At 49.0% G+C, this 57671-nt stretch carries 41 protein-coding genes (1 of these 41 running past the window's edge); 22 read left to right on the plus strand and 19 right to left on the minus strand.

Going from position 1 to position 57671, the window contains the following annotated elements; translation table 11 throughout:
• Nucleotides 1-137: 137 nt before the first annotated feature.
• From glnE to Q366_RS05305, 3 genes are all read right to left on the minus strand, one after another.
• A complete protein-coding gene (gene glnE / locus Q366_RS05295; protein ID WP_035237039.1) occupies nucleotides 138-3032 on the minus strand; it encodes a bifunctional [glutamate--ammonia ligase]-adenylyl-L-tyrosine phosphorylase/[glutamate--ammonia-ligase] adenylyltransferase in 2895 nt (964 codons plus the stop codon).
• Between the two features lie 36 nt (nucleotides 3033-3068).
• Nucleotides 3069-4505 carry a DNA integrity scanning protein DisA nucleotide-binding domain protein gene (locus Q366_RS05300; protein WP_035237042.1) on the minus strand — a complete coding sequence of 479 codons (1437 nt, stop codon included), beginning with the start codon at nucleotides 4503-4505 and terminating at the stop codon, nucleotides 3069-3071.
• A 201-nt stretch (nucleotides 4506-4706) separates the two neighbouring features.
• Complete coding sequence (locus tag Q366_RS05305; RefSeq protein WP_051957836.1) at nucleotides 4707-6464, minus strand: methyl-accepting chemotaxis protein; 1758 nt, start codon at nucleotides 6462-6464, stop codon at nucleotides 4707-4709.
• 490 nt (nucleotides 6465-6954) lie between these two features.
• Between Q366_RS05305 and carA the strand changes: the two genes are divergently transcribed.
• The 8 genes from carA (at nucleotide 6955) to Q366_RS05345 (ending at nucleotide 17883) form a co-directional block, all read left to right on the plus strand.
• Entirely contained in the window at nucleotides 6955-8097 is a 1143-nt protein-coding gene (carA, locus tag Q366_RS05310) for a glutamine-hydrolyzing carbamoyl-phosphate synthase small subunit (RefSeq protein ID WP_035237045.1), read from the plus strand.
• On the plus strand, nucleotides 8084-11308 hold the full coding sequence (gene carB / locus Q366_RS05315) for a carbamoyl-phosphate synthase large subunit (RefSeq protein WP_035237048.1): 3225 nt from the start codon (nucleotides 8084-8086) through the stop codon (nucleotides 11306-11308). The genes carA and carB overlap by 14 nt, the downstream gene beginning before the upstream one ends.
• 54 nt (nucleotides 11309-11362) lie before the next feature.
• Complete coding sequence (purF, locus tag Q366_RS05320) at nucleotides 11363-12814, plus strand: amidophosphoribosyltransferase (RefSeq protein ID WP_051957837.1); 1452 nt, start codon at nucleotides 11363-11365, stop codon at nucleotides 12812-12814.
• Between the two features lie 83 nt (nucleotides 12815-12897).
• On the plus strand, nucleotides 12898-13893 hold the full coding sequence (locus tag Q366_RS05325) for a radical SAM protein (RefSeq protein ID WP_035237050.1): 996 nt from the start codon (nucleotides 12898-12900) through the stop codon (nucleotides 13891-13893).
• 152 nt (nucleotides 13894-14045) lie between these two features.
• On the plus strand, nucleotides 14046-14477 hold the full coding sequence (locus Q366_RS05330; RefSeq protein ID WP_051957838.1) for a DUF1573 domain-containing protein: 432 nt from the start codon (nucleotides 14046-14048) through the stop codon (nucleotides 14475-14477).
• 52 nt (nucleotides 14478-14529) lie between these two features.
• On the plus strand, nucleotides 14530-15150 hold the full coding sequence (gene rdgC, locus Q366_RS05335) for a recombination-associated protein RdgC (RefSeq protein WP_035237052.1): 621 nt from the start codon (nucleotides 14530-14532) through the stop codon (nucleotides 15148-15150).
• Nucleotides 15150-15680, plus strand: a complete 531-nt coding sequence (locus Q366_RS05340) for a hypothetical protein (protein WP_035237054.1) — start codon at nucleotides 15150-15152, stop codon at nucleotides 15678-15680. The genes rdgC and Q366_RS05340 overlap by 1 nt, the downstream gene beginning before the upstream one ends.
• A gap of 238 nt (nucleotides 15681-15918) precedes the next feature.
• On the plus strand, nucleotides 15919-17883 hold the full coding sequence (locus Q366_RS05345; protein WP_035237056.1) for a monovalent cation:proton antiporter family protein: 1965 nt from the start codon (nucleotides 15919-15921) through the stop codon (nucleotides 17881-17883).
• On the opposite strand, the gene Q366_RS05350 is transcribed toward Q366_RS05345, so the two are convergent.
• Nucleotides 17825-18754 (minus strand): LysR substrate-binding domain-containing protein, encoded by a 930-nt coding sequence (locus tag Q366_RS05350; protein ID WP_051957839.1) that lies wholly within the window; start codon nucleotides 18752-18754, stop codon nucleotides 17825-17827. The genes Q366_RS05345 and Q366_RS05350 overlap by 59 nt on opposite strands.
• 95 nt (nucleotides 18755-18849) lie before the next feature.
• Here Q366_RS05350 and Q366_RS05355 point away from each other — a divergent pair, with 95 nt between their 5' ends.
• Nucleotides 18850-19224 carry a carboxymuconolactone decarboxylase family protein gene (locus tag Q366_RS05355; protein ID WP_051957840.1) on the plus strand — a complete coding sequence of 125 codons (375 nt, stop codon included), beginning with the start codon at nucleotides 18850-18852 and terminating at the stop codon, nucleotides 19222-19224.
• A gap of 398 nt (nucleotides 19225-19622) precedes the next feature.
• Nucleotides 19623-19805: an NAD-binding protein gene (locus tag Q366_RS20760; protein WP_245619884.1), complete on the plus strand. Its 183-nt coding sequence runs from the start codon at nucleotides 19623-19625 to the stop codon at nucleotides 19803-19805.
• A gap of 209 nt (nucleotides 19806-20014) precedes the next feature.
• Here the strand turns inward: Q366_RS20760 and Q366_RS05365 are convergent, their stop codons facing one another.
• The 7 genes from Q366_RS05365 to Q366_RS05395 all read right to left on the minus strand — a co-directional run bounded on the left by Q366_RS05365 (nucleotide 20015) and on the right by Q366_RS05395 (nucleotide 27272).
• The gene (locus Q366_RS05365) at nucleotides 20015-21136 is read right to left on the minus strand and encodes an ABC transporter permease (protein WP_035237060.1); all 1122 of its coding nucleotides are present in this window, start codon (nucleotides 21134-21136) and stop codon (nucleotides 20015-20017) included.
• 2 nt (nucleotides 21137-21138) lie between these two features.
• On the minus strand, nucleotides 21139-22281 hold the full coding sequence (locus Q366_RS05370; protein WP_035237062.1) for an ABC transporter permease: 1143 nt from the start codon (nucleotides 22279-22281) through the stop codon (nucleotides 21139-21141).
• Complete coding sequence (locus Q366_RS05375; RefSeq protein ID WP_035237064.1) at nucleotides 22278-24113, minus strand: ATP-binding cassette domain-containing protein; 1836 nt, start codon at nucleotides 24111-24113, stop codon at nucleotides 22278-22280. The genes Q366_RS05370 and Q366_RS05375 overlap by 4 nt, the downstream gene beginning before the upstream one ends.
• 24 nt (nucleotides 24114-24137) lie before the next feature.
• Complete coding sequence (locus tag Q366_RS05380; RefSeq protein ID WP_035237066.1) at nucleotides 24138-25172, minus strand: HlyD family secretion protein; 1035 nt, start codon at nucleotides 25170-25172, stop codon at nucleotides 24138-24140.
• Between the two features lie 17 nt (nucleotides 25173-25189).
• A complete protein-coding gene (locus Q366_RS05385) occupies nucleotides 25190-25855 on the minus strand; it encodes a CerR family C-terminal domain-containing protein (protein ID WP_035237068.1) in 666 nt (221 codons plus the stop codon).
• A gap of 118 nt (nucleotides 25856-25973) precedes the next feature.
• Complete coding sequence (locus Q366_RS05390; protein ID WP_035237070.1) at nucleotides 25974-27023, minus strand: radical SAM protein; 1050 nt, start codon at nucleotides 27021-27023, stop codon at nucleotides 25974-25976.
• Between the two features lie 57 nt (nucleotides 27024-27080).
• Complete coding sequence (locus Q366_RS05395; RefSeq protein ID WP_035237072.1) at nucleotides 27081-27272, minus strand: hypothetical protein; 192 nt, start codon at nucleotides 27270-27272, stop codon at nucleotides 27081-27083.
• A 139-nt stretch (nucleotides 27273-27411) separates the two neighbouring features.
• Between Q366_RS05395 and Q366_RS05400 the strand changes: the two genes are divergently transcribed.
• The 6 genes from Q366_RS05400 (at nucleotide 27412) to Q366_RS20065 (ending at nucleotide 37497) form a co-directional block, all read left to right on the plus strand.
• On the plus strand, nucleotides 27412-28059 hold the full coding sequence (locus Q366_RS05400; RefSeq protein WP_169742935.1) for a lysophospholipid acyltransferase family protein: 648 nt from the start codon (nucleotides 27412-27414) through the stop codon (nucleotides 28057-28059).
• A 157-nt stretch (nucleotides 28060-28216) separates the two neighbouring features.
• The gene (uvrA, locus tag Q366_RS05405; RefSeq protein WP_051957841.1) at nucleotides 28217-31189 is read left to right on the plus strand and encodes an excinuclease ABC subunit UvrA; all 2973 of its coding nucleotides are present in this window, start codon (nucleotides 28217-28219) and stop codon (nucleotides 31187-31189) included.
• Between the two features lie 831 nt (nucleotides 31190-32020).
• The gene (locus tag Q366_RS05415) at nucleotides 32021-33403 is read left to right on the plus strand and encodes a glycosyltransferase family 2 protein (RefSeq protein ID WP_035237078.1); all 1383 of its coding nucleotides are present in this window, start codon (nucleotides 32021-32023) and stop codon (nucleotides 33401-33403) included.
• Nucleotides 33404-33626: 223 nt separating this feature from the next.
• A complete protein-coding gene (locus Q366_RS05420; RefSeq protein WP_035237080.1) occupies nucleotides 33627-34022 on the plus strand; it encodes a response regulator in 396 nt (131 codons plus the stop codon).
• Between the two features lie 63 nt (nucleotides 34023-34085).
• On the plus strand, nucleotides 34086-34976 hold the full coding sequence (locus Q366_RS05425) for an HDOD domain-containing protein (protein ID WP_051957842.1): 891 nt from the start codon (nucleotides 34086-34088) through the stop codon (nucleotides 34974-34976).
• Nucleotides 34957-37497, plus strand: coding sequence for a hybrid sensor histidine kinase/response regulator (locus Q366_RS20065; RefSeq protein ID WP_169742936.1), 2541 nt, complete (start codon nucleotides 34957-34959; stop codon nucleotides 37495-37497). The genes Q366_RS05425 and Q366_RS20065 overlap by 20 nt, the downstream gene beginning before the upstream one ends.
• Nucleotides 37498-37516: 19 nt before the next feature.
• Here the strand turns inward: Q366_RS20065 and Q366_RS20070 are convergent, their stop codons facing one another.
• From Q366_RS20070 to Q366_RS05460, 6 genes are all read right to left on the minus strand, one after another.
• A complete protein-coding gene (locus Q366_RS20070; RefSeq protein ID WP_051957844.1) occupies nucleotides 37517-39931 on the minus strand; it encodes a bacteriohemerythrin in 2415 nt (804 codons plus the stop codon).
• Nucleotides 39932-39956: 25 nt separating this feature from the next.
• Nucleotides 39957-41744 carry a methyl-accepting chemotaxis protein gene (locus tag Q366_RS05440; protein ID WP_035237083.1) on the minus strand — a complete coding sequence of 596 codons (1788 nt, stop codon included), beginning with the start codon at nucleotides 41742-41744 and terminating at the stop codon, nucleotides 39957-39959.
• 315 nt (nucleotides 41745-42059) lie between these two features.
• On the minus strand, nucleotides 42060-42446 hold the full coding sequence (locus tag Q366_RS05445; RefSeq protein ID WP_035237085.1) for an Hsp20/alpha crystallin family protein: 387 nt from the start codon (nucleotides 42444-42446) through the stop codon (nucleotides 42060-42062).
• 36 nt (nucleotides 42447-42482) lie between these two features.
• The gene (locus Q366_RS05450) at nucleotides 42483-42923 is read right to left on the minus strand and encodes an Hsp20/alpha crystallin family protein (RefSeq protein WP_035237087.1); all 441 of its coding nucleotides are present in this window, start codon (nucleotides 42921-42923) and stop codon (nucleotides 42483-42485) included.
• Between the two features lie 242 nt (nucleotides 42924-43165).
• The gene (locus tag Q366_RS05455) at nucleotides 43166-43732 is read right to left on the minus strand and encodes an Hsp20/alpha crystallin family protein (RefSeq protein ID WP_035237089.1); all 567 of its coding nucleotides are present in this window, start codon (nucleotides 43730-43732) and stop codon (nucleotides 43166-43168) included.
• 132 nt (nucleotides 43733-43864) lie between these two features.
• The gene (locus Q366_RS05460; RefSeq protein WP_035237090.1) at nucleotides 43865-44311 is read right to left on the minus strand and encodes an Hsp20/alpha crystallin family protein; all 447 of its coding nucleotides are present in this window, start codon (nucleotides 44309-44311) and stop codon (nucleotides 43865-43867) included.
• A 243-nt stretch (nucleotides 44312-44554) separates the two neighbouring features.
• Between Q366_RS05460 and Q366_RS20075 the strand changes: the two genes are divergently transcribed.
• Nucleotides 44555-45028 (plus strand): J domain-containing protein, encoded by a 474-nt coding sequence (locus tag Q366_RS20075; RefSeq protein ID WP_084691726.1) that lies wholly within the window; start codon nucleotides 44555-44557, stop codon nucleotides 45026-45028.
• 75 nt (nucleotides 45029-45103) lie between these two features.
• Complete coding sequence (locus tag Q366_RS05470) at nucleotides 45104-45442, plus strand: hypothetical protein (protein WP_035237092.1); 339 nt, start codon at nucleotides 45104-45106, stop codon at nucleotides 45440-45442.
• Between the two features lie 103 nt (nucleotides 45443-45545).
• Here the strand turns inward: Q366_RS05470 and Q366_RS05475 are convergent, their stop codons facing one another.
• Nucleotides 45546-49013: a pyruvate carboxylase gene (locus Q366_RS05475; protein ID WP_035237094.1), complete on the minus strand. Its 3468-nt coding sequence runs from the start codon at nucleotides 49011-49013 to the stop codon at nucleotides 45546-45548.
• 348 nt (nucleotides 49014-49361) lie between these two features.
• Here Q366_RS05475 and Q366_RS05480 point away from each other — a divergent pair, with 348 nt between their 5' ends.
• The 4 genes from Q366_RS05480 (at nucleotide 49362) to Q366_RS05495 (ending at nucleotide 56027) form a co-directional block, all read left to right on the plus strand.
• Nucleotides 49362-50237 carry a LysR family transcriptional regulator gene (locus Q366_RS05480; RefSeq protein ID WP_035237095.1) on the plus strand — a complete coding sequence of 292 codons (876 nt, stop codon included), beginning with the start codon at nucleotides 49362-49364 and terminating at the stop codon, nucleotides 50235-50237.
• 69 nt (nucleotides 50238-50306) lie between these two features.
• The gene (locus Q366_RS05485) at nucleotides 50307-51512 is read left to right on the plus strand and encodes a THUMP domain-containing class I SAM-dependent RNA methyltransferase (protein WP_035237097.1); all 1206 of its coding nucleotides are present in this window, start codon (nucleotides 50307-50309) and stop codon (nucleotides 51510-51512) included.
• A 122-nt stretch (nucleotides 51513-51634) separates the two neighbouring features.
• Nucleotides 51635-54667 (plus strand): PEP/pyruvate-binding domain-containing protein, encoded by a 3033-nt coding sequence (locus Q366_RS05490; protein ID WP_035237098.1) that lies wholly within the window; start codon nucleotides 51635-51637, stop codon nucleotides 54665-54667.
• Between the two features lie 16 nt (nucleotides 54668-54683).
• On the plus strand, nucleotides 54684-56027 hold the full coding sequence (locus tag Q366_RS05495; protein ID WP_035237100.1) for an HDOD domain-containing protein: 1344 nt from the start codon (nucleotides 54684-54686) through the stop codon (nucleotides 56025-56027).
• A 13-nt stretch (nucleotides 56028-56040) separates the two neighbouring features.
• Here Q366_RS05495 and Q366_RS05500 read toward each other — a convergent pair whose 3' ends face one another.
• A protein-coding gene (locus Q366_RS05500) for a hypothetical protein (protein ID WP_035237102.1) crosses the window boundary here: on the minus strand, nucleotides 56041-57671 show its 3' portion. It continues 3664 nt past the right edge of the window; only the last 1631 of its 5295 coding nucleotides appear in the window; the start codon falls outside the window, past its right edge — the gene reads right to left on this strand; it ends in the stop codon at nucleotides 56041-56043.

Below are 57671 nucleotides of genomic sequence, written 5' to 3' on the forward strand. Positions count from 1 at the left end.
CTTTAAATAAGGATCTTAGAGCGGTTCAAAAAAAAGTATCTGATTGTTGAAAACAGGTTCAAAATATGTCGAGAAGATTAAAACGGCATCTGAACGGATTCCTGGAAAAGGAGTTTGGGGCGAGTGTAGCGAGTCCTTTAAGGCATAAAAGCAGCATCATAAATCTGGGCCACTTTGGCTGCCTGTGCACTGAACTGGTCCTCATCCACTATGGCGGGCCGCTCCTGGAGGGTGAGCCGGTGCATGGCCTTTCGCATGCTCACATAGGCGTTCTGGAGAATACTGCTTTCCTCACCGGTGATCAAAGCATCCACACTCAGGGCCTGGAGCAGACGGATATTATCCGTCCATTCCACAACGTCGGGATAATCACAGGCATGGCGCAGCACAAGATATTGAACAAGGAATTCAATATCCACAATCCCCCCCCTGCCCTGCTTGAGATTAAATAGTCCGGGTTCGTACTTTAACCGTTGAACCCGCATTTTTTCACGCATCTGCCCGACTTCTGTTTTTAATATTGAATCATCGCGCTTCCGGGTCAGGATCTTTTTGCGAATGGTATCAAAGCGGTCGAACAATGCCGGATCACCGGCCACGGGGCGGGCCCGGATCAGGGCCTGGTGTTCAAATGTCCAGGCCCGGTCCTTCAGGTAATCCTCATATGCCTGAATATGGGTGACAATGGTACCTGACGCCCCGCCGGGCCGAAGCCGCATATCTGCGCCGTAAAGGGTACCAGCCGGGGTATGGATGGTCAGGGCATGGATAATGCGCTGGCCCAGATTGGAATAAAAACGGCCGATATCTATGGAACGTTCCGTTCCGCTGGTATATCCGGGTTCCGCATCAAAAATAAAAACCAGATCCAGGTCAGATTTATACCCCATTTCAAGGCCGCCCACCTTACCGTAGGCAATGACAATAAACCCGCATCCTTCTACGCCTTTGCCTTCCATACCCTTGGGATATCCGTATTTTCCGGTTATGATCCGCCAGGATGACGCCACCACCTGATTAAGAATGGTTTGGGCAATCCAGGTCAGATGATCGCTGACCTTCATCAGCGGGAAATTGCCTGATACATCTGCCGCCGCCACCCTGAGCGTATTGATCTGACGAAAAATATTGAGCGCTTCGATCAGGTGTTCCGGATCATCCTCCGGAACCCGGGCCATCAGTCGTTCCATTTCCCGTTCAAGCATATCCCGTTTGGGCGGCGAATACAGTGTAAGCGGATGCATAAGTTCATCTAAAAGAACCGGATGCTGGCTTAAAAACGAAATAATCCATGGGCTTTTACGGGCAAGAACGATCAAGGTGTCAAGGGCGCCTTTATTTTCAATGAGCAAAGACAGGTAACAGGTACGCCGTTCAATGGTCGCCACCAGATCAATGAGTTTGGCCATCACCTCTTCTGCGTCCGGATGCTCACCCACTTTTTTAATCAGACGGGGCACCAGCCGGGCCAGTTTACTGCGCCCGGTATGGGAAAGCTGCCGGGTGTTGGGATGCGCTGCCAGGGTTTTAAGAAGCCGCACCACAGATCCTGTATCCTGGTAACCGAAAATAGAGATATCTTCACCATGAAACTGGGGATCTGTGATACTGTCCCATATCTGTTTCAATTCCTGGTTGCCACTGTCTTTGTCTTCCTCATCGGCTTGTACCAGAAGCCTGGAAAAATGTTTATGCACAACACCCTGGATCCTGGACAGTTCAGCATAAAATGCATCTTCTTCATCATATCCCATGGACAGGGCAAGGATATTTCTTTGAACCGGATCTTCGGGGATGTCGTGGGTCTGCCGGTCCTGGTAAGCCTGGAGCCGATTCTCCACAAGCCGGAGAAAATGATAGGCGTCTTTGAGTTCATCACACACTTTTTTATCTATGCACTTTTTTTCCACCAACATGTCCAGAACCAGCAATATGGGCCTGGCCTGAAGTTCGGGTTCCACCCCGCCTCTGATGAGCTGAAAAAGCTGGCCGAAAAATTCAATTTCCCTGATACCGCCGGCCCCGATTTTAATATTATGCTTCAGTCTGGCACTTTTCACCTGCAGTGTGATGCGCTGTTTCATATCCCTGAAGGAATCAAAGGCGCCGTAATCCAGATATCTGCGGAAAATAAAGGGTTTCAGGGCTTGAAGGATTGTGTGGCCCGCTGCAATATCCCCTGCCACCGGACTTGCCTTGATCATGGCATAGCGTTCCCATTCCCGGCCCTGGGACTGGTAATAATGTTCAAAAGCATCCGCATCCATGACCAGGGGCCCGCTATCCCCGAACGGACGCAGGCGGGTATCCACCCGGTAAAAATGGGTGCCGTTATCCATTGAAAACAGCTTGATGAATTCCCGGCACAGTTTTGTGAAAAATTCATCATTGGATATGGATCTGTCTCCATCGGTCTGACCTGTTTTGGGGAATACAAAAATAAGATCAATATCCGAAGAAAAATTCAACTCGCCGGCCCCAAGTTTACCCATGCCCAACACCACAATGTTCTGGGCATGGCCATTGCTGTCTTTCGGGGTTCCCCATTTTTGGGTCAACACGGGATACAATTGTTCAAAACCCAAGGAGATGCAGGCACAGGCAAGACCGGACAGATCTGCCATGGTTTCGGATAACGGTGCCGCACCTGTAAGATCCCGCCAGGCAATGCGGATGATTTCGTACACCTTGAATTCAAGCATCCGGGATTTAAGCCCTGCCCTGTCCTGACTCTCCCCGATAAAAGCAGCAAGCTTTTTTTTGATGGCACCCGGGGCATAGGATGTGTCAAGATCGCCGCTTGCACCAAACCGTTCAAGTATCAAGGGGTTTGCTGTAATGTGTTCAGCCGTAAAGGGGCTGAACAGCATCATTCTGGTAAAATCCAGGGCAGTGACAGGCAATTGGCTGATATCCTGTATATCCCCGGCGGAAAAATAATCTTGAAGGCGCCGCTGCAAGGCCTGGCAAAGGGTTTGGGGAAGCGCGGGAAAAACACGGGATATTAACTGTTCTGTTGCTTCTTGGGTCATGGCATGGCTTTCATATTATAATTCATGGTTTGGGTATTATTTACTGGCAACAACCCATTTTTCCAAGGGGACGGGGATACTGCATATGCGAGAGGTTTCCAGTTTCCATTTGGTTTCTTGTACCGCACCTCCCATCATGACCGAGACCGGGGCGTCAGAGGAAACGACTATCACAATAACATTTTCGTGTTCTGCCGTGAACCGCAAAGCTGAATTGAACCTGGCACCCCTGGCCCTGTTTTCACCAGGCACATTCCTGCCTTGCAAAAGGCAGGCAAATCCATGCAGCTTTATATCAGCCCCTATGTGCAGGGCCCCGTCCACCTTGGACAGGGATCTGGCCAGATCATAATTATCCTGATTTTTCAGGTCCATGGGGTGCAGTAATGAATGGCCCATGATAAAAACCGGGGACTCATTCAGGTCAATCACAATGCTGCATCCATGCCGGTGGCTGGCAGCACTGTGAACGATCCCGGCAACTATTTTAAATAAAGCAGTTGCGTTTTCAGTATCCATATCAGCGTCCATTAATGCCTCTTCCACCTGGACCAGCTTTGCCTTATGCGTGGTGGATTTGAAGTGGCCGTCGGAGAAAGAGCACACCGGCTTGTCATTGACTGCAAGAAAACCGTACCGGCCTTTAAAATCCACTGAGATGGAAAAATCAGGATGATCTTCCCTGGTAATGCCAATGATCTTATTTTCAGTGACAACCAGTTTCAAATCTGAATTTTCAACCGACTGAAGCAGTTTTCTGATATGCTTGACATTGTCCAGGACTGGCTGTTCTGCCCCGGGAAGCTCTAAAATAAAATTCATTTTAGGGATGGATTCTTTTTCCACAAAAATAAGCTTACCTTTAGGCCATTCCCCTTCTTCCGGGGTTCTTGAAATTTTAAGCACTGCCTCTAGAACAGGGTAAACCCTGATTCTGGTATCCCAGCCGATCAGGACATTCATTTCATCCACAATAAAATCTCTGACCGCATGGGTGGCGTATTCCTTGAGAAAACAGCCGGAAATACCTGTGTATAATTCTTCTTCATTGGCCATGTCATGGGAGAACCTGTAAACAGCATGTTCCAGCCACCGCTCGGTCGGACCTATGGTACACATGTCCGGGTGGTGGTCGGTAAACCACATCTGATAAACAATAGAGCTTGATCTGCCGCCATAGGATATCAGCCCGGCCAGCCCAAGGTTTTTTTCGGGAATCAGATTGCTGAATTTCTTTTTGTCATATTTGACTGAACTCTTATTTCGCCAGTGATCTGAATCAATGTATAATTCTTTGAATTTAGGCTCGTGCCCGGCCAGAAGGTTCTGGGGATCAAAGATGCACATGGGATCGTCGGGTGTGATGGCATAAATGACTGCTGCCCTGCTGGGTCCGGAAAAATGGGTCAGACCTTCCCTCAGTCCCTCTAGGGTCTCCGTGATGCACCTGCGGATAAAGCCATGGTTTGCCAAACAGGAATTCTCCCTTAAATCATTCACCGAACTGAAGTTCGAATGGGGCCACAGACAACCACCTGTCAAGCCCCAAAATCCCCATAGGATAGAAGCTGTTTTACCAAGGCTTCGTCAGCCGTGAGTATCGGCCTTTCCTTTTATGGAGAGGACGGTATTTTTTGTCAAGCAAAAAGGCTCGGATTCCAGTTCCATGGGAGATCACCGACGGGATTGGCCGGGAACGGACAGATGCATTGTGATGCGCTCCCCGCTGTCCCCTGTGACCATGCACATCAATTCGCCCACAAAATCCCGGAGTTGTTCCGCCTGGGCGTTCAACTCTTCGCAAGCGGCTGCAGACTCCTCGGCATTGGCAGCATTCTGCTGGACCACCGTATCCATCTTCCCCACGGCCTGGTTCACCTGGGCAATGCCCGCGGCCTGTTCCCGGGAGGCCTGGGAAATTTCGGTGATGAGATCGGCGACCTTGTTCACACTGTCCGCCACTTTATTAAAGGACTGATTGGTGCCAAAGACAAGTTCAGCCCCCTCGTTCACGCGGCTGATGGTGGACTCGATCAGTGTGGCCGTATTCCTGGCTGCCTCCGACGCCCGGATGGCCAGGCTCCTTACCTCGTCAGCCACCACGGCAAATCCTGCGCCCACCTCTCCGGCCCGGGCTGCCTCAACTGCGGCATTCAGGGCCAGAAGATTGGTCTGGAAGGCAATTTCATCAATGGTTTTGACAATTTTAGAAGTTTCCTCGCTGGCCGAGGTGACCTCCGCCATGGACCGGGTAAGCCGGGCCATGGCCGTGACCGCCTCGGAAACCACCTGGCTGACTTTTTTCATTAAAAGATCCGCACGTCCTGCATGTCCGGCCGTGGTTCCCGTCATCGCCGACATCTCTTCCATGGATGAGGAGGTCTCTTCAATGGCGGCGGCCTGCTGGATGGCCCCGTCTGCCTGGGTCTGGCTGGCCGAAGAAATCTCACCGGCGGCCAACGCCACCTGGTTAGCCCCTTCGTCCATACCGCTGATTACCTGGTTGATGGGGGTGACAATGGAGCGGGTGACCATGAGGATAAAAAAAGAGATTAAAAAAATTCCCACGCAGGCCACCATGAGGTTGAGATTGCGAAGGGCAATAACCGGGGCAAAAAGCTCATCCCGGTTGGCGGTGGACGCGATGACCCAGCCGGTTTTCTTCTCCCGGACAAAGGCCACGATTTTGTCTATATCCAGGTAGGTGTATTCAATGATACCCGATTCCCGGGCCAGAATTTGGCGGCCAAAGTCAAACCGACTAAGGTTCAAGGCCAGGATATTGGCCTTGTTGGGGTGAGCCAGAACAATCCCTTTTCTGTCAGTGGCGTAGACATATCCGGTTTTTCCCACCCGCTCGGGATCAATGAATTTTTTGGAAAATTCTTCAAGCCTGATCACCCCGAGCAACACTCCGGGATTGCCGTCCCCAAGGCTCACCGGGGCGGAAATCACAAACACGGGCCGGCCCGAGTCTTTGCTTTTCACCACCTCCGAAATGGCGGTGTCCCCAATAATCGATGCCTTGAAATAGGCCCTGTCCGACACATCCACCCTGCCGATGAGTTTGGGCACGGACGAGGCTATGATCTTTCCGTCCGGGCCGGCCAGGGAGATGCCCTCGTAAAGGGTTGAGGAATCCATGATTTCGCCCAATCGTAAATTGGCAGGGGTCACCTTGTCTTCTGCCCCCGGTGTCACCCTTTTGAACAGCCCCTCCATGGCAAAGTTCACAAGGTCCCTTTCCCGCTCCGAAATCCAGTTGGTCACCTGCTTGGCCACCGAAGCCGACACATAGGTCACCTGTTCCCGGATGATATTGTCCAGGGCCGCACTGGATTTCACATAGGAAATCACGGAGATCACGGCAAAGCTGATAATGGTTGCAGCCATCGTGGGGATTAAAATCTTTTGTTTCAAACTCAGTTTCATTGAATTTCCTCATTCTGGTTTTTAAAGGTATAGCGGCTGTGAATACCTCATAACAAAAAGATCACATTGTTCTTAAAATTTGGGTACAAGACTCTCACCGTCACGGAAACCACAACGAGGAGGCCTGGTACGTACTGGCTATAATGAAAAAAGGAATACGTTTTGGTAATTGAATTACTATATGGGGAAAACCCTGTTTTGTCAAAAAAACCCCCCAAAACTTCTGAAATACAGACCCTGTGGCTATCAAGGTTTTATAAGAAACTAGAGACAAGATACAGGAAACAAGAGGGTGAAGCGCCTGGGGCGCCTATTTTAGCCCCGCATGGGTGTCGTCTTTGGTTTCATTTGACCATAAAAACCGGCTATATTTGTTTTGTATGAACCCCAGGGCTTGAAAATCAAAGCTTTTTCATGATATTTAAACAGGTTCTAAATAAATTGCGGAACGCTTTTTACCATAATATTTAAGGGACAGGTACTAATCCATATGAAAGCATTGTTAGCCCTGGAAGATGGAAGAACATTTTCCTGCAGAAGTTTTACAGGGCCGGGCGAAGCCCAGGGAGAGGTGGTGTTCAACACCAGCATGACCGGTTACCAGGAAATTTTGACCGACCCGTCCTATTACGGGCAGATGGTCACCATGACCTATCCGCTCATAGGCAACTACGGGGTATGTCCGGAAGATGTTGAATCAGACCGTATTCATGTGGCAGGTTTTATTGTCAAGGAATACCAGGAGTTTCCAAGCAATTTCAGATCAAAGGGAACCCTTGCGGACTATCTGATAAAATCCCATGTCCTGGGCATTGAAGACCTTGATACAAGGGCGCTTACCCGGCATATCCGAAAATCCGGGGCCATGAGAGCCATGATCTCCACCACGGACCTGGACCCTGAATCCCTTGTGGCCCGGGCAAAATTGATCCCCTCAATGGAAGGATCGGATCTGGTGGGATATGTCACAACCAAAAAACCCTATTTCTGGAAATATAACAAACCGGATTATGTGGATGCCAAAAACCTTGAAGCCCCTTTTATATGGCGCCACAAAGGCAAAAAACATTCTGTGGTGGCCCTGGATTTCGGCATAAAATACAATATTATCCGCTGCCTTGAAGGCGCCGGGTGCGAGGTGCTGGTGGTTCCGGCAAAAACCGATGCCCAAATCATAAAACGCTTGAACCCGGACGGCATTTTCCTGTCCAACGGTCCCGGCGATCCCGAGCCCTTGACCTATGCCGTGGAAACCATACGCGAACTTCTCGATAATTTTCCAATCTTTGGGATATGCCTTGGAATGCAGCTTTTGGGGCTTGCCATGGGCGGTAAAACCATGAAGATTAAATTCGGCCACAGGGGCGGCAATCAGCCGGTGAAGAATATGGATACCGGCAAAGTGGAGATCACCTCCCAGAACCACGGGTTTGCCGTGGATCTGAATACCCTTGACAAAAACAAGTGCCACCTGACCCACATCAACCTGAACGAAGACTCCCTGGAAGGGCTTAAAAACGATACGATCCGGGCGTTTGCAGTCCAGTACCACCCCGAAGCCTCCCCGGGCCCCCATGATGCGGCCTATCTTTTTAACCAGTTTGCAAAAGTGATGGAAAATGCCAAAGCGTAACGACATCCACAAGATTCTGATCATAGGTGCCGGCCCGATCATCATCAGCCAGGCCTGCGAGTTTGACTATTCCGGCACCCAGGCCTGCAAGGCCCTGAAGGAAGAAGGGTTTGAGGTTGTCCTGATCAACTCCAATCCGGCCACCATCATGACCGACCCTGAAACCGCAGACCGGGTCTATATTGAGCCGGTAACGGCTGAAACCCTGTGCAAGGTGATCGAAATTGAGCGTCCCGATGCGGTGCTGCCCACCCTTGGGGGCCAGACCGCCCTGAACACCACCATTGATGCAGCCAAAACAGGGATATTTGAAAAATACAATATCGAACTGATCGGTGCCTCCATTGACGCCATCAACAAGGCCGAAGACCGGGAACTGTTCCGGGATGCCATGAATAAGATCGGTTTGAGAATTCCCAAATCCGGGTTTGCCGTCAATATGACTGAAGTGGAAGAAGTGGCCCGGCGCATCGGATTTCCCATTATTGTCCGGCCCAGCTTTACCCTGGGCGGCACCGGCGGCGGCGTGGCATATAATATGGAAGAGCTTGCAAATCTTGCCAAGGCCGGCCTTGACGCCTCCCTGATCACCCAGGTGATGCTTGAGGAATCTGTTCTGGGATGGAAGGAGTTTGAACTGGAGGTGATGCGGGACCACGCGGACAATGTGGTAATCATCTGCTCTATTGAAAATGTTGACGCCATGGGGGTTCACACGGGTGATTCCATTACCGTGGCCCCGGCCCAGACCCTGTCCGACAAGGAGTACCAGGCCCTGCGCGATGCCTCCATTGCCATTATCAGAGAAATCGGCGTGGATACGGGGGGTTCCAATGTCCAGTTTGCCGTGAACCCGGACAACGGGGATATTATCGTGGTTGAGATGAACCCCCGGGTTTCCAGGTCTTCTGCCCTTGCCTCCAAGGCCACAGGCTTTCCCATTGCCAAAATTGCAGCCAAGCTTGCGGTGGGGTATACCCTGGATGAGATCCCCAATGATATCACCGGCGAAACCATGGCCTGTTTTGAGCCGTCCATTGATTATTGTGTGGTGAAAATTCCGCGCTGGACCTTTGAAAAATTTCCCGAAGCTGACGATGTACTCACCACGGCCATGAAATCCGTGGGGGAAACCATGGCCATCGGCAGAACATTTAAAGAAGCACTTCAGAAGGGTCTGCGCTCCCTTGAAATCGGCCGGGCCGGTTTTGGTGGCGACGGAAAAGATCCTGCCCCCGGATCTGTTGCGGGTACGGATCTGGAATACAAATTATCCACCCCCAATTCCCAGCGCCTTTTTTACATCAAATACGCCATTGAACACGGCATGCCCATCACCATGATCCATGAGCTGACCGACATTGATCCCTGGTTTCTGTACCAGATGAAGCAGATTGTGGACCTTGAAAAGCAGCTGAAACTGGCCGGCATGAACCTGCCAAGGGATCTTTTTGAAAAGGCCAAAAAATACGGGTTCTCCGACATGCAGCTGGCCTATCTGTCCGGGGGACTGACAGACAAGCAGATCGAACAGAAACGAAAAGACTTGGGCATTGTTCCGGTATATAAGCTGGTGGATACCTGTGCCGCAGAATTCAGGGCTGTTACCCCTTACTATTACTCCACCTATGAAAGCGAATGCGAGGCCCGGGTGGCGGACAGAAAAAAGGTGATTATCCTGGGCGGCGGTCCCAACCGCATCGGCCAGGGCATTGAATTTGACTACTGCTGTGTTCACGCTTCCTTTGCCCTAAGGGAAGAAGGGGTGGAATCCATCATGGTCAACTCCAACCCGGAAACGGTCTCCACTGACTACGACACATCTGACAAGCTCTACTTTGAACCTTTGACCAGAGAAGATGTGCTCCACATCGTGGAAAAGGAAAACCCCTTTGGGGTGATTGTCCAGTTTGGCGGCCAGACCCCTTTGAACCTTGCCACGGATCTTCAAAAAGCAGGGGTTCCCATCATCGGCACAAGCCCGGAAAGCATTGACCGGGCCGAGGACCGGGATCTGTTTGCAGCCATGCTTAAAAAACTGAACCTGCGCCAGCCGGATAACGGCATTGCATATTCTTATAAAGAAGCTGTGGCTGTGGCCAGGGACATCGGATACCCGGTCATGGTCCGCCCCTCTTTTGTCCTAGGCGGCCGGGCCATGAAAATCGTCTATGATGAAAAAGACCTGGAAGAATATTTCAACCTGGCAGTCCTGGCCTCACCGGACAAGCCCGTGCTCATTGACAAGTTCCTGGAAGAAGCGTTTGAGTTGGATGTGGACGCCATTTCCGACGGTGAGGATACCATCATCGGCGGCATGATGGAGCATATTGAAGAGGCCGGCATTCATTCCGGCGATTCCGCCTGTGTACTGCCGCCCTATTCCATTGAAGCCCACCATATCAAAGAGATGTCGGATGCGGCAAAAGCCATTGCCAGAGAACTTAATGTCAAAGGTCTGATGAACATCCAGTTCGGGATTATGAATGACACGGTGTACATCATTGAGGTCAATCCCAGGGCATCCCGGACCATCCCCTTTGTTTCCAAGGCAATCGGTATGCCTCTGGCAAAGCTGGCCACCAAGGTCATGCTGGGCAAAACCTTAAAGGAACTTGGGGTGACAAAGGAAATCATCCCGCCCTATTATTGTGTCAAGGAAGCGGTGATGCCATTTGACCGCTTTGAAAAAGTGGATCCTGTTCTTGGGCCTGAGATGAAATCCACGGGCGAAGTCATGGGCATTGACAAGGATCTTGGCGCGGCTGTGGCCAAATCCCAGTTTGCTGCAGGACAAAAACTGCCCAGGGAAGGCTCTGTATTTATCTCTGTCCAGGATAAAGATAAAAATGCGGCACTGCCTGTGGCCCAACGTTTCCATGACATGGGATTCACCATTATGGCCACCCGGGGAACTGTCACATTTCTGGAAGAAAACAAAATTCCATCCACATTTGTGAAAAAAGTATCGGCAGGCAGGCCCCATGTGGTGGATGCCGTGAAAAACGGTGAAATCCAGCTTATTCTAAATACAGGTGCCTCCAGCCAGACCCAGAGAGACGGATATGCAATCCGCAGGGCCGCCATTAAATATAAAATACCCTATGCCACCACCACGGACGGGGCCCGGGCCATCAGTCTGGCTATCCAGGCCATGAAAAAGGAAAACCTGACGGTTAAACCTCTTCAGGATTATCACAAAGAAAACTAAATAATGTTCAAACGCAAATTTTTGTTCATACAATAAATATTGGAAAAACCAGAAATGAATACCATCCAATCCAACTGCTCCGGCCCGGTGTTTGCGCCCAGCGAGCGGCCTAAAGATGAATGTGGGGTTTTTGGCCTGTACAAACACCCGGAAGCGGCAAAAATTACCTATTTCGGACTTTATGCACTTCAGCACAGGGGCCAGGAAAGCGCGGGCATCTCCGTGAACAGGGGGATCAACGACAAAATTTTCTCCCATAAAGGCATGGGACTTGTACCGGAAATTTTTGACATTGAAGACCTTGAACGTATTGAAGGCGGGTCTGCCATCGGCCATGTCCGGTACTCCACCACCGGTGACTCGGTATTGGCCAATGCCCAGCCTTTTGTGGTCAACCACCGGCACCGCTCCTATGCCCTGGCCCACAACGGCAATCTGGTCAATGCCCACACCATCAGAGAAGAGCTCGAGGAACAGGGCTCCATCTTCCAGACCACCATGGATTCGGAAGTATTTTTGCATCTGTTCATTAAAAACCTGATAAATGGCGATTATGAATCCGCGATATTAAGGGCAGCCTCAAAGGTCGAAGGGGCTTATTCCATGATACTGCTCACCTGCAAAGGAGAGATTATCGGCCTGAAAGACCCCAACGGGTTCAGGCCCCTGGCTCTTGGAAAACTGAACGGGCACTATGTATTGGCGTCTGAAACCTGTGCCTTTGATCTGATCCAGGCCGAATTTATCCGGGAACTGGACCCCGGTGAAATCGTCATTATCAATGAAGACGGTATCAGAAGTATCAAACATCCTAATGCGGCTGCCAAAAAATCTTTGTGCATATTTGAATATATCTATTTTGCCCGCCCTGACTCCACAATTGACGGCACAAATGTCTATGAGATGAGAAAGGCCCATGGAAGGCGCCTGGCCCAGGAATCCCATGTGGATGCAGACCTGGTCATGCCGTTTCCCGATTCCGGCAACTATGCGGCCATCGGCTATGCCGCAGAATCGGGTATCCCTTTTGAAATGGGCATGATACGCAACCATTATGTGGGCAGAAGCTTTATCCAGCCCACCCAGTCCATGCGGGATTTTGCCGTGCGGGTAAAACTGAATCCGGTGCGGGAACTGATAAAAGGTAAAGATATTATCATTGTTGAAGATTCCATTATCCGGGGCACCACAGCCAAAACCCGTGTCAAAGCCCTCAAGGAGCTGGGAGCCGGAAAAATACACATGCGGGTCTCCTGTCCGCCCCATAAGTTCCCCTGTTACTACGGCATTGATTTTTCATCCAAGGGAGAGTTGATTGCGGCCCAAAAACCCCTGGATGAACTGACCGAGTACCTTGGACTGGATTCCCTGCATTACCTGTCCATTGAGGGCATGCTGGAAGCATCCGGGGTAAATGACCCCGAAGCCAATTTTTGCAAAGCCTGTTTTGACGGGAGCTATCCCGTGCCCTTTGATCCCAATTTTACCAAACAGTGTATGGGATAACAGGTGTCAAGAAACTGGAAACAAGAAGACGAAGCGCCGTTGGCGCCCATTTTATAACCCATTAGCTAGAATATCTAATAAAAGTGAAAAAAAAAACCGTTGCATTTTCAAGGCAGAGCACCAATCTGTTTTTTCACATACTGACACGGTGTAACCTGCGCTGTGCCCACTGCTATATCAACCGGGACCAGCATGGAAGCAACACCCTTTCCATGGACACGATCAGGGACTGGCTTGGCATTTTTTCTTCAAAGGCAAAGGATACCAACCTGATCTTGCTCGGGGGCGAACCCACCCTTCATCCGAATCTTGCGTCAGTCATAGGCATCTGCGGATCCATGGGATTCAAATCCATCACCATCGATACCAACGGTTTTTTATTTCATAACATCCTGGACAATATCACACCCAATCAGATTGACTTTTTTTCATTTTCCCTGGACGGTGTCAGCAAAGGAATCAATGATTCTATCCGGGGAGACGGAAGTTTTGATGCAGTCATGTCCGGTATACGCCGTGCTGTGAAAAAAGGGTTCTCCTGCTCAATGATCTATACGGTCTCTGAAAAAAATATTCATGAGGTCCCAAAACTTCCTGAATTGGTAAAGGATCTTGGGATTTCCCGGTTTTTTATCCAGGTGGTGGGTCTGCGGGGCGAATCGGAAAACACCGGTGCAAGGCACCAGGTATCAAAATTAATCTGGCAGGATACCATCCCCAAAACCGCGGAACAGATTGCAGAACAGGGAATTATCGTTACCTACCCCAAGGTGTTTCTCTCCGGTGAAGAAACCTTTGAATGTGCTGCCAATGTGGCGGACAACTATTTTATCTTCCCCAACGGACGGGTGTATCAATGTCCTTTATGTGAGGATTTTCCCTTTCATTCCTATGAGATCATAAACAATAAACTTATACCCCGTCCCAGAATTAATGAAACGGATTTTTTCTCTTTGCAGATTCCCGAAGGTTGTGTAATGAACAAATTAATACAGCCGGGAAATCTGTCCTACGATGATAACGGATTACCCCGCTATAAAATTGCTTGTTGTATGCTCAAAGAAGAACTGCACCCTTAAGACAGACCGCTCAAAAGAAAAAATACAAAATACCAGAGACTTCTTTTATGTATTATTTTTTTGGCTTTACCTGAGTGTATACAGGAAATTTACCCGTGGGGTAAATCAGCTTGGAAAAGGGTCTATATGAACAACATTGAAAGGAGAATCTCATGTCTAAGCAATTCAAGGGTGGTCATGGCAACAAGAAAAATCACATGAAAAAATTATCCATCAAAATTATTTTTACAGCCGGTATTATATGGATGGCTGCAGCAGGCATGTCATATGCCGGTGCAGATATTATGGTGGAGGAACCTGTGTTTTTATTTGGCAGCGTAACCGAAGGAACCCAGGTCATCCATGACTTTATCATCAGTAATCCCGGGGATGATGTATTATCCATCCGGAAGGTGGTCACCTCATGCGGCTGTACAGTTGCCGATTATCCGGAAACCGTCTCTCCGGGGGGAACAGGTATCGTACATGTTCAAGGTAACACTTCTGGCTACGGCGGCAGATCATTCAGGCGACAGATCATTATCCGAACCAATGTGCCTGGAAAAGAGTCTGTCAGATTGCAGCTAGAAGGGGTTGTGAAATAATTTTTCCCGGCCTCATATTTAATTTGCACATATAAAAAAAACAGGAGTTACCATGGGATTAATTTCTTCCACCCATTCCATCAGCCGGTATTATGTTGATGGTAATTTTTTTGACGGTGCTGCAGAAGGTATCCGCCAGGGACTGATTGAAAACGCCATCCCTGAAATTGAAAACGAATACGATGAAATTTCAGCCGGATGGACCCCGCTTGAAACCCCGTACAATCCGGATTTTGAATCAGCTTCATTTATATTCGGAACCTATTTTGCCTTTTCCCTGCGAATTGATAAAAAATCAATCCCGGCGAAACTTGTTCAAAAACATATGGCCATTGAGACGGAGAAGAAAAAGAAAGAGAGCGGCAGACCCTTTATTTCAAAAAATGAAAAAGCTGAAATAAAGGAAATGGTCATTGATATTCTGATGCATAAAACGCCTTTTATTCCAAATATTTATGATGTGTTATGGGATTATGACAACAGAAATCTGATTTTATTTTCCACCCAGAATGCGGCCAATGAACTGTTTGAAACCCTGTTTTTCAAATCCTTTGACCATAAACCCATCAGGATTTTTCCGTACACCCTGATCGAAAAGTCAGGCAATTTTGCAAGCGATAAAAAAGACCGGGTGACGGCATTGGCCCCGTTAAATATGAAAGGTGTTCAATAATGCTGGATATTGCGACCGCTTATAATAAATACGGCTTTCTGGGCAATGAATTTTTAACCTGGATCTGGTACCTCGTTGAAACGGATCAGGATATTACAGCCCTTTCAGGCTCAGAAAATCCGGTAACCCTTGAGATTGGCAATTCCATCAGCCTGGAAAACAACCTGGGCGATAAATCAAAAGAAAAAATCAGCATTAAAGGGGATCAGGCCGGTCTTGAAGAAGGAACCACAGCCCTTAAAAAAGGGGCATGGGTGACAGATATGAACCTGATCTGCAGGATAGGCGAAGAAGAGTATAAATTTTCCATCAAAGGTGAAAGTTTCAATATCACCGGTTTAAAGACACCAACCATTGACACATCCTCATCAGAAGACGAAATAGAGGGTTTAATTATTGAAAAAACCTTTTTAATCATGAAGGTTATCAAAGTTATTGACACCCTTTTTTTAAAATTTATTGAGAAAAGAATTTCAGATGACTGGAATACATCGGATTTAAAGGATATCAGGGCGTGGATTCAGTCCTGACAACAAATTGTTCAAAAAGCCTGTTTTATAGACCACTAAAAAACAGGCTCTCAATACCTTGTATTTTTAAAAATCTTTTATTCAACATTGTTAACAAAAAAACATTTGATATAATCAATTATATTAAATTGTTAAGCTGATTATAAACATTTAAGCCTTGGTTATTATTACGATTATATTTTTTTAAAATAATACTTAAGCAAACCGTTATCAATTTAATTCAGGTACAAATATAAAGATGGGTATAGCTTCTGATATTGCAATTATTGTGGTGGCCGGTTTAATTGGCGGCCTTATTGCCCAGTGGTTGAGACAGCCGTTAATCCTGGGATACATTCTGGTTGGCGTCATGGTTGGCCCGTTTACCGGCGGCGTTACGGTTTCCAATATCCACGATATTGAATTGTTAGCCGAGATTGGTGTTGCGCTTTTACTTTTTGCCCTGGGACTGGAATTTTCATTAAAGGAATTAAAACCGGTTGCCCGGATTGCGTTGATCGGCACCCCGATACAGATGCTGCTTTCAATTCTCCTTGGCTTTGGCATCGGAAAAATATTTAACTGGCCTTTTACCGACGCGCTCTGGTTTGGGGGGCTCATTGCCTTGTCCAGTACCATGGTGATTCTCAAAACACTGATGAGCCAGGGGAGAATGGGCACCCTTTCAAGCAGGGTCATGATCGGCATGTTGATTGTTCAGGATCTGGCCGTTGTCCCCTTAATGATTATTCTGCCTAAGTTAAATCAACCGGAAGCAGGGATACCCGCCCTTGGCTGGGCAGCGGCCAAGGCGATGACATTCCTGTGTCTGATGATTTTTATAGGAACACGGCTCATTCCAAAATTGCTGGCCTATATTGCCAGACGCAATTGCCGGGAATTATTCCTGCTGGCAATCACCGCACTTGGCCTGGGCGTGGGATATGGCACCTATTTATTTGGATTATCCTTTGCCTTTGGTGCCTTTATTGCCGGAATGGTGCTCAGCGAATCTGATTACGGTCACCAGGCATTGAGCGATATTATTCCCCTGCGTGATATCTTTGGTTTGCTTTTTTTTGTATCGGTGGGCATGCTCCTGGATCCGGTCTTTTTGGTTACGCACTGGCAAACCATCCTGATCGTGGTGTTATGTGTATCCGCTGGCAAAGGGCTCATTTTCAGCACATTAAGCCGCTTATTCGGCTACGGCAACGTCATACCGCTGGCCTTGGGATTAGGCATGTTCCAGGTGGGGGAGTTTTCATTTGTGCTGGCCAGGGTTGGCATCAGCACCCAATCCATATCCAATGATCTTTATTCCCTGACACTGGCAACCGCCATTGTAACCATGTTATTGACACCGCTTGTTTCCGGACTGACCGCACCATTGTACGGGCTGCGAAAGCGGATGTTTAAAAAAGAGCCTGTACAGACCATCAATCTGCCTGACACAGACCTGCGCAACCATGTGGTTATTGCCGGCGGGGGCCGGATCGGATTTCATATAGGTCAGGTTCTGCAGCGCCTGGAACTGGCTTTTGTCATTATTGAAATTGATTACCGGCGGGTGACCCAGGCCAAGAGCGCAGGGTTTCCGGTGATTTACGGGGATGTCACCCGGGATGTTGTCCTGGAGGCAGGCAAAGTAAAAGAGGCCAACCTTGTGCTTATTACCACACCCAGACTTGATGTCACCGGAACTGTCTGCGACCAGATCCGTAGTTTAAACCCCAGGGTAAATATTGTGGCACGGGCTGAAGGGGTGGAACAGATGCAGGCCCTGCATGACCAGGGTATACAGGAGGTGGTTCAGCCGGAATTTGAGGCCGGCCTGCAATTCACCCGCCAGGCGTTGCTGCACCTAAATATCCCGGCCACAGATATCCAGACATATACCGACGCCTTTCGCAGGGAGCTGTATGCCCCGTTCTTCAAGGTTTCCCAGAGATATCGAACCCTGTCTCAACTGCAGAAAGCGTGTGACCTGCTGGAGTTTAACTGGGTAAAACTGGTGGCTGACAGCCCTGTGGTTGGCCGGACAATTAAAGAGTTGGAGCTCCGCAAAAAAATCGGCATATCCGTGGTTGGCGTGATGCATGACGGCGTGATGCATCCCAACCCCATTGCGGATTATCAGTTCAAAGCAGGGGAATTAATCGCCGTCATGGGCAGCACCCAGCAACTGGCGGAGTTCCAAACGCTGATTTCGCCCCCACAGTAGTGACAGGCACGTCAAAGGAGCCGGCAATGTGCCGGGACAGGCAGGACTTTGCCTTGTCTTCCGGGCCGTTGCCGGAATAAAGCGTGATGCAGACACACGGTAGCGGCGGCAGGGTTTCAATGATGCGAAATTCCTGGGAGACACTGCTTTTGCCCACAGGCGCCACAGCCACCCCCGAGCGAACCGCTGCCAGAATTCCTGTGAAGCTGGGACTGGAGTATGCGATCCGGAAGGGAATATCCTTTTGGGCCAGTGCCTGCATCCCCCATTTGCGATACATACATCCCTGGTGAAACAAGGCCAGGGGCAGGGGCGACTCCATTTCCGGTGCCGCATCCCTTGGGGCAATCCAGACCACAGGCTCATTTCGGAGAAAATATCCTGTCCTGCTGCCGGTTTCATCATTGGCCAGGCACAGATCCAGTTGCCCCCCTTCCACCATCTCCTTTAACCGGTTTGAGAAATCACAGTAAATGTCCACGGAAATCAGAGGATATCGGGCGGAAAAGCTACGCAGAATTCCGGGCAGATACCGGTAGGATAATTCTTCGGGAACACCAAGGCGGATCTGCCCATTCAGGTTCGGCCCGGTTAAAGCGGCAACCGCTTTGTCGTGGATCTGGAGCAGACGGCGGGCATATCTAAGCAACCTCTCCCCGTGGGTTGTCAGCTCCACCCCCCGTGTGATTCTGTTAAAAAGCGGTTTTCCAATGTCAGATTCCAGGCGGCTGATCTGCATACTCACCGCAGACTGGGTTAAATGGACCTTTTTGGCTGCATGGGTAAAGTTGCCGGCCTGGGCCGCTGCCACAAAGGTTCTGAGTATATCCGGTGTCAGATTTATGATTGGTATGTCGTGGATATCCATCATGATTTTTGATGGGTATCATCATACCAATTCGTTTGTCAAATGGATTATCGGAATATACGCTGTTTACATGTTAACCCATTAAAACGGAGGATGATATGCTTGAAAATCAAACTGAACTGAAAAACCGGATCCATGAACAGGCAGATACGTTTAGAAGATTGAGCCCGGAACTTTGGCGGGCCAAAGACGAAATGACCCAATGCGCTTACAAGAACGGTGTACTAAGTGCCAAAACCAAGCGCCTGATGGCCATGACCGCCGCCATTGTCCAAGGCTGCCGGGCCTGCATCCTCTACCAGACCGAAGCGGCTTTAAATCTTGGTGCCAGTGTTGATGAAATTCTTGAATGCATCGGAGTGGCTGTCAGTCTTGGCGGCACCCTGGCCGAGGGTCAGGCCACAAGAGTCATTGAATTTTTGGAAGAGAAAAAACCCAATACCCCAAAACTCACCCCCAAAAAGGTGGAATAATTGCGAAAAAAACTTTTTAATCATGAAGGTTATCAAAGTTATTGACACCCTTTTTTTAAAATTCATTGAGAAAAGAATTTCAGATGACTGGAATACATCGGATTTAAAGGATATCAGGGCGTGGATTCAGTCCTGACAACAAATTGTTCAAAAAGCCTGTTTTATAGACCACTAAAAAACAGGCTCTCAATACCTTGTATTTTTAAAAATCTTTTATTCAACATTGTTAACAAAAAAATATTAAATATAATCAATTATATTAAGTTGTTAAGCTGATTATAAACATTTAAGCCTTGGTTATTATTACGATTATATTTTTTTAAAATAATACTTAAATAAATGTTTGGTGCCTTTATTACCGGCGGGCAACCCAGGTCAAGAACGCGAGATTTCCAGTAATTTACAGAGATGTCACTCGAGGTGTTGTCCTGGAGGCAGGCAAAGTAAAAGAGGCCAACCTTGTGCTCATTACCACACCCAGGCTTGATGTCACCGGAACTGCCTGTGACCAGATCCGCCATTTAAACTCCAGGGTAAATGTTGTGGCACGGGTTGAAGGGAGAGTATACAGGAAACAGTAGCGACAGGCACGTCAAAGGAGCCGGCAATGTGCTGGCTCGTACTTATTGGGAAGTTACCTTAATTCATAGATATTGATATCCTTACTTTCTACCTGTTTCGGTTCTTTCTTTTTCAGCTCGTGAGTCGTAAGTTTTTTCAAAAAAGACGTGACATTTAAAAAAAAGGTAGCATTTTATATGGCCTCCCAAAGTTAGGACTCACGAGTTATTTACACCGATCGGCGTCTGAACAACCACGCGGCCAGGGGCAGGGTGACACACGCCATGATCAGTAACGGCCAGATCTGGGGCCAGACTGTACCAAGATCTGCGCCTTCAAGAAAGATCCGGCGAAGGGCCGTGATAATGTGGCGCACCGGATTGAACATGTTTGCCTGCTGGAGCCACATGGGCATGTTTTCCACGGGCGTGGCAAGCCCTGACAACGTGATCGCAGGCATCAGGAACAAAAACGCGCCTAAAAGCCCCTGCTGCATGGTGGTGGACAAAGACGACACCAGCAGTCCGATGCCCACAATGGTGATGATAAAGCACAAAAGGGAAACCATAAGGGCGCTGACTGTTCCCCGGAAGGGGATGTGGAACCAGAGCACTGCGCCGCCGGCAAAGATCAGGGCGTCCAGCATACCAAAGACAATGCCGGGCATGGATTTTCCCACCAGGATTTCCACCGGACTGAAAGGGGCCACCAGGAGCTGGTCAAAGGTGCCGAACTCCCGCTCCCTGGCAACGGAGAGGCTGGTCAGAATCATCACCACCACTGTGCTGATCACCCCGCCAAGCGCTGAGACCATGAACCACCGGCTGCTCAGGTTTTCGTTGAACCAGGCCCGTTCCACCAGGGCCAGACCAGGCCTGCTGCCCTGGGCCAGGCCTTGTTCCAAAAGGGTTCTGTTAAAATTTTCCACAATGGTGCCAAGATATCCAATGGCAATCATGGCCACATTGGGGCTTCTGCCGTCGGCAATGACCTGGATCTGAACAGACCGGCCGGATTGCAGGCGCTCTTCAAACCGGGGACCGATATGGATCACCAGACGGGCTTTTTCATTGTCAATGGTCTGTTTCACCTGTCCGGCATCTTCAAGATATCCTGTGAGCCTGAACCGCCCAGTACCTTCAACATCGGCCAGAAAAGACCTGGACAGCACGGACCGGCTTTCGTCAAACACGGCATACCGGACATTTTCCAGGTCAAAGGTGGCGCCATAGCTGAAGATAAAGAACTGGATAATAGGCGGAACAATCACCACAAACCGGCTTTTGGGATCCTTTATGATGGTGAGGAATTCCTTTAATATCAGGGCTGACAGGCGTCTCAGGGTCTGCATGGCTACTCCAGTCGCTTTGACATTTTGCGATATGCCAGGCCCAGGAACAAAAACGCCATGAATGCCAGCACCATGGCATTGGGAAGAAGTACGGGCCAGACATCTCCCGCAGCAAACAGGGTATGGGCGATGGTGACAAAATACCGGGCCGGGAAGATATAGCTGATGATCTGAATGAATTTCGGTGTGGATTCAAGATCAAATATCAGGCCGGAGAGAAAAAATGCCGGTAAATACCCCGCCACAATGGAAATTTGGGCCGCCACAAACTGGATTCGTATGGCCGCGGAAAGAAAAAGCCCGAACCCAAGGCAGGTGAGCAGGAACAGGGAACTTAAGCCGACAAGCGCGCCCACAGACCCCCGGAAAGGCACCCCGAAAAGGGTTGTGCCCACCACCACGGACATACCCATGCCGAACATGCCCAGAAAATAATAGGGCAGGGTTTTTCCCAGCAGGATATCGACCTTACGCAGGGGCGTCACCAGCATAGCTTCCATGGTGCCGCGCTCCCACTCCCGGGCAATGACCAGGGCCGTGAGAAGGATGCCGATGAGGGTCATGATCAAGGTGATCAGGCCCGGAATCAGAAAGTAACGGCTGATGGCAGCCTCGTTGAACCAGATGCGCTGGGATATGGAGACCAGGGGTGCCATGGCGGTCTGTCCCCGGGCCACCCGCATGGATGCCCATTTTGCGCCAATACTTTTTATATATCCTTCAATGAGCCGGGCACGGTTTGCGTCAGTCCCGTTGATGATGACCTGGACCGGGGCTAGGTACCCTGTGCCGGTTCCTGCAGCCGCGCCGCCAAGAATTGCCGTGAAATTATTCTGTAAGATGATAATGCCCTCAGCCTTGCGTGCCAGAACAAGCGATTGCGCCTGGGTCATGCTCCCGGCGGTTTTTATTTTGAAATTGGCGGAACCGGCGAAGCGCGCCGCAAGTTCCCGGGACATGGGGCCTTTGTCATTATTGACAAGGACCATGGGCACATGTTCGGCATCCAGGCTCACGCCATATCCGAAAATTATCAGCAACACCAGGGGCATGACCAGGGCCAGGATAATGGAGCTGGGGTCCCTTAAAATCTGGAGGGTCTCCTTGCGAAGCACCCCGAAAAGGCGCATGAAAAACCGGGTCATGGCCGGTCTCCTTGTGAAAGGGCGATAAAGGCATCATCCATGGTGGGGTCCGGATTTTCAGGTGTCCGGGCCAGGCTGCGAATTTCCCCGGGGGTGCCCATGGCCAGGGTTTTGCCCCGGCTGATGATTACCATGCGGTCACAGTATTCCGCCTCTTCCATGAAATGGGTGGTGACGATGACGGTGACCCCCTGTTCGGCAAACCCGTTGATGCGCAGCCAGAACTCCCGCCGGGCAAAGGGGTCCACCCCTGAGGTGGGCTCATCCAGAAACAGGATGTCCGGTTCATGGAGCAATGCCGTGGCCATGGAAAGACGCTGTTTGTACCCGCCGGGAAGGGCTCCGGCCGGCTTGTCCTGCCAGGGGTCCAGCCCGAATTCGGCAAAGGCCCAGGCCATTCTGATTTTAAGCTGTTTGCCGGAAAGGCCGTAGGCCCTGCCGAAAAATTTAAAGTTCTCCTTCACACTGAGTTGGCCGTAAAGGGAAAACTGCTGGGCCATATATCCCAGACGTGCCCTGGCTTTGGCCCGGGATCGCCGCAGATTGCGGCCCGCCACCCGGATTTCTCCGGATGTGGCGGGTAACAGCCCGCACAGCATGCGGAATGTGGTGCTTTTGCCGGCGCCATTGGGACCCAGTAATCCAAAGATTTCACCCCGGCGGACATCAAGGGTAAGGTTGGAAACGGCCGTAAAATCCCCAAACTTTTTGCATAGATTGTTTGTTATGACGGCTGCATCCTCTCCGGATGACGGTTCCGGGGTCCAGGGCTTATCCTGATCCGTTGACGGGGTGTGAAGCTGGGCATCCCCCCTTGGGATCAGGGCCATAAACGCATCTTCAAAAACCGGTACTGCCGTTGTTATTGTACTGGCGGAGCGGTTCAGCAGACTTGCAATTTTCTGCTTTCCGGTTTCCTGGTTGTTGCCGTTTTCCGGGGATAACGGGCTGTTAAGCACCACCCGCACCCGCCCGGACCGGATGGTGGCGTCTGCAATGCCTTCCTGTCCGGCCAGCCGGGTGTAAATCTGTCTGGCCCGCATCTGTTCATCCGGGGCAGCCAGGAATACCCGGCCCTGCATCCCGGCGGTAAAGCTGTCCGGGCTTCCCTGGGCCAGAAGGCGTCCCTGGTGCAGCACCTTGACCTGGTCGCAGCGTTGGGCTTCATCCAGGTAGGCTGTGGAGACCAGGACCCCGATCCTGTCCTTTTCCACCAGGTCATAGACGATTTTCCAAAGCTCGCGCCGGGACACCGGGTCCACGCCCACGGTGGGTTCGTCCAGAAGGAGTAATTCAGGGGATTTCACCAGGGCACAGGCCAGGCCCAGTTTTTGTTTCATGCCGCCGGAAAGGGCACCTGCCCGCCTTTTGGTATACGGGGCCAGATCGGTCATAGTCAGCAGTTTGTCAAATCGGTCGTGCCGCGTTTTTAAAGCAACCCCCTGGAGGTCTGCATAAAGTCTTAAATTTTCAATCACGGTCAGGTCCTGGTACAAGCCGAATTTCTGGGGCATATACCCCACACGGCTCTGGATTTCCAGACTATGGTCCACGCTGTCCAGGCCCAGCAGGGTCATTTGACCGGCAGTGGGCACCAAAAGCCCAGCGGCAATGCGGATGAGTGTGGTCTTTCCCGCACCGTCCGCGCCCACAAGGCCTGTCACCCGGCCCTGGAAAATTTTGAGGCTCACCCCATCCAGGGCCGGGATTTTTTTACCGCCTGGGGTGTCAAAGGTTTTGCATACGCGGTCGGCATGCATCAGGGGCGCGGTTTCAACGCCTGTGTCCTTTGTTGTCAATGCCACGCTTACGCTGCTCACGCTGCTGTTCATAACGTATTCCGCCGATTTCCGGGGTCAGTCCGCAGACCCCGCTGCCGGAGCAGCGGCACGGGATTCGGTCTGATCTTCATGAATGGCCACGGTCACGGGGGTGCCCAGACGTAGAATATCCTTGGGATCTTTTACAAAAACCCGGGTTTCGTACACCAGTTTGGTGCGCAGGTCTTCAGTGGCCACGGCCCGGGGGGTGAATTCCGCCACGGGTGAAATAAACCCCACCCACCCGTCCAGGGGTTGGCCGGGTAACGTGTCCGTAAAAATTTGGGCGGTCATGCCCAGATTGATTTTTCCCAGCATGGGCTCGGGGATGTACGCCCGTACCCATTTTGGATCACAGAGCGCCAGGACAAAAGCGGGCTTGGAAGGCCCTGCCAGTTCCCCCTGTTCCAGGATTCTGGATTGGATGACCCCGTCGGCAGGGGCGGTCAGGATCATGTCTGACAGGCGCACCTGAAGCTGGTCAAGGTTTGCCCCAAGGGCTTCAAGCTGATGGCGGGCCGCAGCAATGTCCTCTTTGCGCGGTCCTTCAATGAGCAGATCCAGGGCTTTACGGCTGACGGCCAGCTGGGCTTGTTCAACCAATAGCTGTGCTTTTGCGTCATCATAGTTCTGAATGCTGGTGGCCCCGGACCGGGAAGTGGCCTTGAGTCGTTTTGCGGTGCGGGAGACATTTTCCGCCCGGGCCCTGGCAGCCTGCACCTCGGCCCGGGCCTGCTCGATCTCCTGGGGACGACTGCCCGTTGAAAGTTTGGCCACGGTCTCCTGCTGGGCCGCGATCCGGGCTTGAAGCTCCTTGATGGCGGCATCGAGCTTCGCGGTGCGAAGTTTTGCCAGCACCTGGCCTTTTTTTACACGCATGCCTTCTTCGACCAGAACTGCTTCAATCCGTTCCTGTTCGGTGAACGCAAGGGATGCGTCGCGGATATCAATGGTGCCGTAAATTTTGAGGATGCCGGTATTTTCATTCTGTTTTTTATTCTGATCCTGCCAATACAGGTATGCACCGGCAGCCGCAAGGATCAGTATGATGACAGGGAAAACTTTTTTCATGACAATTTCCTTATGGTCTATTCGCTTGGCATTGCAGTGATTGCCAGGGCATTGGCCACAACCACCCGGCGGATTTCTTCCAGTTCTCCAGGGGAATACCCTTCAAGGTCAAGCCCCCGGACAATGGTTTCCCGGGCCACCCGAAAAATCAGCACCTGGCCCATGAGCGTCATGGCCCTGAATGTTGCCTGCCTGGGATCAGATTCGCCGGATGCCGCCATGATCAGGGTGGACAAGGCATTGAGCACAGGTTTCAGGAACCCTTCAAAAATAGTGTCATAGGCAGAACTTGGAAACATCTGCTCCCGCAGTATGATTCTGGAGACACGCGGGCCTTGTTCCGAACCGGCAATGAAATTAATAAATCGTTCCAGAACAGCCTGGATCAGTTCCCGGGCCTGATGCCGGCCGGTATCTTTGGTGAAGGTCGTCCTGCCAATTTGTTCCAGCAGCTCTCCGGCTTCCTTTTTGATCTGGTCAACAATATAGTCGATAACGGCCTGGTAAAGCCCGCCCTTGCCCCCGAAATAATAGGGGATGGCGGCAATATTCACGTTGGCGGCTTTGGCAATCATCCGGGTGGTGGCCGGGTCAAAACCATGCCTGCCGAATATGTCTATGGCGGCTTCTAGCAGACGCTCTCTGGTGCCGGGTGCCGGGGTATTATTTTTTTTTGCCACCATGTCTCCCAATTTATGTTTTTAACGTATTTTGGATATTTAATTCAATTGATTGATTAAGTCAAATGATTAAATCAATTGATTGATTAAGGCGAAATGCCGGACTCCATAGCCCTGAACACTACATATGAAGAAATCGGACAGGTTCTTGTTTAAAGGCAAGCCCCAGTTCGATGCGGTCCAGGACCATCTGTTTCTCATCCGGGAACTGATATCCTTCATACTCATGATGGAAAACCAGGTCGCCCGAGGCGGTGCGCCAGTAGTTGCCCATGTGGTCAAAGCAGACTTTGGATGTTACATCCAGGGCCCGGATCATGCGGCGCAGTTCAAGTAACTGTTCCCTGGGATCAAGCAGGGTGATCCGCCCCTGTTTGACCTGGTCGGACATCGGAGTGCCGTGGGCGGGCCTGAAGGGCCGGGACCGGATATAATGGGGATTGACCTCGCTGAGGACCCGGGCGGTATTTTCGGCGTGCTGGTCTGTCATCTCCTTGCCGCCAAGGCCGGGCATCCAGTATTCCGATACCTGAAAACCGGCTTCCATGGCCTTTTTACCTCCCTCAATATGGCCTTGGGCCGTTACCCCCTTTTTGATCTGCTTGAGCAGGGCATCATCCCCGGTTTCAAGACCCAGGTGGAGCCGGTCAAGACCGGCTGCACGAATGACCTTCAAATCCCCAAGGGAGCGCTGGGCCAGGGTCCGTGCCCTGGCATATGTGGTGATTCTTTCAATGGAGGGAAAAGTTTCCTTAAGATGGGTCAGTGCTGCAATCAGGTCCTGGGGCGGCATGATCATGGAGTTGCCGTCCTGTATGAATGCGGTTTTTCCGCCCACCGCCATCCACTGGATCAGCATGTCCGCACCTGGATGGTGGTTCAAGCCCGGTGCTTTTCCAAGCAATGCCAGAATGGCATCCCGGGTGACCTGGCCGCCGTGCCCCAGGGCTTTTGACTCGGCCTGGAGATCGGCAACAAGATCTGCCATGGCATTGATGTCGGCTTTGATTTCCTCCAGGGGTCGCAGGTTAAATTTTTTCCCCTTATACATCGTACAGAAGGTGCAGTGGTTCCAGGGACAGTTGCGTGTAAAGCGGACCAGCAGCGAAGCACTGCCCCCTTCACTGGGCGGGCGGTATACGCCGGTTTCAAACGGGTAGTTTCGGCTCATCATTACATCCTTAATTTTATTATCGTTTATTATAGAATGCTAATAAAATCCAGGAAGTCAACCTTCATTGCTTTTACACCCCGCTTCTTCTTCATCTAATTGACGGGCATACTCAGCGATCTTCGCCAAGTGTTCTATAATCTGCTTTAAAGACCGGATTACGGCTTCTTCGCCAGTGAAAAAAATCCAACTGCTTTTCACAATAGTTCGGACAGTTTTCAGCAAATTTTTGTAAAAAAGAGTGGACAAGAGTTCTCCAAAGTTGAGAAAGTTTTCTTGTGAAGTAAAATTTTCATATCAACAAAAGAAGAATTCTATGGAATAAATAAAGCGTATTTTATCTCAAATGTCCAAAAATTTATTAAACAACAAAAACGAAAGGGTTGAAATGAACAGATTTCTGGCATGGCTGGTGGTACAAATTGTATTTTTTATTTTGTTTACCTGTAGAATAGAAGAAAAGGGAAAACAGAACGTTGAAAAGATTATTAAAAGTAAAAAGTATATCTATGCAAGCTGGCATGGGCGGCTGATCCTGTTTTTTCTTTGCGCCCGAACGAATAACACTGCCGTAATTACAAGTAAATCAAAAGATGGGGAAATTGCAGCTTCAATGCAGAAAATAGGCGGTTGTAAAATTTTCAGGGGGTCTTCTAAAAAAGGCGGAAAAAATGCCCTTGAAAAGATTACCGAATATATGAAAAAGGAAGGGCGCCCTGCAATGCTCTCTGTGGATGGACCTACGGGGCCTGTTTTCAAGTCAAAAATAGGCGTTGCAAAACTTGGTCTGGACACAGGTTATCCCATTATTCCAATTACATTTTCCGGGAAAAAAGTTAAAGTGATGAGAAGCTGGGACAGGTGCCTTATTCCCATGTTTTTTTCCAAATGCACAGTGGCTTATGGAAATCCCATCTACGCAACAAAAGACCTTGAAAATACCGTTGCAAAAATAGACAGCAGCCTGAATAAAATGACAAAAGAGCTTGATGATTTCTATGGGATAGATCTTAATCCCAAAACAAGCGTGAAATAAGTAATCAAAATGGCAAATAGTGCCTGACCAATGTCATCTTATTTAAAATATAAAGTCATGTGAGCGGCACTATAGTTAAGATCCTGTTACCCGGACTTTACTTTTTAAAACAGGTGATTATCGTTGTTGGGGTAACCCAAAACAAACCTGGTGACCCATGAAGAAAAATACTGCTGCCGCTGTAACCCAGACAGCTGATAATTATGCTGCTGATAGTCTGACACCCCTGCACCCTCTGGAAGATGATTCACCGACCAAGGAACTGGACCGGATCATTGTCCGGGGTGCCAAGGAACACAATCTTAAAAATATTGATGTAGAGATCCCCAAGAAAAAACTGGTGGTGGTGACGGGGGTGTCCGGGTCGGGCAAGTCAAGCCTGGCCTTTGATACCATTTTTGCCGAAGGCCAGCGCCGGTATGTGGAGTCCTTGTCCTCCTATGCCCGGCAGTTCATCGGGCAGATGGAAAAACCGCGCTACGATACCATCCGGGGGCTTTCTCCCACCATTGCCATTGAACAGAAGTCGGCGTCCAAAAATCCCAGATCCACCGTGGGCACCATCACCGAAATTTACGACTACCTGCGGGTGCTCTTTGCCCGGGTGGGGACCCAGTACTGCTGTAAATGCGGGAAAAAGGTGGGCCGGGGCCATGCCCAGGCCATGGTCTCCCAGATTATGGATCTGCCTGACGGTTCCAAGATCCTGATTCTGGCGCCCATTGTGGAAAACCGCAAGGGTGAACACCGGGAGCGACTTGACGATCTCAAGCGCGATGGCTATGCCAGGGTCCGGGTGGACGGGGTGGTCCAGGACCTTGAAAATGTCCAGACCCTGGCCCGCAACAAAAAGCACCACATTGAGGTGGTGGTGGACCGGCTGGTGGTAAAATCCGATGGTGGGTTTGAAAAACGGCTCACCGATTCCGTGGAAGCGGCCCTGAAACTGGGTGCAGGCCAGCTCATTGTCCACATGGTGGGCCGCGAAGACCTGAAAATGAGCGAGGCCCGCTCCTGTTGCGGGATCGCCTATCCCGAACTCATTCCCCAGATTTTTTCCTTTAACTCGCCGCTGGGCATGTGCCCGGACTGCAACGGCATTGGCACCCTTTTGGCCATTGATCCGGATAAGGTGGTGCCGGATACTAATCTATCCATCCGTGAGGGTGCAGTGGTCCCCTGGAAAAATTATTTTATCAAGAACCCGCGGTTCAACAATGAAAATTCCTGGGGCAAGGGCCAGCTTCTGGCCATGGAGGAACAATGGGAAATTAATTTTGATCTGCCCTGGAAAAAACTGCCCAAAAAACACCGGGATCTGCTGCTTTACGGCTCCGGCGATAAACAGATGACCGTAAACTGGAACTCCTCAAAGATCCAGGGCAAATTTTCCCGCACCCACGAAGGCCTGATCCACACCCTGATGCGCCGGTACAGGAACACCCAGTCCGAACACCAGAAAAAGTACTATACTGATTTCATGACCGCGGCCATCTGCCCGTCCTGTAAGGGACGACGGTTGCGGGAGGAGATTCTGCATGTCAGAATCAATGAAAAATCCATTATAGATGTCACTGAGATGACAGTGAAAGAGGCATATAATTTTATCTCTTCGCTGGCGTTGACCGGCAGCAAAAAGCTCATTGCCGCCGAACTGCTCAAGGAGATCCGGGATCGTCTGGGTTTCCTGGTGAACGTGGGCCTGGATTATCTCTCCCTGGACCGGTCCGGTCCCACGCTGTCCGGCGGGGAATCCCAGCGCATCCGCCTGGCTTCCCAGGTGGGGTCTGAACTGACAGGGGTGCTTTATATCCTGGACGAACCCTCCATCGGCCTTCACCAAAGAGACAACATCAAGTTGCTGGCCACACTGAAGCATCTGCGGGACATCGGCAACACCCTGCTCATTGTGGAGCATGACCAGGAAACCATGGAGGCCTCGGACTGGATTGTAGACATGGGGCCGGGTGCCGGCCACCTGGGCGGGGAGATCGTGGCCCAGGGCACACCTGTACAGATTCGGAAAAACCCGGTCTCCCTCACCGGTCAATTTTTAAGCGGACGTGAGACCATTGCCGTGCCAAACCTCCGCCGGACACCCGGTGCCATGGGGAATAAATGGCTCACCATCCACGGGGCATGTGAAAACAACCTGGCCGACATCACAGCCAAAATTCCCGTGGGGCTTTTAACGGCCGTCACCGGCGTGTCCGGGGCCGGTAAATCCACCCTGATCAACCAGATTCTCTACCCGGCCCTGGCGGTAAAACTGCATGGTTCCCAGATGAGTGTGGGAAAACATAAAAAGATCACCGGGCTGTCCCACATCAACAAAGTCATCAACATTGACCAGAAACCCATCGGCCGGACCCCGCGCAGCAATCCCGCCACATATACCAAGCTGTTTGACCCCATCCGGGATCTGTTTGCCATGCTGCCCGAATCCCAGGCCAGGGGATATAAAAAAGGACGGTACTCTTTTAATGTCAAGGGTGGCCGGTGTGAGGCGTGCCAGGGGGACGGATACATCAAGGTGGAAATGCATTTTCTGGCTGATGTGTTTGTACCCTGTGACGTATGCCACGGCAAACGGTTCAACAAGTCCACCCTGGAGATCAAGTATAAGGATCACTCCATTGCCGATGTGCTGGATCTCTCCGTAGTACAGGCCAGGGACCTGTTTGACGCCCATCCCAGGATCACCAGGATTCTGGATACCCTGGTGGATGTGGGGCTCTCTTATATCAAACTGGGCCAGGCCGCCACGACCCTGTCCGGCGGCGAAGCCCAGCGGATCAAACTGGCCCGGGAGCTTGCCAGAAAGGACACCGGCGACACCCTTTATATTCTGGACGAACCCACCACCGGGCTGCACTTCCAGGACATCCGCATGCTGCTGCAGGTGCTCCAGCGTCTTACCCATGCCGGCAACACCGTGGTGATCATTGAGCATAATCTGGATGTGATTAAAACCGCAGACTGGATTATGGATATTGGTCCCGAGGGCGGCAGCGGCGGAGGCCGGATTGTGGCAGCCGGTCCGCCCGAAGATGTGGCTAAAGATCCCGGCAGCTACACCGGTCAATATTTAATCTCCATCCTTAACCCCGGCGGCTATAATCCGGCATGATAAATTACCGCCCTTGGGGCGGGTTGTTAAATTTTAGGTGTTAGGAAATGGAAATTGCTGCACTTTCAAGTTACGATTTTTGCACCTTTTGGGGGTAAAAAATGAAAATTTTGTAACTCATTTTTTATTCACAGAACGCGTCTATTTTGAAATATTTAAAAAAAAACAATGAGTTATATTATTGGCATGCCCTTTGCTGTCTGTTATATACAAAGGACAGGTATGACAAAGGTCACCCAATCCCTACTTCATATCTTCACCTGTCCTTGTCTCTCTATCATCCTCACCCTGTGCCGGAAAAAAATATTCCGCACAGGGCTTCACCATTAAATGGTGACTCAAAAAAGGAAAAGTATTGTGATCGGGCAGGAATTCATATCCTGTCCGTCAAACCGATTCAAATATCAAATGTCCTGGGAATTCTTGATTCCCAGGACATTTGATATTTGTTGTTCAGGTTCGGTTTAAAGGGTGTTGAAATCGATAATGCCTGTTTAATGCAATTTAATAAATTTCCGGTAAGTTAGGAGTTGAAAAAGCCTTTGTTTAGTTGTAATTTCCAAACGACTCAACCCCCAAAAAAACATCACCACAAGAGGTTTTATGTATAGAAGGAATATCAGGTGGTATCGTTACAAATCAAATCAAATCAAATCAATTCAATGAAAACAAACAAATTGAAATTTTCGTTCCCGGAGATGAAATTTTGGTAACCAGGTTGTATCTGAACTTTCATATCGAAATAAATATCTTTGTAATTCAGTGTATTACATTATGGCATGCCCTTTGCTTTGATGCTGATAGATTTTATAGAATAAGGAGATGTAAATTATGGTAACAACCAGACAGATCATCGAAAATAAAAAAAAATTTATCACCCTGGCCTGTATCCTGGCAGTTGTGGTAACGGCCTGCCGGTATGGTGCCGGCGGTTTATCTGCCACCCAATTTCTTAGAGGAATGGCCTGGTGGGGAGATGCATTGATTGTCTCATTTTCCGTTTTTTCCTGCCTGGCCCTGGCAGAGCTGGTATGGAGAATCATCCTGGTACTGAAATACAGGCCCATTCCGGGTGTGTCCGATGATCAGCTGCCGACATGTACGGTCGTAGTACCGGCTTACAATGAAGGCCGCCAAGTATTTGACACCCTTAAAAGTCTTGCTGACAGCGACTATCCCAGGAAAAAAATTCAACTGATTGCCGTGGATGACGGCAGTGCGGATGACACCTGGGAATGGATTAAACAGGCCAAAAGAACACTTGCAGTACCTATCCTGACCATACGCCAGCCCCGGAACCAGGGCAAGCGCCAGGCCCTTTATGACGGGTTTAAGAGAAGCACCGGAAAAGTACTGGTGACCGTGGACAGTGACTCCATGGTGGCGCCTGACACCCTTAGAAATCTGGTGACACCTTTGGCTATAAATCCCGGCATCGGCGCTGTTGCAGGCAATGTCCGCGTACTCAACCAGGCCCAGGGTATTATCCCCAGGATGGTGGACATTGTTTTTGTGTTCAGCTTTGATTTCATGCGTGCCAGCCAGAGCATGGTCCGCACAGTGACCTGCACGCCCGGGGCCCTGTCTGCATACCGCAAATCCGCTGCCATTGGTGTGCTTGATAAATGGCTGAACCAGACTTTCCTTGGCCGGCCAGCCAATATTGGCGAAGACCGCGCATTGACAAACATGATTCTTCGCCAGGGATATGAAGTCGTGTTTCAGCAGAACGCCAAGGTCTTTACCGAGGTACCGGTGGGCTATGCCCAGCTTTGCAAAATGTATTTGAGATGGGCCAGGAGCAATGTGCGTGAGACCATTGCCATGACAACCTTTATCTTTACGCGCTTTCGCCGGGGATCAATGCTTGGGGCGCGGATCAACCTGGTCTCCGACGTGATCAAACTTACCGTGGCCCAGCTTTTTTTCTTGATTTCCTGGGGACTGCTTCTGTGGCACCCGGCCATATTCGGGAGCAAGGCCATTATCGGCATTGTGATGGGTTCCAGCCTGTCCGCCACAATCTACGCCTTGAAATCTGGCAGGTTCTCCTCAATACTGGCATTTATCTATGGGTTTTTCTTTTTTGCCACCCTGACCTGGATCAAACCCTATGCCCTGATCACGCCTCACCACTCCCGCTGGCTGACACGGGCCTGCCCAAAGGTCAAGCCGGATCTTCACCACCAATTGAGCGCCCGGCAGCTGACCTGATCCTTCCTTACGTTCTTTTCGGTACGGCGCACTGTTCCGGTGCTGCCGTACCGTGCTTTTCAACCGGGTCACTTGTGAAGATGCACATGTCTTTTACAGAGGACTGAGATTGTCAGTGTCAATCCCGGTTTAAAAATCATCTTGCCATACGCCTGGAAATCAGCCTATCATTATTCATTTCTAAAAATATGAATTTAAAATCTCTATGGGGTGATAACTACCTATGAATAGAATTCTCATTGTTGATGATGAAGAAATCGGAAAAACCTTAATGGAGGAGATTTTCAGTAAATATGGTTCGTCTATTTCGGTCTCTTCCGGTACCGATGCACTGAATGTCTATCAAAAAGGCATTGAAAAAGGAAAACCCTTTAATTTGGTTTTGCTGGACATCTCGCTTAAAGACATCAGCGGGGTGGATGTCTTAAAAAAAATCAAAAAGATTGATGCCGGGCATACAGGTCAAAAATCAATTGTCATTATGGTTACCGCCCATAGTGAACGAGACATCGTCATCGGTTGCATCAAATCGGGATGCAGGGCCTATTTCATAAAACCGCTGAAGCAGGACGCTGTAGATAAGAAGATGGCCGAACTGGGAATTTGCCCCGTTAAATAAACACCCCGGACAAAATGGCCTCCACCAGTATTATTCTTCAGGGTCATTGATCAGGAATATCAAGTGGAATCATCCTCTTACCACAATACGGCAAAACGATACCTGGATAAATTTACAGGCCTGAAAACGGTTCCCCCTGTTGCCGCCCGTCTGATCAAAATGATTAACGAAGACACCGCCTCTCTTAATGATTTTGAAACGGTCATCCGGGTTGACCCCACCCTGGTATTACGCATTTTAAAGCTGATCAACTCTGCCTACTTTTCCCTGAGAACAAAAATCAATAATATATCTGAAGCAGTGGCCTACATCGGGATGGACAACCTGAGAAATATGATTTTTCTCGACGCAGTGAAAAATCTTTTTTGTAAGGACTCAAATACCATGGAATTTTCCAGAAAAAAACTGTGGGTCCATTGTGCCGTGACAAGCATCTGTTGCCAGATGGTTGCAGAACGCATTTTTGCCCGGAAAGGAGAGGATGGCTTCTTATGCGGTATTCTTCACGATATCGGCCTGATCGTTGAGGATCAGGTGGCCCAGGAAAAGTTCAAAGGGTTTTGTCGCACATTTGACCCGGTAAGCCAAAATCTGACGGATCATGAACGGAAAATCATGGGAACGGATCATACCTTCATCGGTTATCTGCTGGCCCAGCAATGGGGGCTGAAACCGGATCTTTGCCAGGGAATAAAATATCATCACGATGCCCTGAAAGCGGTGAAACCGGACAGCCATGCCGGTATCCTGCAAATCGCGGAGTATCTGGCCTTCAGATCCGGGTATGCAGCATACCCGGAAACACACACAAGGATACAGTCCCCGCCACTTCTTTCCCATATCAAGGAAAATATTATGGGCTATCGTGCCATAATGGATGATCTGCCCCAGGAAATTGAGATGATCAGGGAAATTTATTCCTTTGGGGATGACAATGCAGATGAACTTGTTTGATGATATTTTTCAAGAATCGGACAACGAGCTTAACGCTGGCTTTTTTGCTCTGCTGAACAAATATTTTCCAGCGGACAGATTTGCAATTTTGCTGGACAAAGGCGGATCCCTGGGCCCGTTAGCAGACCGTTTTATGGATAACGGCCTTGCGAACCAGTTGCGGCAGGCCGCTGACAGCGGACGGATTTTAACCGGACCCAACGGGCCTTTGGTGTCGCTGTCCCTAAGAGAAATGAATTCCGTTATTGTATGTGAAATCCCCCGGGACGCTGATCCGGCCACTGCGGTTGCCCTGATCCGGGATATTATCCGCCTGTGCATGGCGCTTCATAAAAAAGAACGCCTCCTGGCAGAAGAAAAGGCACTGCTCCTAGCCCACAAAGAGCAGCGTGACCGAAAAATCAAGGTTCTAGGGAAAAAATACCAGGATATTCTGACCCGGAACCAGACCCAGAGCGCCGAGTACTCCAGACTGCTTCACTCCGAAATCCAGAACCGGACATCTGAACTGGAGCATTCCAACAAAGCGCTGGCCCGGGCCAAGGAACGGGCAGAAGCGGCGAATATTGCCAAGGACCAATTCCTGGCAAATATGAGTCATGAAATACGAACCCCCATGAACGGGGTAATCGGCATGGTTGAAATTCTTCTTGGGACACCCCTTACCCAGGAACAGCGCCACTTTGCCATGCTCATGAAAACCTCGTCCGAAGCGCTTCTCAATATCATTAACGATATCCTGGATTATTCAAAGATCGAAGCAGGAAAACTGGAGATTGAGGAGATTGATTTCAATCTAAGACAGGTAATGGAAGAACTGTCAGATATTATTTCCATCTCTGTATTTGAAAAAAAGCTCTTTTTTGCCACAATATTTGATGCAGATGTGCCGGTGATGTTAAAGGGCGATCCGGTGCGCCTACGCCAGATTATAATGAATTTTTGCGGAAATGCCGTTAAATTTACCCGGCAGGGAGGCGTTGTGATTCAGGTCAGCCTGGAATTAAAGGCCTTGTCCGAAGTGCGGCTGAAATTTTCAGTGACTGACACGGGCATTGGTATCCCAAAGGACCGGATACACGGATTATTCCGCTCTTTTTCCCAGATGGATTCCAGCATGACCCGGCAATACGGCGGCACCGGACTCGGACTGGCCATTTCCAAGCAGCTGACCGAACTGATGGGCGGCCAGATCGGGGTCTTCTCACAGGAGAATAAGGGGTCCACCTTCTGGTGCAAACTGGGATTTAAACAGCAGCCTGACGCCGAACCGAGGCCCGATACGGCTTTGGGGCGGGATATTTTGGTATTGATCGCTGATGCCAACCCGGCTGCCAGGCAGGCTCTGATCGAATATATCAAACCTTTGGAATGCGCTTTCCAGGAAGCTTGCGATATCACCGAGGCCTGCAGCAAAATCTTTTCCGCCCGGCAGTCCGGCACGCCATTCAGCTATGTTTTTTTTGACCAGGATCTTCCCGGAATGCCGTCAACGGATCTGGTTGAGGCCGCAGCGCAGACTTGCGACATTTCAGATACGACGTTTGTGCGTCTGGCGTTTCTCGGGCGTCAAAAACCGCACCACAGCGCGTCTGCCCACACCCGTATCATGAGCCTGAACAAACCCGTAAAGTATGCGGATTTTATTGCCTGCATGTCATTGGCCGATCCCTTAATTGGCATTGAAACCCAGGATCAAGCTCCGGAGCAGGCCCATCTTGATGCTGTCTGGGTAACTTGCCCGTGCCGGGTACTCCTTTCAGAAGACGATGAAATGAACCGCATTGTCGCTGAAAACCTTTTGAAAAGAATGAATCTGACAGATATCCTGGTGGCTGAAAACGGTCAGGAAGCCTTGGATTTATTTAAAGCCGGTCAATTTGATCTGATATTTATGGATGGTCAGATGCCGGTGATGAGCGGCCTGGATGCCACTGTAAAAATTCGGGAGTATGAAAAAGAGCACAACCTTGTGCCGGTACCCATCATCGCCCTGACCGCCCACGCAATGAAGCAAGACCGGGCGTACTTTTTGGCCAGCGGGATGGATGATTACATCACCAAGCCCCTGACGTCCAGGGCCTTGGCAGATGTGATTAAGCGAATTCTGCCGGAAGACTGCTGTAAAAGCAACGCTTACCGGGAGGACGCATCGGTTCAAAAAGACAAAGAAATTGTGGACATGGCCGAACTCAGGGAGATCATGAACGCAAATAAATCCCTGCTGGATAAATGCCTCCGGACATTTAAAAAACAACATGGTCCTGTTCTGACCCGGATTATGGACAGTATTTCTGCCGGCGATGGCCCGGGACTGCAAAAAAGCGCCCACCAGTTAAAGGGTATGTTTAAGTATCTGGCCGCCAAATCTGCCGCAGAAACCGCGTTCCGGCTGGAGCGGATGGGTGCGGACGGAAACATTAAAGATACCCGCCCTTTGATTTTGCAGTTACAGGAAGCATGCAAAAATATCGTGGACCGTCTTGGGAACGTCTCTGACCGGGATGGCTTCAGTTTTTAAATCGCGTTCGGTTTTTTATTCACAGCCCCAGCTTGTCTTTTAAAAATGGGGCATACGCCTTATCTGTTTTCATAATGTGATTTCTCAGCCAGTCCGTAAGAAATTTCATCAAATCCATGGAAAGTGCGGCCCGTCCTTGCTCAAACTCCTTGCTAAACGTCAGAACTTTGGCCACAAGGTCTTTATGTATTTTTTTATGATTCAGGGCATCTGGATATCCATGGGTATCAAACAGCTTTTCTTCATACTCGAAATGATACACCGTATAATTGCCCAAACGCGTCAAGATGGATCCCGCCTCCTGGGTACCCATTTTCATCCTCATGGCCCGGTGAAGTTCATTAACCATGGAAACCAGCTCCCTGTGCTGCTTGTCAACCTCAGGAATGCCAATAGCCAGACGTCTTCCCCAGGGCATGAGGTCATTAATGGCCTCGGGTATTATATCCGGTCCGTTATCCACACCGGCCTCTTCAATCGATACTTTAAAAACACCGATCATATTTCTTAAATTATTAGAAAGGCTGGAAAGTTCCTGGGCGCTTTGCTTCATTCGGACGCTGCGCTGGGTCATCTCTTCGGACACTTCGTTGACCTCTGAAATATCACCGGAAATTTCCGTTGATACCATGGAACTTTTAACGACATTTTCATTGACCTCCCGGATTCCGGACGATGCCTGTTCAATGTTTTCAGCCACTTGGGATGCATAGCCGGACTGTTCTTCTATGGCCTCGGCAATTTCCGAAACAATCCTTGAGACGTCTGAAATAACCTGGGTGATCTGTTCAACCTCCTGAACAGTGGCTTTTGAAGAATTTTGAATCTCCTTAATCCTTTGTTTTATGTCCATGGTTGCGTCAGCTGTTTGGGCGGCCAGACCTTTTATTTCTCCTGCCACCACGGCAAAGCCTTTACCTGCTTCTCCGGCTCTTGCCGCTTCAATTGTGGCATTCAGGGCTAAAAGGTTTGTCTGTTCGGCAATATCAGTGATCACTTCCGTAACCCGTGTGATATCCCTGGCAGAGGTGCCTAATCTGGCAACTTTGCTGGTTGCCGCATTCACCGTTTCTGCGGCAGTTCGGGTTATTATCCTGGCTTTTTCACAGTTTTCAGCCACTTGATTTAAGTTTTGTTTCATCTGTCCTGCAGAATCCGTCACCGATGCCAGATTGCCGGCAGCCTGTTCACTGGCAGCGGCCACGGAGTTCATGCTCTGACTCATTTCTCCGGCGGCAGAGGCCACAGCTTCAGACTTGCCCGTAAGGCTTTCTGAATCTTCCAACATGAATTCTGCAACTGAAAGCAGTTCTTCGGCAGATGCAGAGACCGTCTCCGAATCAATGCCGATATGCACGATTATTTTGTTTAACCTGGCTATAAAAGTATTGACCCACTTTGCCAGCTCTCCTATTTCATCCCGGCTTTGGATGGCAATACGCTGGGTTAAGTCTCCGTCACCCTCGGAGATATCCTTAAGCGCTGCTACGGTTGCATTGATCGGCCGGACAATTCTTGAGGCCATTATCCAGACAACGGCTATGGCAAAGAGGATGATCAAAACAGATATGATAAGATTAAAACGGGTAAGGGCGGTGATGGGTGCGAACATTTCTTCATCATCAGACTGGACAACTGCAATGATATTGATTTTACTTGAATGGGCAAAGGCCTTATGAACCGCTTTTTCATCCACGGTTGCCGCCAGGCATCCATTATTCCCGTTTATGATCTGCCGCCCGTGTTCTGTCTGGGCCAGGTTCAATCTGTTGATCTTGCTTTTATCCGGATGTGCAACGACCATCCCGTTGTTGTTTATCAGATATGCATAGCCTTTTTCTCCGATTTTAACAGGGTCGGTAAATTTTGCTGAAAAGACCTGCAGATCCACCACTGCAAACAAAATTCCATGAACAGCACTTCCAATTTTTATGGGGCTTGAAATAACAAAAATTGGATTCCCCGAGACTTTGCTCTGTAATATGTCTGAAATTTGGGTCTGGCCTGCCATGGCTTGTTTAAAATAATATCTGTCCTTAACATTGATTTTTCCTATGATTGAAGCGGGAGACCCCGAGATAATTTCACCGGTTGAATCAGCAATATTGAGTGCTTCGTAGAACCCATATCTTTGGCGCCATTCTGTAAACAGCTGGTTCGTGTTTTCCCGGGCCGCCTCTCCTTGTGTCCCCGGTTTAAATGTATCCCGGCAAATTTCCATAGTCCGCCATGTCTCAATATCCTTGGTCCGGTCCTCCACCCATGCATCCATTGTTACAACAGTTGATTGGCTGGTTTTGACAAGCTGGCTCATCATATTGTTTTGAAGCGCGCTTTTGGCTTTCGAACTGGATATAAGCGCCAAACCACCTAAACCGGCGATAAGCAGAATAAATACAGGCAGAATAATTTTATGCTTAAAATTAAGTTTCATACTTTCCCTCCCTTCTTTGAAAAGTCTAGGACAATTTGAATTGCGCCATTAATTCACGGAGTCTGGCTGCCAAACCTGACAACTCCTCGGCTGTTGCCTTAACATGAATGCTGCGGTTTGAGATTTCACCTGACGCATGGCTTACGCTGGATATATTCTCAGCCACTTCATCCGCAGCCGTGGCACACTGTCCGACATTTTCAGTCACCTCGGAAATACCAAGGGAAGCCTGGGAGACATTCCGGGCAATCTCTGCCGTGGCCTGGGATTGCTGTTCCACAGCGTCCACAATGGCGTTTACGCTCTGGTTAACCGCATTAATTACACGGATAATCTGTTCAATACCTTCTGTGGTCTCCTGGGTGGAGCCCTGTATCCGCTCAATCTTCCTCCGGATTTCAGTGGTCGCCTCCGCCGTCTGATTGGCCAGCACTTTAATTTCATTGGCCACCACGGCAAATCCCTTGCCCGCTTCCCCGGCCCGGGCCGCTTCAATGGTGGCATTTAAGGCCAGAAGATTGGTCTGCTCGGAGATATCGGTTATGGTTTCGGTTACTTTTCCAATTTCCTGGGCAGCCGATCCCAGTTGCACCACTTTTTCCGACACCTGCCCGGCCTGGGATACGGCAGTCTCAGTGACTTGCCTGGACTGTTCCGTATTTTTCACTATTTCAGTGATGGTTGCCGTCATCTCTTCAGCTGCTGCTGAGACGGAATTAACGTTGCCGGCGGTATTCTCGATGGATACCCTGACATTGGCCATGCCGGTACTCATCTGTTCGGCAGCCGCGGCCACGGATATGGCCAGTTCAGATGCCTCAGTTGATTCGATGGACATGGCCAGGGACGCCTCGGTCAACTGCTCCGAGGAACCGGATAATGTCGCCACCCCTTGATTGATGTCCGCCATCATCCCCCGCAGGTTGCAGATCATGCTGTTCATGGCCCTGGCCAGTTTCCCTGTCTCATCTTCGCACTCAATATCAATGTCATGACTCAAATCTCCTTTGGCCATAACATTGGCAAAATCCACCCCATGTTTTAACCGAACGGTGATGGAACGGGCCACCAGGAAAATCACCATGGCGGCCAGAAGAGTCCCGGCAACGACAAGTGCAAGGGCTTTAAAAATTCTATGCCGGAGTTCTGCATCTGCCTCATCCAGGGACTGAATGACTTCAAAAGCACCATGGATCTCTCCGGTGTTCCAGTTTTCAATGGGACCGCCGGTGGGATCTTTTCCATCATCCCGTCCCCACAGTGTTTTGGACTGCTCTGGATCCCCGTGGCAGATCAGACAGGTCTCAGACAGGCGAATAGGTAAAAAATAACGGACTGAATTGGTATGTGAATCCACCACATAATATTCATCCAAATGCTCCTTTTTAATCTTCTCAAGGGCTGGACCTTCAATTTTTTGGGATTGACCAAAATCAGGGGCGTTTTGTGGATTTCGGGGACTGAATTTAGGAACCCTGAACGTGTAGTCGCCCTGTTCCGCCTTGCGCATGGCCGCCTTCCAGGCCGAAACCACGGGAACGGTTGCCAGAAGTTTATCTATCTGGCCAGAACGGGCGTAGGATGTAATCGTTTCCAAAGGGAAGAGACCCAGGCGCCACTTCTCCTCCATTTCCTGGCGCACGGATTCACAGACCAGGCAAATGGACCTTGCTTTTTCTACATATGCATCAACGGTCTCAACTTTGTCAGAGCGAACATAAAAGAAGAGGAGGACACCGATCAGAAGAATTGTTGTAGCAATACCCACAGTCACAAATTTGATAAAAATTGGCAGATCCAAAATTTTTTTCATTTTCCCCCGGATTTAGAAAAGCAAGCGTAAATATTGGAAAGACGTGATTTTCAGCAATTTGATAAAATTACCAAATTTATGACCTCAGCTCAACACGAATTTTACGACAGCAACGATTCTGAATTTGCGCCAGGGTGAATATAAAATGCAGCCACACAGAGGCTTAAAAATATGGCTATTTTAAATTATGTCCTCCCCTGAATCCGTTATGATCAGCATATCTTAGGTAAGGATGGGAAGCCATCCGGAGAGAGCTTCCCAAATCAGTGGATTTCTCGATCTTAAAAGCGATAAATGCTTCGGGTGAATTGGGTATTATGCGGTTTTTATCTCAATCTGCCTGGGTTTGGCTGCTTCAGATTTTGGCAAATGCAGCTGTAGTACGCCGTTTTTCAGTTCAGCCTCAACTTTTTCAACGTCAATGGTCTGGGGAACAGAAAAATTTCTGACATATTCAACATTTGAGAACTCTTCGTAGGTGATCGAACCGTTTACAGACAATTTTCTGACACCGGATATCGATAAGGTGCCGTTGTCTATATCAACAGATATATCATCTTTTACAACACCGGGCATGTCGGCGTAGACAAGGATTTCTTCCTCATTTTCATAAATATCAACAGCAGGGGGGACTTCATATAATTTTTTTGTTTTTTCAATGTTTTTTTCTTCCTGTTTGGTTATTTCCTGGCTCCTATCCATGGCAAACCTCCTTTTCATAAACTTTTCATTAAAAATTTAACTGATGCTTATTTTTTTGGGTTTAACCGCTTCATTTTTGGGAAGAGTAAGGTACAGCACACCGTCTTTCAATGTGGCGTCAACTCTGGTGGAATCAACATCTTCCGACAATGTAAAGCTTCTGGAAAAAGATCCGCTGCTACGTTCCGTTTTATGGGTTTTATAACTTTCAGGCGTATCGGATTTTCTTTGACCGCTGATTTCAAGATAGTTTCCCTGAATTTTGACATTCAAGTCATCTTTTTCAAGTCCGGGCACTTCCGCTCTGATTTCAAAATTGTCGCCGTTTTCATAGAGATTTGTCCGGGGGGTGTTTTGTTCGAATCCCCATCTGTAACCGGATGATTTTTCGTAGTCGCCGTAAAGATTATCCAGTCTTTTTTGAAGAAGATTCATGGTCTCGAACAATCTGTCAATATCACTGATCCTTGTAAACATAATTCTCCCTCCTCTTTAAATTAGGTGTCATTTTAGAATATTGCGAGACCGTTCGGGCTGGAAGAATAGACGTCTTCATGAAAGTTTTAAGGTGTGTCCATCCTATCCTGCTACCTTTGCTCCCACAAAATCATCTCTGTTTTTTTGTCTAATTTAATTCCGTTTTTTTTCATGTCAATATTGTGTATTATTTTATGAAAGCCACAATAACTCATGCCATAAACGATCAAAACGTCATTACATCAGGCACATTTTATCTCTATTTTCTTTTTTCTTTCTTCAGAAACTTCCTTCCGGGGTATGGTAATATTTAACACACCATTTTTAAAATTAGCTTTGATTTTCCCTTTGTCTGCATCACCTGGCAAAGACAGGGTTCGCCGGAATGACCCGTAGGATCTCTCGAGCCTATAGAAATTTTTATTTTTTTCCTCTTTTTCCTGTTTTTTCTCCCCGTGGATGGTCAGGGTGTCATGAACAAGCTCAAGACTTACATCCGTTTCACTGACCCCGGGAATTTCCACGGATACCGTGTATTCTTTTTGGGTTGAACCTATATCAAGTTTGGGTTTCAGTACGCTGCCGGTTATCCCTTCGGGCAACCGTAATCCTGAATTGAAACGGGCTTGTCCAGATTCATTGAAAAAACTATCAAATAACCGGTCCACTTCATTTTGAAAATCACTCAACGAGTGAAGGGGATAACTACCGATGTTTTTATCTGTATTATATTTTACCGGGACAGTATATACGTTATCGTTGTCTTCTTTTTTAAACCAATTCCACGGTGCTAATTTTTTGATATCCATTGTTCATCTCCTTTTCCTTTGTTGATGTTTTTCGCGTAGGATGGCTGCATATAGCTTTTCCAGGTGGTCGGTTCTAAACAGCCATCCTTCGATAAGAGATGAGATTCTTGCGTTATGCTGCTGTAATCTCGATTAGTTAATGGTGATTTGTTTTGGCTTTTCAGCTTCTGATTTCGGTAGCTTAAGATAAAGGACACCATCTTTCAAGGCTGCTTCCACATTGTCCGCATCCACATCATTGGGCAGAGTGAAACTGCGTGAGAAGGTGCTTTCTCCTATTTCTTCCCGGTGGACTTTATAGCCCTCTGGTTTGTCAACGAATCGTTTACCGCTGATCTGAAGATAATTACCCTGGACATTGATTTCCAATTCATCTTTGGAGATACCGGGGACTTCAGCTTGAATTTCAAAGTTGTCGCCGCTTTCCATTATATTGATTCTGGGCGAATCCGACCCCAATCTGAAAGCAGATCCCTGCAGCCAGGATCTGCCAGGATCACTGAACAGTCTTTCCATCCTGTTTCGGAGCAGATCCATGGCCCCGAACATTCTGTCGATGTCACTCATTCTTGTAAACATAGTTCCAACTCCTTTTATTGTGGTTATTTGTTTAAGAGACTGTTTATAGGTCTCCAGCTTCGTTGAAATCAAAAATAAATATAAAAAATATTATGTCAATATAGTTTTCATTACAATTAAGATTGTTATTGACATAGTAATATTTCTTGATTATTTTTCTACAAAAAGGAGACCCGAAATAATAAATGAATTGATGAAAATCTTGATATTGTTCAAATTGAAGATTTTTTCAGGGGTGATATTATGCCAAAAGATTATTACCTTGTTTTAGGAATTACTTCAGATGCAACGCCTTATGATATCAAAGACGCATACCGAAAGCGTGTCAAGGAGTTTCATCCAGATCATTACGGAGGTGAGCATTCTGAGTTTCTTGCCATTCAGGAGGCATATTCTGTACTGTCGGATCCAATTAAACGACAGACCCATGATCTTGAGGTCCTAAGTCAAAAAAGAAAGTTGGGACCCCGGTATGGGGAAAGAATGAGGCCGGGTCCAAGGAGACACGTTGAACCTCTAATCCCTGAGAATAAAATGCCAATAGACCTGGAAGCTGCAAGCCTTGCCCGGTCTTTTCACACGTACGGGTCATCATTTGATGAATTGTTTGACATAATCTTCAGCAATTTCAGGGAGACGGCGCGATCTAAAAGTGAAGGTCTGAAGAATCGCAATGTTGTTATTACAGGTCATTTTCGTATTAGTGATATAATTTGACTTCAACAGTCAAGTACAGACCTTGCGTCAGTCCCTGACATGACGGAATGCGATTTTATTTTAAGGAGTACTTATATGACAATTGACAAATTTCTTGAACTCAAAGACAATCTTGAATTACAAAAATATTTCAGAAGCCTGGATTTTGATAAAAAAAATTGCTGTTCGTTTTACGGCTCTCCTAAAAAACATCCCTATGAAAAAAATAGAGTCATCCTCGTTGCAGATCCCTTTAGTGCCCATACCTTCTACTATGAATTTAATATTCAAAATATACTGTGTATAGAGGAGCAGCCAAGTATCACAAACATGGAAGGAGAATCTGTTTCTATGGTAAGAATCTGGGTGAAGAAAAAAAGCAGGGGACTACAATGTATGCCCTTCACAGTTGGAACTGTAGCAAAATTGGATTAAATTATTGTCCGGATTCCTTAAGCAAACTCTATTTAAAAAAAATCCGATCCCACCCACAATGGGTGAGATCGGCTTTCTTTACGCAACGGCAAGAAATCTAAAATTAATCGTTTACCTGCTTAATAACAACCAACAGATCTTTTGCATCAACTTGTGTTCCCACGGGTGCGACGATGCGTTCAACAATACCAGAGACATCAGAAACCACATTGGTCTGCATTTTCATGGCTTCGATCGTAACCAAAACATCTCCGCGTTCAACTTCCTGGTTCTCAGAAACGCAAACTGCAGAAATCAGACCCGGCATTGGTGATCCAACTTCACCAAGCACAGCGGGGTTGGCTTTTTCCCGTGGTGCTCTTTCCGGAACTTTAGAGCGATCAGGCACTTTAACAATTCTGGATTGGCCGTTCAGTTCAAAAAAGACCTCTCTTTTTCCTTCATCATCAGCCTTTCCCTTTGCCATGAAACGAATAATAAGCGTTTTTCCGGATGCGATATCAACCGCCAGTTCTTTTTCCCGGGCCATTCCATAGAAAAAATTGAGGGTTGGAAGAACACTCACATTTCCATAGGTCCTGCGATGTTTCGTGTAATCAATGAATACATCCGGATACATTAAATAGGACGCAAGTTCGCAGTCGGAAATTTTTCTTTGTGCCAGCTTTTCCGCTTCAGCCCGCGCGGTGTCCATATCAACAGGTGCAAGCAGTTGTCCGGGACGGACCGTAATGGGTTTTTCACCTTTTAATATCTTTTTCTGCAGTTCAACCGGAAATCCTCCCGGAGGTTGCCCCATCATGCCTTTAAAAAAGGAAACAACAGATTCGGGAAAAGAAATTTCTTTTTCCGGATCCAAAACGTCTTCTTTAGTCAGACCGCTGGTAATCATGGACAGAGCCATGTCTCCAACCACTTTGGAACTTGGCGTCACTTTTACAACATCACCGAACATGTCGTTTACATCTTTATAAACCTTTGCCACTTCAGGCCATCTTTCTTCAATTCCCAGTGCCCTGGCTTGTTGTCTCAGGTTGGTATATTGTCCGCCCGGCATTTCATGCAGATAAACCTCAGAGGTTCCGCTGTGAAATTCACTTTCAAACCCAACATACATCTGTCTTACTTTTTCCCAGTAGTTGGAAATAATAGCCAGGGAATTTGAATCCAGGCCGGTATCACGCGGCGTATTCTTAAGTGCGGCGACAATGGAACCTAAATTGGGATGTGAGGTCAATCCGCTCATGGAATCCATTGCAGCATCAATGGCATCAACGCCTGCATCTGCTGCCGCAAGCAGTGTTGCCGAGGCTATGCCGCTGGTATCATGGCTGTGAAGGTGAATCGGCAGACCGATTTCATCCTTGAGGGCTTCAACCAGCACTTTTGCAGCAGCCGGCTTTAACAATCCGGCCATATCCTTAATCGCCAGAATATGCGCTCCGGCTTTTTCCAGCTCTTTTGCCATATCAACATAGTATTTCAGGCTATATTTGCTTCGGTTGGGATCGAGAATATCACCGGTATAACATATGGAGGCCTCACAGATTTTATTGTTTTCTAAAACCGCATCCATGGCCAACCGCATATTTTCAACCCAGTTCAGGGAATCAAAAATACGGAAAAGGTCCATTCCGTTTTCAGCAGCCTGTTTGACAAAATATTTAATGGCGTTATCCGGATAATTGGTATACCCCACACCATTGGAAGCCCTCAACAGCATCTGCGTCAAAAGGTTCGGCATGGCCGCGCGCAATCCTTGAAGCCGTTCCCAGGGACACTCTTTCAAGAATCTCATGGCAACATCAAAGGTTGCGCCGCCCCAGCACTCCACCGAAAACAGGTCGGGCAAAAGGGCGGCATAGGCCGGTGCAATGTTCAGAAGATCAAAAGTTCTCACCCTAGTGGCAAGAAGCGACTGATGGGCATCACGCATGGCCTTATCGGTAATCAGCAGTTTTTTCTGCTCTTTCATCCATTGTGCGACAGCCTGGGGGCCTTTACTGTCCAGCAATTGCTTGAGGCCTGGCTGGACCTGCTGGGCAGAATATTTGGGTATGCTGGGCTGATGCACGTATGATGCGGGAACGGGTCTGCCTTTGACGTCTTCATTGCCGTTAACAATGACTTCTCCCAGGAATGAAAGAAGTCTGCTTGCCCGGTCTCGTCTTTTGGTAAAAGTAAAGAGATCTTTGGTTTCATCAATAAACTTGGTGGTATATTCGGCGTTTATAAAGGTTGGATGACAAACCAGATTTTGCAGAAACTGAAGGTTTGTGGCGACGCCTAGAATCCTGAATTCCGTCAGGGCACGATGCATTCTCAAACGTGCCTCCTCGGGGGTTGCGCCCCACGCGGTTACTTTTGACAGAAGGGAATCAAAATAACGGGTAACGATTGCCCCGGAATAAGCGGTTCCGCCATCCAGACGAATGCCGAATCCTGCGGCTGTCCGGTAGGCTGTAATTCTTCCGTAATCAGGAATAAAGTTGTTTTCAGGATCTTCTGTGGTAATACGGCATTGAATTGCATGGCCGCTGAGTGTGACATTCTCCTGGCTGGGGATATTGCTTTCGGCAGACCCGATCTCCATTCCCTGGGCAATTCTTAATTGTGCCTTGACAATGTCAATCCCGGTTACTTCCTCTGTTACCGTATGTTCTACCTGTATTCTTGGGTTAACTTCCATGAAGTAGAACTTTTCACTGTCCATATCCATGAGGAACTCAACGGTTCCGGCACTTTCATATCCAACTGTTTTAGCAATTGCCAGACCTGCGTTGCACAATTCTTCGCGCTTTTCTTCGGAAAGAAACGTGGATGGCGCCCTTTCAACAACCTTTTGATTTCTTCTTTGAACAGAACAGTCCCGTTCGAACAGATGAATAATATTGCCCTGGGAATCCCCCAGAATTTGAACCTCAAGGTGTCTGGCTCTTCTGACAAGTTTTTCAATATAAACTTCATCACTTCCGAAAGCAGCGCTGGATTCCTTGCGGGCCGCATCAACCTGGGCCAAAAGCTCATCCGAGCTTTCCACAGCCCGCATGCCTCTGCCGCCGCCGCCCCAGCTGGCTTTCAACATAACCGGATAACCAATCTCTTCTGCGATCTCAATGACTTTTTTATCATCATAAGGTAATGGACCACTTGCCGGAACAACAGGCGCTCCGGCTTCTACAGCCACATTCCGGGCGGAAACCTTATTCCCCAGCTTTCGCATAACATCCGGTGAGGGACCTACAAATATAATACCCGCCTGGGCGCAAGCCTCAGCAAATTCGGGCTTTTCCGAGAGAAATCCGTATCCGGGGTGGATCGCATCTACATTGTTTGCCTTTGCAAGCTGGATAATCCCTTCAATATCCAGGTAGGCTTCAATAGGGCCTTTTCCTTCTCCGATCAAATAACTTTCACCGGTTTTAAACCGGTGAAGCGCAAATCGGTCCTCCTGGGAGTAAATAGCAATAGTTTCCAGTCCAAGCTCATGAGCAGCGCGTGTTACACGGATGGCTATTTCACCACGGTTGGCAATCAAGAGGCGCTTGATTTGTTTTCCCATAACATCCATTTTATATGTCCTTATTTTGAATGATAATGCTCCTTGAATCTGTTTGCAGCATTGCCAAAAGATTCTTCAATTCCAAAATCAATAAAAATTCTTTCCACAGTCCTGATTTGCACCCTACCATGAAAAAGGAAAGAAAAAAATTTAATAAAATAGGAAACGCTTGTCAATCTATATTTTAGGAAACGCTTATCAATTCAACGCCTGCTTTTCAGGCCGGCGTTTTTTTATTGACCCTGCCACGTTAATCAGGTACTTCATCATAAATAAATAAAAATGATAAAAGTTTATAAAACAATTATATATATTTATCGGTATTTTTTTTAAACGACCTTTTCCCGGGAGATATTTATGATTGACCGGATTCATCTGTCCATATTAAACGAAATTGATCGGAAGGGAACCTTGACAGCGGCAGCCCACGCCCTTTGCCTGACCCAGCCGGCCCTGACCCACACCATGAAAAAACTCGAATCCTGTATCGGCACCCGGCTCTGGCAAAAAGACGGCCGGGGGCTTCGCCTGACCCGGTCAGGCCGATATTTACTGGAGGTTTCCCGTAAAATACTGCCCCAGTTTGCCCTGGCCGAGGAGATGCTTGGGCAATATGCACAGGGCAAAAGGGGCATGCTCTGTATCGGCATGGAGTGCCATCCGTGCCAGCGCTGGTTTTCAACTATTGTTGCCGAATATCTTGCGCAGTACAAGGATGTGGAAGTTGATGTGAAACAGGCGTTTCAATTTGACGGGATACAGGCGTTACAGGATTTTGAGATCGACCTGCTCATCACGCCGGATCCTGTAAAAACAAAAAACCTGTCCTTTACGCCGGTCTTTGGGTATGAACATGTGCTGGCTGTCTCCCGGAACCATCCCCTGGCCCAGCGCGATTACATCCTTGCCGAAGATCTGCTGGACCAGGTGCTGATCACCTACCCCGTCCCCTTGGAACGTCTGGATATTTTCACCCGGTGCCTCATTCCGGCCCAATGTCGTCCCCAACAGCATAAAACCATTGAAACCACCGATATCATGCTCCAGATGGTGGCTTCGGGCCGGGGGATCACCGCCCTGCCCCGCTGGCTTGTGGAAGAGAGTCAGGAACGGTTTGGATTAAAAGCCATTTCCATCGGCCGGGCCGGTATCTGGAAAGAGATCAGTGTGGGGATCCGGGACCAGGACAGTACAACCGATTATATCCAAGGATTTATCGATCTTGCCGGATAGTAAAAGAATCTGATATAAAATCTGCAAAAATCTCGAATTTAAATTTACCAGGAGGCATAGAAACCCAAGTTGAACACACCCAAAAAGGCCATTCTCCAGAAGGGGCAAGGCAAAACCCGGAAACTGGCCAAGCTTGAATATATTTACGAACGCGAATCCCGCTATTTTGCCCAGGTGGCTGAAAGCGTCAAGGATCTGGCTTTAAAAGAGATCCAGGACCTTGGAGGAAACAAGGCTCGGCCTGTGTTCCGGGGTATCTGGTTTGAAGCGGATAAATCCACATTTTATAAAATCGTTTACCTTTCCCGCCTGGTGTCACGGGTGCTTGTGCCCCTGGTCGAGTTTGACTGCAAGGACAAGGATGCATTGTACAAGGGCGCCAGAACAATCCGATGGGAAGAATTTTTAACGCCCAAAAAAACCTTTTCCATCGCGGCCAATGTGTCTGAGTCACAGATTACCCACTCCAATTTTGCAGGATTGAGGGTCAAGGATGCCATTGCCGATTATTTCAGGGACAGAACCAACCGCAGGCCTTCGGTAGATACCGAGGCGCCATGGATCATGATAAACGTTCATGTGCATAAAGATCGGGCCGCCATTTCCATTGACGCCGGTTCAGGGCCTTTGCACAAGCGCGGATACAGGGAAGCCAGGGTTTCTGCCCCCATGCAGGAAACCGTGGCCGCAGCCATTATCGCCCTGAGCGGATGGCAGGGAGAAGAACCCTTGCTGGATCCCATGTGCGGGTCCGGGACCCTGCTGTGCGAAGCCCTGATGCATTACAGCCGGATTCCGGCCCAGATTTTCCGTGAACAGTTTGGATTTGAGCGCCTGCCAGATTTTGATGCCCGGGAATGGGAAGCGGTGAAAGCGGCGGCAAACGAAGCCATCCGGCCATTACCCAAGGGGCTTATCCGGGGCAGCGATATTGCCGAAACTTCCGTTGACGCCACAAGAACCAACCTGATGGGGCTCCACCATGGCGGTCAGATTGACGTGGACCTGGCGGATTTCAGACAGCTCGACACGGTGGAAAACGCGGTCATTGTCACCAATCCCCCTTACGGCATCCGCATGGGCAAGGACCAGAACATGAAATTATTTTACAAAGACCTTGGCCGGTTTTTAAAGGAACAGTGCAAAAGCTGTACAGCCTATGTCTATTTCGGGGATCCGGGTTTTATCAAACATGTGCCCTTGGCACCCTCTTGGAAAAAAAACCTGGAAATCGGAGGGTTGGATGGAAAGCTTGTAAAATACCAGTTATACTAAATGAAGGACATGAAGAATATATAACGGGAAATCAATCTTCATGTCCTTCATGCGCTTCATGGTTTTAATTTGGAAGCATCTTAACTTTATGGCATTGGGCATGGAGTGACCCGGAAAAAGAAATGAAAACAGACGATACAGGCGCTGAAACCCTTTCCATAAAAATCTATCATGAGCTTATGGCCTACAAGGTCGCGGATATCCTTCTGGTATCCAGCCCCTATGATGCCTTTATTATGGAGGAAGAGGGCCGGCTTTCAAACCGGATTATTAATCAATATAGGGGGTTGAATCTGTCCAAGCCCCCGAAACTGACCCTTGCGTCTTCGGTCACAAAAGCCTTTGAGAACCTTGAACTCAAACCTTTTAACCTGATCCTTGCCATGCCCGGGCTGGCCGGGATGGATGTCTACGACTTTGGCAGACAGGTAAAAAAGCGATATCCGCAGATCCCCTTTTACCTGCTGTTTCACAACACCTGCGATATTAATCAGTATGTGAGTGCAGACCAGGAAGCCGCCCATAAAGCGACTATTGACCGGACCTATATCTGGGGAGGAAATGCCGACCTGCTGCTGGCCATTATCAAAAATTTTGAAGATGAAAAAAACGTGGCCTTTGATACACAAAATGCAAAGGTCCGGGTTATCATAATGGTGGAGGATTCTCCCTATCATTACTCTTCTTTACTGCCGGTCCTGTACAAACACATCGTCATCCAGACCCAGTCGGTTATGGATGATTCCATTAATGAAGAACACAGGCTTTTAAAACGGCGGGGCCGGCCCAAAATTCTGCTGGCCCACAACTATGACCAGGCCCTATACCTGTTTGAGCGCTACAGGCCCTATGTGCTCAGCATTTTAACAGATATGCGCTACGCCATTAACGGGCAGGAAGATCCCCATGCCGGCCGCAAGCTTTTAACCCGGATTAAATCGGAAATTCCGGATCTTCCCGTTTTGATTCTGAGTACGGAGGAAGAAAACCGGGACATTGCAGCAGCCATACCTGCCCAGTTTATCAATAAAAATTCAAACAACCTCCATGACCAGATCAAAAGCTTTTTTGTCACACATCTGGGATTCGGGGCCTTTGTGTTCCGCATGCCGGACAACAGTGAAATCGCCCGGGCTTCCAATTTAAGAGAGGTTGAAAAGCTGCTGCCGGATATCCCCGACGCATCCGTGCTCCACCATGCCAGGCACAATGATTTTTCCCGATGGCTGCTCGCCCGCAGCGAAGTCGATTTTGCCATGAGCCTGAAACCCTATACCATTGACGATTTCCCCGACGCATCAGAAATTAAGCGGTTTCTCATAGAGCGCATCCGTGCCCGGCGTAAAGACTCCCGCCAGGGGCTTGTCATTGAGTTTGACCCGGAAAAATTTGACGCGGACACGGATTTCATGAAAATCGGAACCGGGTCCTTAGGCGGCAAGGCAAGGGGGCTTGCGTTCATGTCCCATCAACTGGGGTTAGACCCGTCTTTGGGGCAAAAGTTCCCGGATATTGATATAAGCATCCCCCAGACCTTTATCATTGCCACGGACGGATTCAAAATGTTTGTGGAAGAGAACAAGCTGTCCCGGTTTCTGGAACAGGACCAGGTCCTGGATGACACCCAGGTGGTTGAACGCTTTCTTAACGCAGAACTGCCACACCCGCTGAAAATGAATTTAAGGGCATATATTCAAAATGTGCATTACCCCGTTGCCGTCAGATCTTCGTCCCTGTTTGAGGATGCCCATTACCAGCCCTTTGCAGGGCTTTATAAAACCTATATGCTGCCAAATGCCTGTCCAGGCATTGAAAAACGCCTTGAGCGCCTGATCACGGCCGTAAAACTGGTATATGCCTCAACTTATTTGAAAGCCCCGAGATCCTATGCCCGGTCCACCATGCACAGAACCGAGGACGAAGAGATGGCTGTGGTACTTCAGCAGATCACCGGTACCCGGCACAAAAACTATTTTTATCCTTCTATCTCAGGGGTGGCCCAGTCCTATAATTTTTATCCCATTGCCCATCTCAAAGCGGAAGAGGGCATCTCCTATATTGCGCTGGGGCTTGGAAAAATTGTCATGGACGGCGGAAAAACCCTTCGGTTCTGCCCCAAGTATCCCCAGTTTCTGCCCCAGTTTTCCATGATTGATGATATCCTGAAAAATTCACAGAAATATTTTTATGCCCTGAAAATGGATGAATTCCCGACCCGTGGAAAAATTTTCGGCATTGGTGAAGATCCGTGCCTGGCCAGGCTGAATATTGCCGAGGCCAAGGACCATCCAGCCGTCCGGATGCTGTGCTCCACCTTTAATATACAGGATAACCGTATCCGGGACCGGTTTTCCGACAAGGGATTTCCTGTGCTCACCTTTGCCAATATTTTAAAATACAACACCTTCCCCCTGGCAGATATCCTGGCCGAAGTCACGGCCCTGGGGGCTCGCTGGATGGGCACATCCGTTGAAGTGGAATTTGCCGTGGACCTGCCAGTTCAAGGGGTCCGGTCAAGGCCGCGCTTCTCCCTGCTGCAGATCCGGCCCATGGGCCAATACAAGCAGAATTTTGGGGTAAACATTACGGAAACGGACATTAAAAACGCATTCTGCCATTCCACCCTTTCCCTTGGCAACGGAGAATACAAGGATATCCGGGATATCGTGTATGTGGATCCCCAGACCTTTGAAGCGGATAAAATGCCTTTGGTGGCAGGGGAAATTAACAAAATCAATGCCATGTTCAACCATACCGGAACAAAATATGTACTCATCGGACCGGGACGCTGGGGGTCTTCGGACCGGTGGCTGGGCATTCCCGTGGTATGGAGCGATATTTCCAACGTGGGGGTCATGGTGGAGACCACCATTGAAAGTATCAAGGCGGATTTTTCCCAGGGTTCCCATTTTTTTCAGAACATCACCTCCCTTGGCATTTCCTATATAACCGTACAGGACAAGGGTAATGATTTTATTGATTATGATTTTCTCTCCAGCCGGGAACCTGCCACTGCCACCCGGTATCTGAAACACATCCGGTTTGACAGGCCCGTAAGAATCCTGGTGGACGGAACAACGTCCCGGGCCGTAATAATGCAGGGCCTTGACGACTCCCAGACACAGATCATGGATGACAGTCCGGAAATAAACTGACCATAAGGAGTGATACATGAAAATTCTCATCGTGGATGACGAAGAAATCTCCAGAAAAATTCTGCTCTTAAAAATGAAAGATATGGGCACCTGCGTGGCCGTAAACAGCGCCAAAGAGGCCCTGGCAGAACTTGAGAAGGCAAAGGCGGAAAAACACCCCTTTGATGTCATCACCCTTGATGTGTCCATGCCCGTCATGAACGGCCAGGAACTTCTTGAACATATCCGGAAAAAGGAGGTTCAGAACAAAATACCCAAAAACGACCGGGTAAAAATCCTGATGATAACCGCCCGGATGAACGTAGGCACCATCAATGCCTGCATCAAACGCGGGTGCAACGGGTACCTTACAAAACCGGTGAGCCAGGCCCAGCTGGCCCAAAGTTTTTCCCAAATGGGCTTTGAGCCTGCTACCCCGGAAAAAAACGACCAACAAGACATGTCCCACAGTACAGGTGTGGCCGAGATTATCAAACGGTTTTATTCGGGAAAAATTATACTGCCGGTGTTCCCGAGCATTGTCAAAGAGATTGATGCGCTGATGGCCGGCAAAGACCCCTCTGTTGATGATCTGACAAAAATTGTGGAAAAGGATCTGGTGATCTCAGGCAAGCTTATCACCATTGCCAACTCCTCACTTTACAAAGGCCTGGAGGATATCAGCAGCCTTAATGATGCGCTGGTGAGGCTCGGCCTTAAACATACCCTGGGCGTATGTTCGGCCCTTGCAACAAAAAACCTTTTTGATTCGGAAAATGAAGCCCTTAAAACCGAAATGGACAGACTATGGATTCACTCCTTTGCCGTGGCTACCCTGGCAAGACGCCTGGCCGAAGAAAAAGGGCTTGATAACCTGGAAACCATTTTTCTGGCGGGCCTGGTCCATGATATCGGCAAAATGCTTTTGATGAAGGTCTATGTGGACATGTATCCGGATGTCTGTGTCACTGATGAAAATCTGCAGCTTGCCATTCATGAAATCCACACCACCTTTGGCGGGGTTCTGCTTAAAAAAATGCACTTTTCCAAACAGATTATAAACATTGCCGAAGTTCACCACTGGGAGCAGTTTGAAGATAATACGGACAAGGAACTGCTTGTGGTCAGCCTGGCCAATTCCCTGGCCAAGATACTGGGGTTCAGTTTTTTTTCCAGGAAGGGTGAAGACAATCCCCCTGAGTTTGAAGAAGGTGATCTGGCCCTGGAAACCGACGATGAATTTAAGCTGGACCGTGGTAAAGTCATGGAGGAGCTGTCCGGCCTGTCTGCCTTGAAAGGTCTGGGCCTGGATCCTGAAAAAGTTTTTTCAATCATTGAGCAGATCCATCCTGTGATTAAGAAGACCTCGCGTGCGTTCTGACGCCAGGCCCACTCTATTTGGACATGTATTGTTTGCGCTGGTCCAGCCATTTCTGGTAGGCGGCGTTATCCTTTTTTTTCCACGCCTTGAGCACCTTGGCAGCCTGGCAGGCCTCAAGGCTTGCCGCATCCGAGGCCGGATGCAGCCGGGTGCACCCCCAGTTGCCCTGAATGCACACCGGCCCGCCCCTGTCGCAGGCCGGACTTTTGCCTTTGGTGGCCTCGGGATGGTAACTGCAGTTGGAGCCCATGACCGAGTGCCGGTGGCACAGGCATTTGATTACATCCACATTGCCGCTGCGCGTCAGCGCCACCACCAGGGCCCGGGTGCCTTTTTCGGATAACGCCTTAATTCTGGACCCGCCTGTGGTCTTGGGCGGCAGCGGCTTGGGCAGGGCCCCGCAGGCTTGGGCATTGTCCGCCAGCATCTTCTTGTACAGTTCCGGTTCGGACAGGGCCATGCAGGTCAGCTCATCCTGCATGCGCAGGTTCTCCCGGGTACCGGCCCGGCAGGCTGGGGCCTTGCCCGTCCATCCGGCCATCTGCTCCATCACCTGGGATCTTAAATCCAGATAGCTTTTAAAGGCCATGGCATCTCTGGCACAGCTTATGGATGAATAGGTCTGGGCCCCTGAGATGTATCCGCCCATTTTGCTTTTGGCGTGGGTTCCCAGTTCCTTCATCGCATCAAACACACTCTGGTTCTTGAACTGGGCTTTATAGGTTTCAAATTTGCATTTGCTGTTGTACCAGGCATCCTTCATGTCGTTATAAAACCCGTCCTGCTTTTTATCGGCCTTTTCCTGCTGATACCATGTTTCCATGTAGCCCATAATGACATCGTCGATTTCGTTCGGGCTCAGGACAAGGGGTTCCCCCCTGGATGCCCGTTGCCTGTTTTCCTGTGTCAGGTATTGCGCATAGCCCAGGGGATTGCCTTGGATACGGGTACGCAGAGAGGTCCTCAGATGGTTGGCGCTTTCCAGGCTCGAGATGCCCATGAAGCCCTTGACCTGATCGACAGTGTCGCCGGAATCTCTGTTTTTTCTGTAGTTTTCCATGAAATTTGCGGTCTGTTCGTTGATCAGGGCGCCTTTTAAAATGTTCAGGGTTTCATAGTAGGCTTTAACCATTTTCCAACCCGGGACCTTTTCCACCATGGACAGGGTCAGGCCTTTCATGGTGTTGATGGCCGCAGCCTTGGCCATTTCAAGGGCCTTGGCGCCCGGATCGCCGGACCCGGCCAGATCGCCGGCAATACCGGCATACTTGGCGGTTTTTTCCCGGAGGGCTTTTTGATCCTCCGGATTCAACAAGATCACCATGGATGCGTAATCTTTTTTCCAGGCCGCCACCTCTTCTTTGGTCATCTTCAGGGGATTGTACGCTTTTAATTTGATTTCAATGGCTTTTTTACCCAATGTTTCCAGACATTTTCCTGTGCCGCAGGATTCAAGCATGGATTTGGTGGAGTCCCACAGGGCGTTTTCCACGGTGTTCTGCCACCCGTCCTTATCCACGGTCGCCTTGAGCTTCATGGACTTGTCGTAATACCCTTCTGCCTTGTCATAATATTCTTTGGCCTTGGCAACATATTCATTGCCCAGGGCCAGCTCCGTGGTCATATTGGCGGCCAGCTCGCCAA

This window comes from Desulfobacter vibrioformis DSM 8776 (genome assembly GCF_000745975.1).
In the GTDB taxonomy this organism is placed as follows: domain Bacteria; phylum Desulfobacterota; class Desulfobacteria; order Desulfobacterales; family Desulfobacteraceae; genus Desulfobacter; species Desulfobacter vibrioformis.

Excerpts from the sequence above, each read along its gene's own strand:
- Q366_RS05305 (WP_051957836.1), bottom strand. The coding sequence starts at position 6,464 with ATGAAACTGAGTTTGAAACAAAAGATTTTAATCCCCACGATGGCTGCA.
- Q366_RS05340 (WP_035237054.1), top strand. The coding sequence starts at position 15,150 with ATGCTGGATATTGCGACCGCTTATAATAAATACGGCTTTCTGGGCAAT.
- Q366_RS05365 (WP_035237060.1), bottom strand. The coding sequence starts at position 21,136 with ATGCAGACCCTGAGACGCCTGTCAGCCCTGATATTAAAGGAATTCCTC.
- Q366_RS20065 (WP_169742936.1), top strand. The coding sequence starts at position 34,957 with ATGCAGATGAACTTGTTTGATGATATTTTTCAAGAATCGGACAACGAG.
- Q366_RS05450 (WP_035237087.1), bottom strand. The coding sequence starts at position 42,923 with ATGTTTACAAGGATCAGTGATATTGACAGATTGTTCGAGACCATGAAT.
- Q366_RS05420 (WP_035237080.1), top strand. The coding sequence starts at position 33,627 with ATGAATAGAATTCTCATTGTTGATGATGAAGAAATCGGAAAAACCTTA.
- Q366_RS05400 (WP_169742935.1), top strand. The coding sequence starts at position 27,412 with ATGAACAGATTTCTGGCATGGCTGGTGGTACAAATTGTATTTTTTATT.
- Q366_RS05375 (WP_035237064.1), bottom strand. The coding sequence starts at position 24,113 with ATGAACAGCAGCGTGAGCAGCGTAAGCGTGGCATTGACAACAAAGGAC.
- glnE (WP_035237039.1), bottom strand. The coding sequence starts at position 3,032 with ATGACCCAAGAAGCAACAGAACAGTTAATATCCCGTGTTTTTCCCGCG.
- Q366_RS05330 (WP_051957838.1), top strand. The coding sequence starts at position 14,046 with ATGTCTAAGCAATTCAAGGGTGGTCATGGCAACAAGAAAAATCACATG.
- Q366_RS05470 (WP_035237092.1), top strand. The coding sequence starts at position 45,104 with ATGACAATTGACAAATTTCTTGAACTCAAAGACAATCTTGAATTACAA.
- Q366_RS05490 (WP_035237098.1), top strand. The coding sequence starts at position 51,635 with ATGAAAACAGACGATACAGGCGCTGAAACCCTTTCCATAAAAATCTAT.
- Q366_RS05495 (WP_035237100.1), top strand. The coding sequence starts at position 54,684 with ATGAAAATTCTCATCGTGGATGACGAAGAAATCTCCAGAAAAATTCTG.
- Q366_RS05380 (WP_035237066.1), bottom strand. The coding sequence starts at position 25,172 with ATGAAAAAAGTTTTCCCTGTCATCATACTGATCCTTGCGGCTGCCGGT.
- Q366_RS05415 (WP_035237078.1), top strand. The coding sequence starts at position 32,021 with ATGGTAACAACCAGACAGATCATCGAAAATAAAAAAAAATTTATCACC.
- Q366_RS20075 (WP_084691726.1), top strand. The coding sequence starts at position 44,555 with ATGCCAAAAGATTATTACCTTGTTTTAGGAATTACTTCAGATGCAACG.
- Q366_RS05370 (WP_035237062.1), bottom strand. The coding sequence starts at position 22,281 with ATGACCCGGTTTTTCATGCGCCTTTTCGGGGTGCTTCGCAAGGAGACC.
- carA (WP_035237045.1), top strand. The coding sequence starts at position 6,955 with ATGAAAGCATTGTTAGCCCTGGAAGATGGAAGAACATTTTCCTGCAGA.
- Q366_RS05460 (WP_035237090.1), bottom strand. The coding sequence starts at position 44,311 with ATGTTTACAAGAATGAGTGACATCGACAGAATGTTCGGGGCCATGGAT.
- purF (WP_051957837.1), top strand. The coding sequence starts at position 11,363 with ATGAATACCATCCAATCCAACTGCTCCGGCCCGGTGTTTGCGCCCAGC.
- Q366_RS05475 (WP_035237094.1), bottom strand. The coding sequence starts at position 49,013 with ATGGATGTTATGGGAAAACAAATCAAGCGCCTCTTGATTGCCAACCGT.
- Q366_RS05385 (WP_035237068.1), bottom strand. The coding sequence starts at position 25,855 with ATGGTGGCAAAAAAAAATAATACCCCGGCACCCGGCACCAGAGAGCGT.
- Q366_RS05345 (WP_035237056.1), top strand. The coding sequence starts at position 15,919 with ATGGGTATAGCTTCTGATATTGCAATTATTGTGGTGGCCGGTTTAATT.
- Q366_RS05445 (WP_035237085.1), bottom strand. The coding sequence starts at position 42,446 with ATGGATAGGAGCCAGGAAATAACCAAACAGGAAGAAAAAAACATTGAA.
- Q366_RS20070 (WP_051957844.1), bottom strand. The coding sequence starts at position 39,931 with ATGAAACTTAATTTTAAGCATAAAATTATTCTGCCTGTATTTATTCTG.
- Q366_RS05390 (WP_035237070.1), bottom strand. The coding sequence starts at position 27,023 with ATGAGCCGAAACTACCCGTTTGAAACCGGCGTATACCGCCCGCCCAGT.
- Q366_RS05350 (WP_051957839.1), bottom strand. The coding sequence starts at position 18,754 with ATGATGGATATCCACGACATACCAATCATAAATCTGACACCGGATATA.
- uvrA (WP_051957841.1), top strand. The coding sequence starts at position 28,217 with ATGAAGAAAAATACTGCTGCCGCTGTAACCCAGACAGCTGATAATTAT.
- Q366_RS05480 (WP_035237095.1), top strand. The coding sequence starts at position 49,362 with ATGATTGACCGGATTCATCTGTCCATATTAAACGAAATTGATCGGAAG.
- carB (WP_035237048.1), top strand. The coding sequence starts at position 8,084 with ATGCCAAAGCGTAACGACATCCACAAGATTCTGATCATAGGTGCCGGC.
- Q366_RS05355 (WP_051957840.1), top strand. The coding sequence starts at position 18,850 with ATGCTTGAAAATCAAACTGAACTGAAAAACCGGATCCATGAACAGGCA.
- Q366_RS05455 (WP_035237089.1), bottom strand. The coding sequence starts at position 43,732 with ATGGATATCAAAAAATTAGCACCGTGGAATTGGTTTAAAAAAGAAGAC.
- Q366_RS05440 (WP_035237083.1), bottom strand. The coding sequence starts at position 41,744 with ATGAAAAAAATTTTGGATCTGCCAATTTTTATCAAATTTGTGACTGTG.
- rdgC (WP_035237052.1), top strand. The coding sequence starts at position 14,530 with ATGGGATTAATTTCTTCCACCCATTCCATCAGCCGGTATTATGTTGAT.